This is a genomic window from Limosilactobacillus antri DSM 16041, from assembly GCF_000160835.1.
Lineage (GTDB): Bacteria > Bacillota > Bacilli > Lactobacillales > Lactobacillaceae > Limosilactobacillus > Limosilactobacillus antri.
The window spans coordinates 332,325-389,995 of the sequence record NZ_GG700733.1 but is presented as its reverse complement, the minus strand read 5'-3'; the positions used below and the strand labels follow the sequence as shown (position 1 = coordinate 389,995).

Genomic DNA, 57,671 nt, shown 5'->3' with positions numbered 1-57,671 from the left:
TGGGAATCATCTTTTTCCTGCTCCTCCTAATTTTTACGGGCTTGCAAATTACCAACTTGGAGCACGATTACTACCAGCACACCCAGTCATTACAGATGCGGCCGTTCATTCAGGCGGTTGCTAGGGACCACGGCTTGCGGGCCTCCCAGGTGGTGGTCAATTCCACGACCTTGACCGACGGCATCCTGGTTCGCTTTTAGGGCCGCGACTACCGGGTCAACATGAGCCCGAACGGCGACAACTACACGCTGACCCGGGCCCACGTTGTCAACCACACTGTCAACGTTCGTAAATAAAGGAGGAATACCATGGACTACGGGCTAATCACAATTAAGTTTATCCTGGGAATGGTCTGCTTAATTTTTCAAATTAATATTCTCGGCAAGGGCAATCTAGCCCCCAGTTCCGCCGTTGACCAGGTTCAAAACTACGTCCTCGGGGGCATTATCGGGGGAATCATCTATAACCGCGAGATTACGGTTCTCCAATTCGTAATGGTCCTCCTGATTTGGACCCTGATTGTCTTCGTCGTTAAGTTTCTCAAGGAGCACAACCGGGTCCTCCAAAAGGTGCTCGACGGCCAGCCCCAGATTCTGATCAAAAACGGGCAGGTCCGGGTCGAAGCGTGTATGCGTGCTGGCATGACCGCCAGTGAGCTAATGTTTCGCTTACGCACCCAGGGCGTGTATGAGCTTAGCAAGGTCAAAAGCGGCATTCTGGAACAAAACGGCCAGCTGGTGGTAATTGAAAATGATGAGCAGGACGTACGCTTCCCAATCATTAACGACGGGCAGATCAACCAGGACGTGCTTGAGTTGATTCACCACGACCAAAGCTGGCTGCTAGCGCAGGTTCGCCAGGCCGGCTACCAGGAGATTAAGGATATCTACCTGGGTGAATACGTCCATGGTCAGCTGCACCTGGTTTCCTACCCGCGGGACTAAGCCCGAGAGCTAGTCTTTAGAAAACACCAACGCCCTCCATCGTTCGGCTTTACCGAATACTGGAGGGCGTTTCTATACCGTGGAGCCAACTTCACAAGTCCCGGTCCGTTTGATTAATCCTTCTTAAACAAGGCGGCCATCTTAGCGGCGACTTCTGGATCAAGGTTATCCGCCAGGGTACTCTCCTCCTGCTGCTTTTCCGCCGCCTGGTTTTTAATCGTCTGGGCCAGGTCATCGATGACCGCCTGCTCCCCGACCTTAATCAGGTTAACGTTTAAACGGCCACCCGCAGCGTCGGCGTGGCCACCGCCGCCAAAATATTTTTCGGCAAACTTGGCCACGTCCAGCTTACCGTTGCTCCGGAGGGACACGCTAACCGGGCTGACGACCAGCGCCGCATCTACGTCTGGATGCTGTTCCAACAGGGCGTGGGCAATTTCAGACTTGTAGTCACTCGCGTAGACAACCCCAAACTGGTGCCCCGCCAATTCCGCTTTAAGGACGTCCTTGAGGTGGCTTTTGAGGTACTTGGTCCGCCGCTCGTTTAGGGTCCGGATCAGCAGCTGGTTGGCCGCGTGATACTTATCCCAGCCCGCCGCAAAGACGTCCCCCACAAAGGCCGCCGAATCCTGCAGGGGATAGAACCAGAAGAGTTGGTCGAGTTCATCAGCGGCGACCCGTTCCGTTTCCGCCATCTCCGGGTCGTTTTGCCAGTCCCAGGTATCATAGGCCCGAATCAGCTCCACCAGGTAGGCGAGTTCCCGCCGCCGCTCTTCTGGCAGGTCGGTAAAGTGGGGCTGCCGGGTCAGCCAGTCCCAAACGAGGCTGGCCGCACTGGGGTTGACCTGCGGGTTCGCCGGCAGCACACTATTTGTGGCGTACTTTTGCCGTAATCCGGCCTCGCTCTCGTGGTGGTCAAACACCAGCCAGTGGTTGGCAAAGTTGGCGTTCAGCTGTTGGAAGGTGTAGTCGCTGTCCGGGGTCATGTCCATGATGTAGACATCCGTGAACCGCCCGGCTTCCGGACTCCGCAGCCAGCGGGCAAACTCATCATCGATCCGCCCCGCACCACAGTTTGTCATGTCAAACTCGACATCCCCAAACATCGTCGGCTGAACCGCCTGAAGGAGCATCGGGGCGCCAAAGCCATCCAAATCATTATGTGAAAAAAGTTTAATCAACCGTTTGACCATTTTCGTGACCACCTTATTAAATTTATTTAAGCTCATTATACAATTTTTTACCTGGCGCCGCTGTGGGCCCAGCGGATTAACTGACAGGGCCGGTGCAAATTGGTATGATTGAGGTAGTCAGCTTTTTAGAAAGGACCATGTCAAAATGAAAATCTATGATTACCGGCAGGAACTCATTGACCTGCTGAAAAATACCAGTGCAGAGCCGGCTAGCCTCGCCCAGACCTTACGCAGTCTGACCACCATTGTGAACGTGCTCAACCACTATGCCGATGCCCCAGCAGTCCCTGACCAGCCCCATGAAACCAGGCCCCGCTTCCACCAGCACCAGGTCCACCGTCCTAGTCAGCCGCTGCCGGAAAACAGCAAGCGCCAATTAAAATCGCTCCTTACCGGTCCCGCCGCCGACAACCGGGCAGCAGGGCAGCCGCGCCGGAAAACAGCACCCCAGCCACCAGCAGACGCCGCTCCCCAGGAGGTTACTCCCGAAGAACGGCTGGCCGCCGACAACCGCTATGTTGTCCACCGGAAGCTGAGCGGTGCGGAGATTGCCCATCACTATTACCCTGAAGCCCTCCTCCACCGCCTGCCCTTCGCTGTCGCTGACGGGGACGTAGTGGAGGTCGACCCCCAGCAGCGGGTCCGGGGGTTGCCAGCCATTAGCCGGGTCAGCGGTGACCACCTGCCCGACTACCAGCCGGCAAAAATCACGGTAATTGAGTACGCGGAACTCAAAGCCGTTCCCGGCTCTGACGTCCTCCAGATCAGCAGTACCCTCAAAAAGAACTCGCTGCTGGACCAGGCACCGGAAAACACAATTGTCGTCGATCCCTTCAAGTACCCCGGCCGCAACCTCAAGGCCGGAATGGTAATTGACTATGCCTACTACGACCGTGGTAACGGCCTTAAGGACGCCGCTGACGGCAGTATCCGCTGGATCCACGAAAAGAACGACTACGACACCACTAAGCAGCCAGCAAAACCAAAACCGGTTAAAAAGGTGGCCCATCCCCAGCACGACTACGAGCAGAAACTGGACTACGACCTGAAGCAACGGACCGTGCTGGTCATCACCGGCGTCCGGGATAAGGTCCAGGGCCTCAAGCCCGTTATCACCAAGCACCACGGGGTCTTCCACGGGCTCGATGCCTCAGCGGAAGAAAAGGTCTCTTCCTCAACCCTGAAACGGGAGATTCGGAACACAGATATCGTCGTGGTCTGCATTGACGCCATCCACCACCGCATCAGCCAGCTGGCCAACCACCATGCCAAGCGTTACGATAAGCCGCTGGCCATCGCCAACGTAAGCTCAAATACAGGCGTCGAGCGGGCAATCGGCCGGGCGTTAAATGGCGACCCCGCCTACGCCGCTAGCAGTAAAAAAATAAATTAATTTAAAATTACTGTTGACAACCATTAGATTTTAGTTAAAATAGTAAACAACATTTTAATTATCTGATCGCAATGAGAAAGAAGAGTAGGTTGCTTGGCACCGTCAGCGAGTCCCGTAAGGTGTGAGGGGATCGGTCGCCAGCCAGCTGAAAATCACTTTCGAGTCCTAGTCTTAAAATCCAGTAAGATTAGGTGGGTACACCCATTATCGTGTTAGCGTATCGCTGATTAGCCGTACGTGAAGGGGCCAGTTTCGGCCCGAAGAAAGGGTGGTACCACGCCACGGCGTCCCTTAACCAATGCAAGTTGGTTAAGGGACTTTTTTATTAGGTCAGAATAATTGCCATTATTTTTATCCTAGGAGGGATTTACCATGCGTGATTTAACATCACCTCGTTTATCATTCAAACAGTACCTAGTCGTTGCGTCACTGCTGTTCGGCCTCTTCTTCGGTGCCGGCAACTTGATTTTCCCCCTGCACCTTGGCCAATTAGCCGGGGCTAACTGGGGACCAGCTGCCCTGGGCTTCTTAGTTACCGGGGTCTTACTCCCCCTGCTTTCGGTCCTGGCCGTAGCGGTTACCCGCGCTGAAGGGGTCTACGACATTGGGCGGCCGCTGGGGGCCGGGTTTGCACTCGTCTTCATGGTTTTGATTCACGCCACCATCGGTCCCATGTTTGGGACCCCGCGGACGGCGACCGTTTCCTTCACGGTCGGGGTTGCACCGTTCTTATCCAAGGCTAACCAAGGCTGGGCACTACTAGTCTTTTCCGCCCTCTTCTTCCTGGCCGCCTTCGCTTTCTCGTACAAGGAAAACAACATCCTGGCAAACGTCGGGAAGGTCTTGAATCCCGTTTTCTTAGCACTCCTCTTCTTGGTATTTGTCGTCGCCTTCGCCAACCCCCTCGGTAACCCGGCCAGCGCACCGGTTACCAGCGCCTACGTTCACAGCGCCGTTGCCAATGGTTTCCTGGAAGGTTACAACACGATGGACGCCCTTGCCGGTTTGGCCTTTGGGGTAACGGTGGTCACTGCCGTCCGGTCAATGGGTCAGCGCCGGGCCAAGGACGTTTCCAAGGTGGTTGCTAAGTCCGGTGTCATGGCCGTAGCTGGTATCGGCCTGATCTACCTGCTCTTGATCCTCCTCGGCGCAATGTCCCTCGGCCGCTTCAAGATTTCAGCAGATGGTGGGGTAGCCTTCAACCAGCTGGTTAACTACTACGCCGGTGCCTTTGGTCAAGTGGTCCTCGCCTTCCTGCTTACCGTTACCTGCCTGACCACCGCGGTTGGCCTGGTAGCTGCCTTTGCCCAAGACTTCCACAAGCACTTCCCAAAGGTTTCCTACCACACCTGGCTTGCCCTCAGCTGCCTGGCCTCCTTCTTAACTGCCAACTTCGGTTTGGACCAGATCATCGCCTGGTCGACGCCAATGCTGATGTTCCTCTACCCGCTGTCAATGGTCCTAATCCTGTTATCAGTTAGCTCACCATTATTCCACCGGGATGGAGTGGTCTACTTCTTCGTGGTTCTCTTCACCGTCGTACCAGCACTAGGCGACATGGTTGTCGCGTTCCCGGCAGTCGTTAGCGCCAGCCACTTTGGGCAAGTGGTTGCCGGCCTGGCTTGCCACTACTTCCGCCGGCAACGGGTTGCAAACGAAAACACCGAATTAAATTAACGTTCAATGAAACAGGCCGCCAGAGTTTGAAGACGCAATCTTCAGACTTTGGCGGCCTGCTTGTATTTTTAAGGACTGGCTCCGCGTCGCAAGGCGACTGCCGTCCTAAGCCAGTCACTTATCGTACCGGTCTAAATTAAATTTTTTAATCGCGTAAACCAGCTTGCTGGCGTAGTCCGGGTCCGTCGCGTAGCCACCGGTTTGCAACGCTAGTGCGGCTTGCCGGTAGTTCTTGGCCGTTTGAACCGCCCGGAAGCGGGCATGGTCATCGCTCGTACCGTTTACGATTAGCTGGGTATGAGCATTGATTGACGCCGCCCAGCTGGAATAGGTCTGAAAATACCGCTTGACCTTAACCGTCTTGCCGTTCACGTTTTCAGTTGTATACATCTTTACCCGGTTCTTTTTACCGTTGGCCTTAATACCAAACAGGTTGTTATACTTAGCCGCCAGCTTGCTACGGCCCCAGTTCGACTCCAAGCCGGCCTGGGCGATCGTGATACTGGCCGGAATGTGGTATTTTTCCTGCTCCCGCTGGGCCGCCGGGGCGACTTCTCTGATGAACTGCTGAACCGTAATGTCGGGCGAATGTTCTTGCCGTGTCTGCCGCTGCTTGTGAAACCAGTAGAAACTACCCGCGGCGAGGAATATAAAGACGCCGCAGAGTAAGCTTACGATAATTACGAGCTTACGCTTGTTGCTCACCTTTGCCACCTCCCTGCCTTAATTTTTATCTATTATAGGAAGCGGCAGAGCCTGGCACGAGCAATTGAGCCTAAACTTTAGAAAATCTTCGGGAAATCAACATCAAAACTACTTATTCGATAAGTGCTGCTTAACCTGGTTAAAGCGTTTGGCATCCAGCACCTTCATCTTCGGGAAGCTCTTAATGATCCGGCGTTCGTTCCAGCCTAGCGACTTGCCAGGATGTTCCTTGAGCTGGTCAACAAAGGACTGGTCCCAGTGCTCCAGCTGCCGGCGGCGCAATGCCCGCTCTTCGGGCAACGCTTCCTTGAGCCGTTCCCGCAGCTGCTCTTGAAAGGCGTTGATCCGCTGGTCCCACTGCTTGGTCGTCATGTGGAAATGCTTGACACTGATCATCGTCATTACGGTGTCGGTTCCCATTACGACAACGATTAGGAGGGCCAGCATACCGTGGGTCCACCCCTCTTCCCAGTTAATTACCCGTTGGACGATGGGCTGGATAAAACGGACCAGCAGGATGACGCCAATTCCCCAGAAAAAGGAGATTTGGGGTGCAATCCGCCCTTGCAGGTTGCCCCACAGGTCCGAGTAATCCCACAGTTTCATATGAAACACCTTTTCCAAAAAGAGGCTGGCGACGTATTCAAAAATGCTGGCCACGATCATCCCGACGATAAAGAGCAGGAAGAGGTTGTCGCGAACCTGGTAGGTCGTAATTAAAATCGTGGTGATGGCAAAGCCGTAGACTGGACAGTAGGGGCCAAACAGGAACCCCCGGTAAGCGTACTGGTGGTCTTTAATTGAACAATAGATTGTCTCCCATAACCAGCCAACGACGGAATAGGTAAAGAAGAGCACAATCACTTCCGAAGGTGTATAGGGCATCTTGGGCCTCCTAGTTCTTTAAACTCAGTTTTTCAACGTTGAGGACCTTGTCCAGCCAGCCGGTGTAGAAACTCTCCTCGTGGCTCACCAAAATCAGGTTGCCGGGGAACTCTTGCAGGGCCTTTTTGAGCCCCTCCTTGGTTTCATCATCCAGGTGGTTGGTCGGTTCGTCCATAATCAGGAAGTTGCAGGGGGTCAACTCCAAGATCGCCAGCTTAACCTTGGTCTGTTCACCCCCGGACAGCAGGTGGAGGGGCTTCATCGTATTCGCGGCGTTGATTCCCGCCCGGGCCAACTTCGTCCGAATCGTCCGCGGCTGCATCGTGGGAAAGATATTCTGAATCGTTTGCAAGGGGGTCAGCTGCGGATCCGCCCACTCCAGGTCCTGGTCAAAGTAGTTAATCTTAGCGGATGGTGAGAAGCTGGCCTTCCCCGCCAGTGCCGGGATCTTTTTCAAAATGGACTTAATCAGTGTTGATTTCCCAACCCCGTTAAAGCCGGTAAAGAGCAGTTTCTCCCCCATCGTCATGGAAAAGGTTACTGGGGCCAGCAGGGGCCGCCCATAACCCACGGACAGTTCATTGACCCGCAGGGCATTCGCCGAACCGGTATTTTCATACGGAAAATGAAAAACCGCCTTCAAGTTATCCGCCGGCGGGTCAATCTTCTTCATCCGGGCCAGCATCTTTTCCCGCGACTTGGCCATCGTGGACTTGGAACCAGCCTTATTTTTCCGGATAAAGCGTTCCGCCTTTTCAATCACGACCTGCTGCTTTTCGTATTCCCGCTCCTGGGCTTCTTTACGTTCTTCCTTTTGCCGCATTGCCTGTTGGAAACTGCCCCGGTACTTGGTAATCTGCCCAAACGCCACGTCACAGATCGTGTTCGTCACCCGTTCGAGGAAGTCGTAGTCGTGTGAGATAATCATCGCGGCTCCCTGATACTGGTTAAGGTAGTCAATTAGCCATTCAATGTGGGCCGTATCCAGGTAGTTGGTCGGCTCGTCCAGCAGAATTACATCAGGATTTTCCAAGAGCATCTTTGCCAGGATAATTTTAGACCGCTGACCGCCACTCATCTCTGATACCATGTGGTCCCGGCCGATTTCAGTCAGCCCCAGCCCGTTCATGACCCGTTCAATTTCCGTTTCAATCTCGTAAAAGTGGTTGGCGTCCAATCGCTCCTGGATGCGGCCGGCCCGAGTCAGCAAATTTTCGTCCATCTTGGTCGCGTAGTCCTCGTACAGCTTATTCATCCGGTCGTTAAGCTGGTACAGGTCGGCAAAGGCCGTGTGAAGGAACTGGATCAGCGTCATCCCCTGGGGAATGTCGACGTACTGGTCCAGGTAGCCAATCTTGACCCCGTTTTGCCACTTTACGGAACCCGCTACCGGGAGGACCTTGCCAATCAAGATTTTAATCAGGGTCGACTTGCCGGCCCCGTTTTGGCCCACGATTCCCATGTGCTCGTGTTTTTCCAACTGGAAGCTGGCGTCTTCATAGAGTTTCTTATCGGCATAACTCATCGTCAGCCCTTTGACATCTAAAACTGCCATTCTCTTCTCCTTTATATCTATCAAGCTCTTAATTTCATAGTATCACAGCCGGCCTGGTGCCAGCAATTGATTGGCGGGAGCACAAAATGAGAGGTTTTTAATTTTTCCTATTGACAGCAGATTGCCCCTTGGCTATACTTAAAAGCAATCACTAGCAAGGGAGTAAGTACAATGAAGCAGAGTCAGTTCAACAAGCATAGTAACCGTTGGCAAAGCCGGTAACTTCAGGTTGATTCGTCATGGATGCAACCTGAAAAGCAGATTGCATCTGTGCCGGCTGATTTTGCAGATGATTCAGTCCGCATGGATCCACATGCGGACTTTTATTTTGCCAAGCAAAACGGGAGTCCAGGTCATGTGGGCTCCCGTTTTTTGATTTAGGAAAGGTGTGAAGATTAATGAAGCGAATGTATACCTTGATTGCCCTGCTGCTAGCCTTCCTCGGCGTCGCCTTCTTTAGCGAAAACGGCGGTTTGGTCAAGCGCCGGGTCCCCCGGGTGGGCGTGTTGATTTTGATGCACCACCCCGCCTTGGACCAAATCTACAAGGGCTTTGTCGATGAACTGGCCAGGGAGGGCTACCACGATGGCAAGAATATTCAGATTGAATACCAAAATGCCAACGGGGACCAGAGCAACCTCAAGACCATGGCGTCCAAGCTAGTCAACGACAACTGCAACGTCATTTATAGTATCACGACCCCCGCTGCCCAAGCCGCAGCCAACTCCACCAGTAAGGTGCCCATCATTTTGGGGGCCGTCACTGATCCGAAAGGGGCGGGCCTGGTAAAAAACAACCGTCATCCCGGCGGTAACATCAGTGGGATTTCCGACCAGTCACCGATTAAGGAACAGCTGACCCTGGTCAAAGAATTCATGCCCCACTTAAAAACGCTGGGAGTCATCTATACTTCCAGTGACGCCTCTGCCGTAGCCGGCCACCAGCAGATCGAACGGGAATGCAAGAAGATGGGGATCCACCTCAAATCCTACTCGATTGCCAACAGCAACGACCTTAACCAGGTTTCCGAGCAGATGCTCCAGGAAGTCGACGCGGTGGTCGTCCCAACGGATAATACCATCGCCGGCGCCATGCAGACCCTGGTTAAAAATGCCAACGCGGCTAACAAGCCGGTCTTCCCGGCGGCCGCAACAATGGTCAAGCAGGGCGGCCTCGCCACGTACAGTGTTAACCAGTACCAACTGGGCGTTCGTGGCGCTAAGATGACCGTAGCGATTCTTAAAGGCAAGAAACCGGCCAATATGCCAATTGAGTATGTGCGGCACGGGGACCCGGTCTTAAATCTCAAGCAGGCGCGGCGGCTCCACATCCAGGTACCCAAGCAGTTTGAACACGAAGCAAAGACGAAGGGAGAGATCTATCAATGAATCTAATGGTATCAGCAATCGGGCAGGGGCTCTTATGGGCACTCCTCGGCCTCGGCCTCTACTTGACATTCCGGATTTTGGACTTCTGTGACATGACCGTCGAAGGGACCTTCCCCCTCGGCGCAGCAACTGCGGTAACCGCGATTTCTCACGGGGTCAGCCCCCTGCTGGCAACCCTCTTTGCTATCGGCGCGGGAATGCTGGCTGGGCTGGTCACCGGCCTCCTTTACACTAAGGGGAAAATCCCCAGCCTGCTGGCCGGAATTTTGACCATGACCGCAATCTACTCGGTCAACCTGCGGATCATGGGCAAGTCCAACATTTCACTCTTGGGCAAGCCGACCTTATTTAACGGCCGGTTCATGGCCAGCCTGCCCCAGTATTTTGACAGCGTCGCCATGGGGATCATCGTCATTGCCATCATCACGATCTTGATGGTACTCTTCCTCGCCACCGATTACGGGCAGGCCTTTATCGCCACCGGGGATAACCCGACGATGGCAAAGTCGCTGGGGATCCACACCGACAAGATGGTGATCGTTGGCCTAATGGTTTCCAACGGGATGGTCGGCCTCTGTGGAGCCTTGATTGCCCAAAATAATGGCTACGCCGATATCAATATGGGGATCGGCACCATCGTCATCGCCCTCGCCTCAATCATTATTGGGGAAGTGGCCTTCGGTGAATTAACCCTGAATCAGCGGCTGGTCGCGGTGACGCTGGGAAGCATTATCTACCGGATTATCCTGCTGGTCGTTCTCCAACTGGGCTTCTCCGCCAACGACCTCAACTTGATTTCCTCTGTCGTGCTAGCAATCTGCATGATGCTGCCACAGCTGGAACAGCACCTCAACCTGAAAAAGTCAATTTTGAAAGGAGTCCGTCCGCATGAGTAAGCCAATATTAGAACTACGGGACGTCCAAACGGTTGTCAACAAGGGAACCGCCAATGAAACCACGATTCTCAAGGGGATCAACCTGACGATCAACGAAGGCGACTTCATCACGATCGTCGGTACGAACGGTGCCGGGAAATCAACCCTGTTCAACGTCATTGGCGGCAACCTCGGCGTTGACGCGGGCCAGATCCTCCACAGCGGCGTCGATATTACCAAGAGTTCCGAAGAACAACGCACCGCCTTCCTGGCCCGGGTATTCCAGGACCCCAAACTCGGCACCGCCCCCCGGATGACGGTCGCCGAAAATATGCTTCTGGCAACTAAACGCGGGGAGCGCCGGCACCTGGTCCACCGCCAATTAAAGGCCAACCTGGCGCGTTTTACCGAACTTGCGGCCACGATGAATAACGGCCTAGAAAAGCGGATGACGACCGCTACCGGGGCCCTGTCCGGCGGGCAACGGCAGGCGCTGAGTTTTCTCATGGCGACCCTGAAGCGGCCTGACATCCTGCTGCTGGATGAGCACACGGCAGCGCTGGACCCGCACACCAGCTTAAACCTGCTGCACGCGACAAACGAACGAATCACCCATGACCACCTGACCGCCCTAATGATTACCCACCATTTAGAAGACGCCCTTACTTACGGCAACCGCCTGCTGGTTCTCCAAAACGGGCAGATTAAGGCCGACTTCCGGGGTCCGGAGAAGCAGGAATTAACGGTTGAGAAACTCTACCATTATTTTGAGGACTAAGGTTACACACCGCCGCTGACTGTGATATAGTAACAGTGGTTATATTTTGGGATTACTGGCTAAAGACACACGAACGCCAGCCGCACTGGCAGTTCCACTACCCTGGTAATCCATCAACGGGTGGGATGGCAGCATGAACGCTGCCGTTCCCACCCGTTTAATTTATCATTAAAGGAGCTCAGCCATGAACGAACTGTTTGAACACACCTCAATCAAAAAGGCCTACTTTGCGCTGGCAATGCCGGTGGTCCTGTCAATGGCGGTCACGTTAATCTATAACCTGGTCGATACCTTCTTCGTTTCTAAAACTGGTAATCCTGACCTGGTCGCCGGCGTTTCCCAGGCCGCACCGATTTTTACCTTAATGATTGCCATCGGGGATGTCTTCGGTCTCGGCGGTAGTTCCTTGATTTCACGCCTGTTCGGCGAACACCAGGACCGGATTGCCCGCAACGTTTCTGGCTATTGTTTCTACTATTCAATCGTCTGCGGGGTGGTCGTCACCATGATTATGCTCAGTTTTCAAACCCCGATCCTCCACCTGCTGGGCGCCTCCCCAGCGACCTGGCGGTTTGCCCGCGAATACTACCTGGTAATCGCCTGGGGAGCGCCCTTCATCATCTTCGGCCTCTCGCCGGCTAATATCCTGCGGACCGAGGGGCTGGCCGTTCAGTCAATGATTGCCTCAATGGTCGGCACGGCGATCAACATCTTCCTCAACCCGGTTTTTATCTTCACCTGCGGCTGGGGCGCTGGCGGGTCAGCGCTAGCAACGGTTACGTCCAGCGTGATTGCCGATATTCTGATGGTTTACTACCTGCGGACCAAGAGTAAAAAGCTAACCACCTCGATCCACGAAACCAGAATCAGCCGCCAGCTCCAGTGCCAAATTTACGCCATTGGGATTCCAGCCTCCGTGACCAACATCATGGTGACTTTTGCCACCGCGATGACCAACCGGTACCTCATCGCCTACGGAGCCAACAGCGTCGCCGCGATGGGGATCGCGATGAAGGCCAACTCAATTATCATTATGATTATGGTTGGCTTCGCCTTTGGTGCCCAGCCACTCATTGGTTACGCCTACGGGGCCCGAGATGAACGACGGTTTAACGAAGTAATCCGCTTTGACTTGCGGGTGATTATCAGTATCAACCTCATTCTGACGATAGTTCTCCTAGTGCTCGCTCCGCACATTATTGCCCTCTTCATGAACCGCCCGGCCATCGTTCACGAAGGTGCCCTGATGCTGCGCTGGCTGTCACTGACGACGACCTTCGCCGGCATCATCCTGGTGTTCACCACGACCTTCCAGTCTATGGGGAAGGCGGTCCCCGCTTTCTGGCTGTCATTTAGCCGTCAGGGGCTGATCTTTGGCATTGCCATCGCGGTCTTGGCGAAGTTCTTTGGCTACACTGGGATCCTGGCTGCCCAAGCCTGTTCGGACCTGCTTACCTTAATCTTGTCACTAGTCTTTTACCAGCTTTACCGGCCCCACTTTGATAAAACCAAGAAGCAACAATAATTCAAGAGTCACTTAAAAGGAGCAACCCACGTGCTGTGAGTTGCTCCTTTTAACTATTATTATTTGCTAACTAGTTTTCGCGCTTCTTGTTCAAGCCGAGGAAGCCAAGCAGGCTAGCAACTGCACCCATTCCTAAGCCGAGGACAGCAGCTTGGTTGTCGTTACCAGTTTGTGGCAACTGTTGGGCATTGTGACTGTCCTTTGCAGGCGTAACCTGCTTGCTAGTCTGGGTTGGAACTACCGGTTGACCAGGTTGGTTAGTCCCTGGAACCACACCGGGCTGGCCAGGGTTAACCGGCGTAGTCGGGTTGCCGGGAGTTTCTGGAGTCGTCGGGGTGGTTGGTGTAGTTGGCGTTGTCGGATCCGTTGGCTTCGTCGGGTCAGTTGGCTGGTCCGGCGTCGGGTCGTTCGGGTCAACGATTTCTGGGTTCTTAGCGTAAACAAAGTTCGTTACGTATTGGTAGGCGGTAAATTCACCGTCCGTTGCCCCCTCAGTCTTAACCAGGTGGTAACCATGGATGTCCTTTGGCTTAGCAGTCCATTCACCAGCTGGATTCCAGTATGCAGCACTGTTAATCCCCTGGTTGGTTTGATCAGGGTTAGCGGCGTTTGTAGCGAGGGTGTCACTGTCAGCTAACTTGTTACCCTGTTCGTCAACATAGTTAACTTGAACCGGCTTGTTCGGGATCAGGTAGATGTAAGTACCAGTAGCGTAGAAGTTGTAGTAGTCATCGTTAAACAGCTTGTTCGTCGTACCAATGTAGGAAAAGCCCTGCTTCTTGTAACGGTCAATCAAGTCTTGCGTCCGCTGTTCAACGTTCCCGTTACCGTCTTCGCTGTTCTTCAGGCCATAAACTCCCCGAACAACGAACATTCCCGGCAGGTTTGACCACTTGTTAACGATTACCGCACCCGTGCTGTCCTTGCCCGGGGTCGTAGTCGTAGCTTCGGCGTTGTCCATTACCTTCTTGTACTTAAAGGTCAAGTGGATGTAGTTCTTGTCGGTGAGGGAGTTCTGGGTTTGACCATCAATCCGGCCAGTCAGAACCGGTTCTGAAACCAGTTGGTAACCTGGGATATTGATTGCCGCCCCTTCGTACTTAGAAGCATCTGGGGACTTAACATCACCATTCTTGTGCGCCGGCGATTCGGGCACCATGTAGTAGCTTGGCAGCTCCATTGATGCCAAGACGTGGCCATTGTCGGTATCAATGTATTCTACTTTCAGTGGTGACAAAACAGCGTAGTTCAAAGTAACACTGATGTTTTGTTCAGGGTAGCCCTGCTTGACCGTTGCATAGCCGGACTGGTCAAAGTCGAAATACTGGTCTAACACCTCTGGGTTCAGTAATTGGTAACCCGCGATTGGGGCCTTGAAGATCTGGTAGGTGTTCCGGCCAGCCCATACGGTTGTCTGGTATGGCTGCTTGTATTCATAGCGACCAGTATTCCGGTTCAATACCTGGATGTTGCCGCCACGGGTAACATCGTGGAAGTTTACCGTCACATTGTAGTAGTCTGGGGCCTTCGTTTCAGCAGCATGGGTGCTGTTATTTTCAGCTGCCGGCGTAGCGGTAGCATTGTTTTGACTAGCCGCTTGGCTGGCAGTGCTTTTATTAGCGGCTACTGAAGTTTCTTCATTTTTCGGTTGATTGGTGGTTGCTTGGTCATCAGTCTGCGCACCATTAGCAGTGTTAACAACCGCTGACTGGTTAGCCGCAGCGCTCTGAGTATCAGTATCCGCGCTAACGGAGCTGACCCCCATAAAAGTCAACCCAATTAAAACTGAGGCAACACCGACGCTTAGCTTCTTAATTGCAAAGCGTTGGTGCTTCTGTGCCTGCTGCTTTAACATTTCATTTTGATTATGACTTGATAACATATTCCCAAAGTCCTCCCAAATTCATATTGGTTATTTTATACCATTTCTTATGTTTGCTTATCAAGTGAAAATAATAAAAAATATGAATTTTTATTGCAGGTTTGGCGTCAAGTCAGCATTTGCCCAGAAAATGTTTTTAAGAATCTTTTAGGATATATGATTATTTTTGCTTATCTAGTGATTTATACTTATCACCATTATTTAAATTAACGTCATTTTACTAATAAGGGGATAAGTGAACCAAGGGATTAAAAAGGCGGCTGGCATTGCCTGCTTTAAAATTAAAAAGAGGCTGGGCGCTGCCAACCTCTTGTTTATCATCGATGGTTATTAATTTGTGGCGTAGTAAATCACGCTTCATCCAGCTTCCGATTGAAATAGTGCGCTAGCTTGGCCTCTGGATACACCCCGGTGACCTTTTCCTTAGCGATTCCATTGCGGAAAACGACCAGTGAAGGGATACTCATTACCTTATAGCGCTGGGCAAGCTCTTGACCATTATCGACATTGAACTTCACGAACTTAATCCGCCCCGCAAATTGTGCTTCCAATTCCTCTAAAATTGGGGCCATCATCTTGCATGGTCCACACCACGGCGCCCAAAAGTCGACAACCGTCAGCGGTCCCGTAATCACCTGGTCAAAGTTTTCCTGTGTTGCTTCAATTGCCATTACTTTTGCTCCTTTTGTTTTCCCGACCGCGCCGGATAAAGTGAACAATAATTGTCAAGCCAAATACCACCAGCATAAAGATGCCAAAGTATTGTGACGGAATCTCAATATCGATTGCCGGAATCGTCAAGAACAGCTTAATCGCAATCACAAAGATTAACGCATACGCCATTGGTTCGAGTTCCGGGATCTTGCGCATCAGTTTCATGATAATTTCGGCCACCCCGCGCATACAGGCAATCCCGATCAATCCCCCAATCAGTACGATTACCGGGTTAGGTGAAACCGCCAGTGAGGCTAGGACCGAATCAACGGAGAAGATGATGTCCATAAATTCAATCTGGGCGACCACCAGCCAAAAGCGTTTCCGCCCCGTCACCCGGTCGGCGGTCGTCCGGACCTTCCGTCGCCGCCGGCCGTGGTAACGATTATGGAAAAAGCGGTACACCAGGTACATCAGGTAGGCCGCACCGATTACTTTAATCTCCCAAAAGTGGATTAAGTAGACCCCGACCCCAATAATCAGGAAGCGAAAGAGGTAGGAGCCCCAGATTCCGTAAAACAGGGATTCCTCCTGCTCCTTCAGAGTTGGCAACACCCGGGTCTGCGCAGCCAGAACAACCGCGTTATCAACTGACAGTAGGCACTCAATTATTACCAGCGACAAAATGATTAGCCAATCCTGGCCTGAGGTAATAACCGTTGCCCAGTTATGTGGGTCAAAAAAGGGCCCATATAACTTTTCTAAAAGTGACAATTAATGTCCTCCTTGTATCATTATTTGCTACCTAGCTTTTCTAACCCGTATTTTACCAGATAATCCGTAAAATAGGTGGGTAAAGGGGCGGTAACCTGAATTCTTTTAAAAGAAAAAGGCAGGACCAGTTCTTGGGCGGCCCCGTGGAGGAGCATCCGCGAAAAGTTATCCCGACTATATAGGGGGTCGCCGATGATCGGGTGCCCGCTATGAGCGAGGTGCACCCGGATCTGGTGGGTTCGCCCGGTCGCTAGCTGCAGGAGGACCAGCGTCCGGTCACCTTGGTTGGCCAGCACCTGATAGTTGGTTTGGGCTGGTTTGGCGTGCTCACCACCGACTTGGTACTTCCGCACGTCCTGCGGATCCTTACCAATCGCTTCCGTAAACCGGCCCCGACCAGTCAGCCGGCCAGCGACCACAGCCAGGTAACGGCGGTGAATCTGCCCGGAGCTGATTAACCGGTTCAGTACCGGGACCACCACCGGATTCTTGGCAACGATCATTGCCCCGCTGGTTTCCTGGTCAAGGCGGTGGACCATGAAGGCCCCGCAATCACTCCCGGCTAAGTAGCCCGCCACGTCGTTCAGCAACGTTCCCGTTTCGCCATGGTAGTTTGGGTGGCTTTTTTGTCCCTGCGGTTTGTTAACCACCACCAGGTCCCGATTTTCAAATAGGACCGTAACTGCCGGTGACGGCGTTGGGCAGTAATCATTGGCAGTCGGGTTCCGAAACTCGTCCCCGTTAAAAGCCATCATTACCCGGTCCCCTGGCGCCACGGCCGTGTTCATGTAGGCATACCGGCCGTTTAGCAGGACATGGTGACGGCAGCGCAAGAAGTGCACATAGCGGTTGGGCAGCAGCCATTGGTCATGTAATAAAGTGCGCAAGCTGCAGTGTGCCTGATCCTTCGGTAAGCGTTCTTCAATTTTCCAGCGAATTTCGTCCGCCATTTTCCCACCCCGTTAAGTATGATAGTTTTATTTTATAATTATTTCCCGGGAAATGGAAAAGCGTTCTCTTTACTTTTCCCTATTTATAGCGTTGAATATTAATATAAGCTTTGCGGAGGTGAATAGCGTGCTCAGTACAGAAGAAATTAACGATCACAGTCGGTGGATCAGTGTGTTTGAGCCACTCCCCCGTGAGCGAGCGGACCTGACCAAAAAATACGAAGTGACCCAAGAATTGCTGGACTACGCTATTGACCCCTACGAAAAGGCCCGGGTCGAAGTCGACCCCGACGCCGGAGTAACCCTGCTAATTTTTGACGTTTACGTCCCCACCCACGCGGTCACTGCTCCGCAAACGGCTCCCATTGGAATCATGCTGACGACTAATAATATCATCACCTTCACCAACGCCAAGACGAACTTCGTCAACGGGATCATCGCCAACCAGCTGAAAATACTGCAAAAGCGCGGCCCGATTACTGATAAGCTCAACCTGGTGTTCCCGGTCCTCTACCGGCTTTCGACCAATTACTTTGGTCCCCTACGGCGGGTGGACCAACAGCGCCAGCAAATTCAGCGCAACCTGCAAAAGCGGACCGGGCGCAAGGCAATTACGGAGTTCATGGAGATTGAAACCGGGCTGGTCTACATGCTGACCTCCCTCAAGGGAAACGTCTCCCTGCTGGAGGAGTTCAAGCGGCGTTTTGCTTCCCGGATGTCGACCCGGCAGCGCAATGATTTAGACGACGTAATTGTCGAAGCCCAGCAGGGGTTGGAAATGGCCCAGATGACCTCGGACGTTTCCGAACGGGTCTCCAACGCTTACAGTAAGGTGTTAGACAGTGACCTAAACCAAACGATGAAGTACCTGACGATCTACTCCATCGTTTTGTCAATTCCGACCATCGTTTCGGGCTTCTATGGGGAAAACGTCAAGCTGCCCCTGGCCGATGGGGACCTCTCCTGGCTCCTCACCCTCGGGATCACCCTCGTGCTGATGATTGCCTGCGCGATTTTCCTCATCAACCGGCGCTGGTGGAAGTGACGATTTGACACCGCCGCTGGGCGCATAAGAGAGCGGTGCCCGTTGACAAATCACGGGCAAGACGATAACATAATGGCAACAATTATCGTTTCAGTAGGTCCTGCGCTGGGAGTCAGAGAGCCGGTGGTAATGTGCGAACCGGTCAGGCGTAACGGCTGAATTATCACGAAAATTCAATTGTCCGGCCATATTCAGCGCCGTTACCACCTGATATGAGCACGGAAAACTTCCGTAAGCTGGGTGGTACCACGGTTTAAACAATCGTCCCGTTGATTAAGTTCAACGGGGCGTTTTTTATTGCAAAGAAGAAGGCAAAGCTATCACTAGGGAGGACCAAGAAGATGAAAAAAGTACAGTTCAAAGAAGCCATTGTTATCCTGATTACCATGCTAATCATCCTGGGGACCGCCGTCATTAAGTTCGGCCTGTCACCCCAAATCCCCGTCCTGTTTACAATCGCCCTGCTCATCTTTTGGGCCCGCTTCCGAGGGGCAGCCTGGGAGGAAATTCACCGGGGAATCCAGGAGGGGATTGAAACGGCCATCATCCCCATCTTTATTTTTATCCTAATCGGCGCCCTGATCGCCGTCTGGATTAAGGCCGGGATCATCCCCGCCATCATGGTGGTTGGGTTCAAGCTGATTTCCAGTCAGTTTTTCATCCCCTCGACCTTCGTTGTCTGCTCACTGGTGGGCCTAGCAATCGGGAGCGGTTTTACCACCATCTCCACTATTGGGATTGCGCTGTTCGGTATGGGAGTAGCAATGAACATCAACCCAGCCTTGATTGCCGGGGCGATCATCTCCGGAGCCGTCTTCGGCGATAAGATGTCGCCGCTCTCGGATTCGACCAACCTCGCCTCCGCTATCGCGGGTAGCGACCTCTTCGCGCACATCAAAAACATGATGTGGTCAACCATCCCCTCCTTCATTGTTTCGCTAATCCTCTTTTGGCTGCTCGGCAGTGCCGGTTCCCGTATTGACGCGGGCAAAATCGCCCGCACTACCACCGTGTTGACCCAGCACTTTACCATTACCTGGTGGGCCCTGCTGCCAATCATCCTGATGTTTGCCTGCGCATGGCGGCATATTCCAGCGATTCCTACCTTATTTATCAACATTTTCACCACGGTCATGATGATTTTTTGCCAGGACCCGCACGAATCATTGCCAGCGCTGACCAAGTTAATCAGTGCGGGCTTTGTTGCCCATACCAGCAATAGCTCCGTCAATGCCCTGCTGTCCCGGGGCGGAATTTCCAGCATGATGGCCACCGTTTCCTTAATTATCGTAACCCTCTCGCTGGGCGGCATCCTGATGAAGTTCCAGGTGGTTCAGGCCGCGATGGACCCGCTGGTCAAACACCTCCAAAAGCCGGGACCCCTGGTGACCACAACCGTTCTGGCCGGGGTCGGGATTAACCTCTTCGTCGGGGAGCAGTACCTATCCGTCATCCTGCCGGGAAAGGCCTTTAAGCCAGCATTCACCCGCATTGGCCTTTCCCCGCTGGCCCTCAGTCGGGTCCTGGAAGACGGCGGGAGTGTCATCAACTACCTGATTCCGTGGGGCGTTGCCGGGTCGTTTGCGGCGTCCACCCTAGGCGTTCCCGTCCTCCACTTCCTGCCCTTCGCCTTCTTTAGCCTCTTTTCACCCGTCTTTTCAATTCTCAGCGGCTTTACCGGGATTGGTTTGAAATGGATGCAAACAGGTCAGACAAAGCAACCACACCATTAAGCTTAGTACGTAAAAGAGAACGGGCGCCCCACTTATGATTGGGGACGCCCGTTCTCTTTTTACCTAAATGCGGCCCTTAATGTCCTTATCCTTAAAGGACTTAGGGTCTGGGATAAAGGAGATGTCCGCGTCAATAATGCCAAACTGTTCACGAAGCATTTTCTCAATTCGTTCCGATAGCTGGAAGCTCTCCAGGACCGTCATCTTGCTGTTGACCATCAGGGTGGCATCCAGGGTAACCACGTTGCCGTTATAGTGCGCCTTTAGTTCAACCACCTGGCGCACCTTGGCAACCTTGAGGATGGCGTCACGATATTCCTGTTCTGCCCGGGGATCAAAGTAGTCCGTCAAATTCAAGCTACTGTCAAAGAAGATCTTTAAGCCTGAATACAGGATAAAGAAGCCAACGATAATACTAGTTGCACCATCAAGCCAGGAAAGGTCAAACAGGAGGGCGCCAGCGATGGCAACCATCGTACCGATACTGGTAAAGGCGTCGCTCAGACTGTCCTGCGCCGACGCCAAAAGGGCCGCATTCTGCAGCTTCCGCCCCGTCCGCCTGTTCATATACCAGACGACTAGCATGATGACGGAGGCAATCCCGGCCCCAATCAAGGCCACTGGCTGGGGGACCACCCGGCTCGCAGGGTTGAGGAGCGCCTTAATCCCGTCAATAATAACGCTCAGGGCAATCGCAACCATGACCACCGCAGTGACCAGCGAAAAGATAGTTTCATAGCGCCAGCGGACAAATTGAACCCGCTGGTCCGACCCCAGGTGGGCCTGGTAGTCGCCCGCCGGCAGCCTAGCCCCAATGATGTCGTCATCGTCAACGTCCTGGGCGATGTGCAGGCCAATCATCAGCAGGACCGTGGAGATAATTCCCGACAGGTTGTTAAAAGCATCCGCCCGCAAGGTTTGCGACTTGCTGACGGCGGCCAGCCAGTATTCGATAATTGAAATTAACAGATAGGCCACAACGTTATAAATCAGGTGCCGCTGGGACGCCCGAATATTCGCCAGTTCATTTGCCTGGGTCCGTTCCCAAACCGCCATCTCATGCTTTGTGTGCTTCTTAAACTTTGACATTAATTTCTAACTTCCCTTGAAATGCGTTAGGTTCATTATACCGCAAACCCAAGCGGCCAAAAGGAAGAAAAGGAGCCCCAGCACCCACCGGCAGGCGGTGCTGGAGCCCTTAGCCAATCCTATTCAGCTCTTTGATCCCGAGTAACAAACGAGAAAGGGCAGGGAGAAAACGGGCTTTCTCCCTGCCTCTTGCTAGTTCTTAACTATTACAAAGATAACGTGGAAAATAACCACAAGGCTAGTGTCTAACTACGAACGCTAGCCGGCCCGTACCGTGCCAACTATCGTTCTAGGTTATCCATACGCCTTGTCGAGGAGGTTATTTCCCACTCCCGGCATTCTACTGATTATAGGAGACCACCTGGATGTCATCATCGGTTAACAGCAGGCGGGTCAGGCTGCCGTTAGCTGGCCGGACCGTCACGTCGTACTTGCCGCCGCCAAAGCGTTCCACCAAGCTCAGCAAGGTGTTGCCATGGCTTACCCAGAGGACGTTGCTATCATCCGGCAAGCCGGCATCCCGAATCAGCGCAATCCCTTTGTCGACCCGTTCCCAGTATTCCTGGTTATTCTCAGCATCATGGAAGGGGTCGGCAGCTTTGAGCCAGTCCTTGGCAGTACCAATCGAATGTTCAGTGACAATGTCGTGAAAGTTGTTCAGCCCGTGGGGAGCCCCGGCATTGTACCAAGCCAGGTCCATATTAGTTCCTTCATACGACCCGTAAAATTCTTCCCGGAAGTACGGTGCGGTGACCGGCTGCTGAACCGATCCGGCTTTATTCATATCAAGAATCGTCTGAATAGTTTCCATCGCCCGGGTGGTGTCACTGCAAAAGGCGCCAGTAAAGTGGACATTTTGCAGCCGTTCTCCGGCCTGACGAGCATTGTCCTTGCCCCGCGTAGTTAACGGCGAATTACTCCACCCTTGCAATTTATTATAGATGTTAAAGTAGGTCTGCCCGTGGCGAACCAGATATAGGTTTAACTTTGTCATAGTAATGCCTCCATGTTTGTCGTTGCAACCATTGTACCGCTTTCAAGACAGGAATCATAGCGAACTTAGGGTGGACTTAGGGCTTTAAACATAGTTTGTTCACATTTTGCCCGTAGACTATGAAGCATAGAAGGAAGGAATGAATATGACATTAAAAGATACTAGTCAACCTGAAATAGTGGCTGCCAGAATTGTCGCAGTCAGCGGCAAAACGGTGAAAGTGGTGACCGAAGATGGTCAGACCCTCCGCATTCCCCTCCCCAGCAACTACCGGCAGGATCAAACAATGCTGGCCTCATTAAAAGATATTTGGCGAGCAGGGATTTGGATTCCCGTCAACCGGCAGCTGAAACGGCTTTTCCATTATGACTGGCTAAGCGAACCAGCGCCGGTCCCAGCAACAAACCATTAAGATTTAGCAATGATTGATGCTCAGCAATTGGTTACCCGCAATCTGTGATAAAATAGTTCTGATTTACTAAAATTAGTTACTACCCAATCGATTGTGAGGAACATTCTTAATGAAAAAATTAAGCAAATTCGTGGACACTAGGATTGGGTTCTTTACCCTGCTAGTTGTCCTTTTTTGGTTTAAAACCCTGTTTGCTTACTTTACCGATTTCAACCTCGGGGCCAGCAATATTTTTCAGTACATCATTCTGATCTTTAACCCACTGGCCACGACGGCGCTAATCTATAGTATTGCATTTTATTTCAAGCGGGCGCGCTTTTTCTATCCCGTCATCATGGGACTTGCGATTGCCAACACCCTCCTGCTCTACTTAAACGTGATCTACTACCGTGAATTTACCGACTTCATGACGATTGCCACGATGACCGGTTATTCCAAGGTTAACCAGGGGCTGAGTGGTAGCTCGCTAGCCCTGACTAATCTCCACGACGTTTTTTACTGGCTGGATATTGTAGTAATTGTTGTCCTCATGCTGCTCCGGGTTATCCGCTTTGACCGCCGCGCCATTGGGACCCGCCTGGCCTTTGCCTTTACGTCCATGTCGCTGGTCCTGTTTGGGGTCAACCTCTCCCTGGCGGAGATGGACCGGCCGCAGCTGCTGGGACGGACCTTTGACCGCAATTACATCGTCAAGTACCTGGGGATCGATACCTTCACTGGCTACGACCTGGTTAAGTCACAGCACATTCACGAGATGCGGCAGAGTGCCACCAAGTCCGAACTGGATAAGGTTAAGGAATTTACTGATAAACACTATGCCAAGCCTGATCCCCAGATGTACGGGATTGCCAAGGGACGAAACGTGATCATTATCCACCTGGAAAGTTTCCAGCAGTTCCTGGTTGATAAGAAGGTTAACGATCAGGAAGTCACCCCATTCTTGAATTCCCTCTACCATAGCAAGGACACCTACGCCTTCGATAATTTCTTCCACCAGGTTGGCCAGGGAAAGACCAGTGATGCGGAAAATATGCTGGAAACGTCAACCTTCGGGCTGCCCCAAGGTTCCCTCTTTGCTACCCTTGGGAGTGACAACACCTTCCAGGCGGCCCCAGCGATTTTAAACCAGCGGGCCGGCTACACCAGTGCGGTCTTCCACGGGAACGTTGCTAGTTTCTGGAACCGCAATAACGTTTATAAGAACCTCGGCTACCAGTACTTCTTTGATGCCAGCTACTATGACACCTCGGGGGACAAGGCGACCGGCTACGGCCTGAAAGATAAGCTGCTCTTTAAGGACTCCGTTAAGTACCTGCAAAACCTGCAACAGCCGTTCTACGCCAAGTTCATTACCGTTACCAACCACTTCCCGTATGACCTGGATGACGAGGATAAGGACCCGAACTTCCAAACTACTAATACGGGGGATTCCAACGTCGATAATTACTTCGTGACGGCCCACTACCTTGACCAGTCGCTCGCCGAATTTTTCAATTACCTGAAAAAGACCGGTGTCTATGACCACTCAATTATTATGATTTATGGCGACCACTACGGAATTTCCAATAGCGAAAACCCGTCATTGGCCAGTGTCCTCGGGAAAAACGCGGATAACTGGACCGATTTTGATAATACGCAGCTCCAGCGGGTGCCACTGATGTTCGTAATTCCTAATTCCGGTGGCCATGGTTACATTTCGCACACTTACGGGGGTGAAGTGGACGTTTTGCCGACCCTGCTCCACCTGCTGGGCGTTAGTTCTAAACGGTATATCCAGTTTGGGACGGACCTGTTCTCCAAGGAGCACAGCCAGACCGTGGCTTTCCGCAACCGCGATTTTATAACGCCGCGTTTTACCAGCATTAACGGGACGATTTATAATAATCGGACCGGAAAGGAAGCCAAGCTGACTAAGAAGCAGCGCCAGCAAATGCAGCGAGCCCGGGACTTGGTTAACCAAGAGCTAAGTCTCTCGGACTCATTAAATGAGAAAAACCTTCTTCGTTTCTACCATCCGAAGGGCTTTAAGGCCGTTAACCCAGCGGACTACAACTACTCCAACGGTTTGAAGCGTGCCCAACGGATTGAAAAGAAGAAGGGCAACAAATCAACCAGTATTTTCAGTCAAAACCATAACCGGTCAACGGTCAACGATTACAGTACCGATGCACCTGAGCAAAACCATTCTTCAACCGATTCCAACCGGATTAAGATTACTAATCCGGATGCGAATAATAAGTAAAGGAAGGCCTTCATATCGGGTTTAGCCGTATGAAGGCTTTTTGTATTTTAAAAGACCGACTATACGGCGCCAACAGCAAGCGCTTGGGAATTAATCACAATTTTTGCTGTCTTTTCACCTCCAATTAACCCGGCTAATAATCCTGTGTTCGATTTGAGAAAGCCTTTTCTTTGGCTTACAATAAGCTTGTAACCTATTTAAGGAGGAGATTGTTATGCCATGTACTACACTTTTGGTTGGTAAAAAGGCCACTGCAGATGGATCCACGATGATTGCACGCAATGAAGACTACTTCCACGCCTTTAACCCCAAACGTTTCGTTGTAATGACCCCTGATAAGCAACCGCAACATTATCGGTCTGTAAATGCCAAATGTCAGGTTGAACTACCTAACTCTCCACAGCGCTATACTGCTTTACCAGAAATTGAATCGATGGAAAAGAAAACTGGGATCTGGGGAGAAGGAGGCATCAACGACGCAAACGTTGCAATGTCCGCCACTGAAACTAGCACCACTAACTCCCGAATCTTGGGGGTTGACCCACTGGTGAAAAAGGGGATTGGTGAAGAAGACTTCGTCACAATTGTCCTCCCCTACATTCACTCTGCTAAGGAAGGAGTCAAGCTGCTGGGAAGCTATTTAGAAAAGTATGGGACCTACGAATCCAATGGTGTCATTTTCTCTGATCGAGATGATATTTGGTACATGGAAACCATTGGCGGTCACCACTGGGCGGCTAAACGGGTCCCCGATGACTCTTACGTAGTTGCACCAAATTGGTTTAGTATCACCGACTTTGACTTTAAAGCAGCTGACACACTGGCTTCGGCTGATCTGGAACAATTAATTATTGATCACCACCTCAATATTGACGGTGACGGCAGCTATAATCTCCGGCACATCTTCGGCAGTCATAACGACTCTGACTACGCCTATAACATTCCCCGGCAGTGGTATATCCAAAAGCTGTTCAATCCAAGTGATATTGAACAACCTGATAATCCTGACTTGCCATTTGCTAAAAAGCCAGAACATTTATTGACAATTGAAGATGTCAAGTACGCCCTGAGTTCTCGCTACCAGCACACGCCTTATGATCCTTACAGCGACCGGGGCTCGGATGCTGAACGGCACGCTTTCCGGCCAATTGGTTTTCAGCGTAACCAGGAGTTGCACATCCTCCAGATTCGTAACGACGTCCCAGCCAAGATTGCTGGTATTTGCTGGCTGGCATTCGGTCCGAACGCCTATAACGGGATTGCGCCTTTCTACACCAATGTGCTGGACACGCCAGCACAGTATCGGGATACCAAGCCGAAATTTGATATTAATAATATGTACTGGTTAATCCACACTATTACAACCATTGCGGATGACCACCCGAAACGTTATAACTACACAATTGAAGCACTGAAGCAAAACACGCTCGGAGACGGTCGTCACGTCATCATGCTAACTGATGAGGAGGCTGCCGGACTTTCTGGCAAAGAATTAACCACCAGACTAGAAGCGGCCAACCAGCAAATTGCGACGACAGCTTACAACCACGCTATGAAATGTCTTGGGGACATGGTAGAAACCGGCTCGTTACAGATTCGGTTAAACTTCTAAACATGATTTATACTGAGCAACGAAGCTCGTTTCGGGCAATTTGTTGCTCAGTATTTTTTAAAGGAAGCGCTTTACAAAGGATCATAAAACTACTACAGTGAAAGTGTGGTTTGTATTATTTTTCACTTAATCATTTGAGGAGGTCCGTCGTATGAAACCATTTATTAACGCATGCACAGGAATTCTTGTGGGAAAGAAAGCCAGTGTTGATGGTTCGACCATGGTCGCACGGGACGAGGACTGGTATAACGGAATTAACCCCATCACATACCGGGTTTTCCCTGCCAAGAATTACGATGGTGAGCATTATGTTTCTGATTACAACGGTTTCGAATGTGATTTACATGGTCAAGGCTGTCGCTTCACATCCTGCGCCGTTGGCGTTAAGGGCTATGGTCGCTGGGATCAACAGGGAATTAATGAATACAACGTTTCCATGACGGGGTGCCAGACGGAAACCACTAATGAACGAGTACTTGCTTACGATCCACTAGTGCCAAACGGCCTAGATGAAGAATGTATGGTTTACTTGGTCCTACCATTTATCAAGAATGCCCGCGAAGGTGTCAAAATGCTCGGGAAGATGATTGAAAAGTACGGTACCGGTGAATCAAACGGAATGGCATTTGCGGATAAAGACGAGGTTTGGTACATGGAAATGGAAGGTGGGCACCAATGGGTAGCCATGCGAATCCCGGATGACTGCTATGCTATTGCTCCAAACATTGCCTGTATCGAAGAAGTTGATTTCGACGATCCGGATAACTTTATGTATGCTCCCGGGATCAGAGAGTTTGTTGACAAATACCACCTTAATGCCGACCCAGGCCACTTTAACTACCGAGATATCTTTGGTACCCACGACGAAGGTGACGCTTACTACAACTTCCCGCGAGCCTGGTACGGCCAGAAGATGTTCACCCCTTCAGTTAAGCAAGAACCGACCAGCTCTCATATTCCATTCTGCCAGCGTCCAGACCACCTGCTGAGTGTCCAGGATGTTCAAAACTTTTTAAGCAGCCACTATCAGGAAACCAAGTATGACCCAATGGGCTCCTACGCCAGCGGTGACCGAGAGCGGAAATTATTCCGACCATTGGCCTTAGACCGAAACCAAAATTCCAGCGTTCTGCAGATTCGCAATGGTGTACCAGCCAAGTATGCGGCCATTCAGTGGGTTAACCTTGGCTTCCATGCGTTTAGCCCATACGTTCCATTCTTTGCCAATGCTAACGATACCCCTGCCAACTACAAGGTTGCTGGCAAGAATTACTCTCCTGACAGTGCCTACTGGATGTACAAACTGATGCAGGTAATCACGGAGCCTCGTTACCATCAATTCATCAACAAAATTAACACCTATCGGAGCCAGGTCCTGTCCTATGGGCTCGGGCGGATTGCGGCAACAGATGCCAAAGCTGATGATTATGACGGTACAGAATTAACTGCCTTCTTAACTAAGTCCAATATTGAAACTGCTGACCACATTACTAAAATGTCCAAGAACATTATTCATGAGCTAATTAATGATTCGCTCCAGAATTCACTCTTCCAATATGAAAAGGGCGATAACCTTTAATTGGTCAGCGCGTACGTCAAGAACAGTAATTGATTAGCAGCGATAACACTGTTAATCAATTACTGCTTTTTTGTAACCGCTTTCATTATTTTGTCTATCAACATTTATTAAATTATCAATCGGTGGTATTCTTGTATTGGTTATTATTTTCACATAGTCAAGGAAGAAGTGTATTTATGAAAAAATTTAGGCAGCTTTGTTTTGCCATCTTAACCGTACTGGGACTGGGAGTTGTGATTGGCTACGGCTTTCAGCATGCCAAGCAGGCTAGTGCTAATAGTCGGCAATTCAAAGGGAAAACACTAAAGGTCGTCACAACCTCTGATGCTTACAAACCACTTTTTAACAAGTTTAGTAAACAGACCGGGGCTAAAGTAGAATTTATGTCAATGTCTTCTGGAGAAGTTCTAGCAAGAATGAAAGCTGATAAAAGTGCTAAACCAATGGCTGACTTATGGTTTGGCGGCGGCATTGACGCCTTTATGCAAGCCAAAAGCGACCACTTGTTGGCTAAAGATAATTCCTCATCAGTAAATAAAATTAGTAAGCAGTACCGGGATCCGGATGGCTACTGGTTATCAAAGGGCCTAACCGTCGGTGGCCTTGTCGTCAACAAGAAGGTTTTGAAAGACAAAAAGCTTGCCATGCCAACAAGTTGGAATGACCTGACTAAACCAGAATACAAGGGCGAAATTATAATGAGTGACCCAGCGGTGTCTGGAACATCATATGCCATCGTAAAGGGGCTCCTGGACCAAAAGGGTAATAATGCTGGCTGGAACTACTGGAAGAAAGTAAACAATAACATCTCCTTCTATAGTAAACGGGGGAAGGATCCCCAAGAGAAAGTCACTTCTGGTGAATTTGCCATCGGACTAATTCCTGTTGACCAAATGGCATTCAAGACTGCCCAACAGAATGACCTAAAGGTAATTTACCCATCAGACGGTGTTCCGTGGGTTCCAGAAGGTGTGGCAATTTTCAGGAACGCTCCTGATCAGAAAGTCGCCAGGTCATTTATCAACTTCATGCTTGAACCAGCAAATATGAAAGAATTGGCTAAAATTGATGGCAAAGACACTGACCAAATTATCATGCCCGGGGTCAAGGGTCTCAATTTAGGATTAAAGAAGTCCGACCTGATCAAAGAAAACCTGACCACTTTCGGCAGCGATCGTCAATCCATTCTGAACAAGTGGACTAAAATGGTTGGTAACAAATAATAACTCGTGGGGCGCGATTACCTAATCACGTCTCATTTTTTTGATATAGCTTGAAATGGAGTGACTACCTAATGCGCGCCCGACGTGTCACTAATCGGCTAGCCTATGTAACCACCTACCTAATGGTTTTGCTGGCAATTCTTACATTCATCTTCTACCCCTATGCCGCCATCCTCTTTCAGGCCCTGGTAAAGGGGGAACTCATTATATATTATTTATTCGGCATAATGTTACCCTGCTGGGGCACTCCCTGTTCGTTGCGAGTACCACAACACTGTTTTCCCTCATTACCACGTTAGCTTTAAACATCATGCAAACGTTCTTAAAACCATTTTGGCGACGGAGCTTGCGGTTAACTTTACTAGTAACAATGGTTTCGCCACCTTTTGTTACCTCGTTAGCGTACATTAACTTATTTGGTCGCCGGGGATTAATCACTTATGACTTACTGCACCTAGCGTTTAACCCCTACGGGCCACAAGGAATTATCCTCATGCAGACCGTGAGTTTTTCCTCGCTCAATGCCCTCCTGCTGATTAGCATTACGCAAAGGATCAATCCTGGTCTGATCAATAGTGCCCGTTCCCTTGGTGCGACTCCAACCCGCATCCTCCTCGACGTCATTATACCAGCCATCAAGCCAGGAATAATGGTTGTCGCACTGGTTAGCTTTATCCGTAGTTTAGCGGATTTTCAAACACCAACTATTATTGGTGGCAGCTACCAAGTCTTAGCTAGTGCTGGTTACTACGCAATGATAAGCATGGGGAACCTACACCTGGCGGCCCTGATTAACATTACTTTGGCAATTCCTGCAATCATTGGCTTCTTTATTTATATCCACTACAACCGTTCATTGACTATGCTACAGCACGGCCTGGTTGATAATCAGCGAGAACTTATCCTCCCTAAAAGAGGCCTTCTCTGGTACAGCTCAACGTTAGTGTCAGTTATCTTCTACCTAGTATTAGTCCTCCAGTATGGGTCAATTTTTCTCAATGCGATTACAGAACAGCGATGGGGACATTATTACTTTTCGCTTGGACCAATCGAACAAACGGCCTTCTTCATCAGCCCAGAAATTATCGGCCGAACAATTGGCTATAGTATCATTGCCGGCTTTCTCGGTAGCCTAATTAGTTTCCTGATTGTTTATTATCACCAAGTACACCATTCGCAGCTGATGAAACTGTTAGAAATGGTTGGGACCCTGCCATATATCCTGCCCGGCACATTTTTTGGCTTAGGGTACCTATACGCGTTTTCCACTAAGCCCCTTATTCTGACTGGTACTGCAACGATTGTAATCATCAACTTGATATTTAAGCAGGTTGCATTTGCCACCAAGGCAGCAAATGCGGTGGTCACCCAGGTGCCGACAACCTACTTTAAAAGTATTTACGATCTTGGTGGTTCCACAATTGCGGAATGGCGGGACGTCTTTTTCCCCTTAACCAAACGGGGATTTGCCCTCACATTCTTAAATGGTTTCATCAGTACCATGACTACCATCGGTTCGATCATCTTCTTGGTTCATCCAGGGCAAGAATTGCTTACCCTGGTTATGTTCGACGTGGTCCAGCAAAACGAGTACCAAGTAGCCTCAGTAATTGCCTGTTTTATTATTTTAATTTGCCTAATCGTTGCTGGAATTGTAATAGCCCTGATCAATCTTACCGAAAGGAATCGTTCCCATGTTTTTTGAAGTTAAAGACCTAAACAAAAAGTATCACCACCAGGAAATTATCCACCGCCTATCTTTTGCCATTGACAAGGGGGAAATCCTGATTGTACTCGGCCCTAGTGGCTGCGGGAAAAGCACACTGCTCTCCTGTATTAACGGTTTTGAAAAAGTTAACGGTGGGCAAATTCTACTCGAACAACAGGACATTACGACGCTGCCACCTGAAGAACGCAATGTTTCAACTGTTTTTCAAACCTATAGTCTTTTCCCAAATATGACCGTTCGGCAAAATTTAGCCTACGGATTAAAATTTCAAAAGTTAGGTAAGTCCCAGCGGGATCAGCTTGTTAATAAAATGATCAGCTTACTCCAGCTTGAATCCATTGCTGATATGTCCGTCACCGAAATTAGCGGTGGGCAGCAGCAACGAGTTGCATTAGGACGGAGCTTAATCATTCGGCCGAAATTGCTGCTACTTGATGAACCCTTTTCAAACCTGGATGCCAACTTGAGGCTGCGACTGCGGAGGGAGCTCCGAAGGGTGCAACAGCAACTGAAAATGACAATGATTTTTGTCACCCACGACCAACAAGAGGCATTTGCTCTAGGTGATAAAATCCTCTTGATAAATGATGGGCGCCTGCAGCAACTTGCTACCGGTACCGAAATATATGATGAACCGGCTAACCAGTTCGTACTAAAATTTGTGGGGACAGTTAACTGGCTCGGTCAAAGTCGGTATCTCCGACCAGAAAATATTACTCTCACCCCTGATCCTCACGGTGAGGGTATCATTACCCAAGCAGTTTTTCAGGGGCCAACTATCGATTACCAAGTTAATCTGCACAGGCACACCTACCAGGTCACCTGTCTAAACCGGGGGCATAGGTTTAACGTTAATGAACGTGTAACAATCAGCTATCACGAAAAGGAGTTAGGAAAAGAACTATGAAAATACTACATGTTTTAGCTCAGCTACCTGCAAAAACTGGAAGTGGCGTCTATTTTACCAATGTCATTAAAGGCTTCCCGGATGAACAGAATGCTTGTATTTATGGCTGTTATCCTGATTTTACTGCACCATCCCTACCAGCTACTCGGCAATACCCGGTAATATTTCCCAATCAGCACTGCGACTTTTCCCTTCCGGGAATGAGTGATGTTATGCCGTACCCAAGTACTAGGTATGGTGATATGACGCCCCAGATGATTGCAGACTGGCAAAAGACGTTTGCTCAAAAAATTAAAGAGGTCCTGGCTGAATTCAAGCCTGATATCATCTTCTGCCATCACCTTTGGCTCCTGGCATCACTGGTTTGTCAACTATCTCCGGTACCAGTCTATACATTCTGTCACGGAACGGATATCCGCCAGGCCAAGCAGCACCCTGACCTCTTGGAAAAATATGTTCAACACTTTCACAAACTCCAGCACGTGTTTGCTCTAAGCGATTTCGAGTGCAAGCGAATCAACGCAACTTACCATATTCCAACCGGCAAGATCACGGTAATTGGTGGCGGGTATGATCCGGCCATATTCTATCCTCCAAAGGAACACTGTTCAGCGCAAAAAGCCATCAACGTTGTTTTCGCCGGTAAGATCTCTGCGGCAAAGGGCGTCTTTGACCTGGCGAAAGTCTTTACCACAATCAGTAAGGACTTCCCCAATGCTTGCCTACACTTAGTCGGTAACGCAAGTTCAAGTGCCCGGGATCGGCTAGCTCCTTATTTAGGCAACCCGCATATTAAGCTATATAATGTAGCGGACCAACAGCAGTTAGCTAATCTGTACCGCCGTAGTGATATTTTTGTCTTACCTTCCTATTATGAAGGGCTAGGATTAGTGGCAATTGAAGCACTGGCTTGCGATTTGCGGGTGGTTTCAACCACAATTCCGGCCCTCCAGGAACAGTTAGGACCAAAGGTTAATGATAGTGGGATAATTAACTACGTCGAGTTACCACGGATAGTGAACCAGGATGTCCCCGTCGAGGCAGATCTTCCGGCCTTCCATAAACGGTTACAATCCTCCTTGGAGCAACAAATTCAGGCTGTAAAAGAACACAAAGACTTCCCTGCTGACCTCCACACCGAAATTACCAAGAACAGTTGGCCGCACCTAATTAAGAAAATCCGTCAGGTAATTATGTTCCCTTAATATAAAAAAGCGCTTGCTCTAAAGTGGCAAACGCTTTTTTATATACAAAATCAGAATGTATCCCTAGCAATTAATAGTTTGTAAATCCCGTGGGGCCGTGGTTAAGGTTTCACAGTCAGTTTTCCTTACTAAAACATCATCCTCAATTCTCACACCACCAACACCAGGTACGTAGATGCCGGGCTCAACAGTAATAATTTCGTTTTCGTGAACAACAACCTCATGCCTACCCGGCCCATACGTAGCAGGTAATTCATGGACTGAAAGACCAATTCCATGACCCATTCCGTGTTCAAAATTATCCTTGTAGCCGTGGCTCCAAATCAGATCCCGTCCTGGCCGGTCCATATCATCACCGTGCATACCGTCCTTAATTACCGCACGAACTTCTTCATTTGCTTTTTGCACCAGATCATACATTTCGTGAAGCTTATCGCTTACTGGCCCCATCGCAAAGGTTCGCGTCATATCACCTGTGTAGCCATTGATGAAGTAGCCAAAGTCTAAAGTAACTAGTTCCCCTTTTTTCAATTTTTTATCCGTGGCTGTGGCATGTGGCTTAGCACCATTTTCTCCACTAGCAATAATAGTGGTAAATGAAATGTTTTCCGCACCCCGTAGCTTCATCCAGTGATCCAATTCATTAACTACCTGGCGTTCGGTCATCCCCGGTTTAACGTAGGACAAAATATAGTCAAACGCTTGAGATTGCAACTGGCAAGCTTTCCGGATATTTTCAATTTCTACTGGTTCCTTAATGCGGCGCATCGTTTCAACCACGTTATTTTCAAAAACCATTTGGTAATCGTCGCCCTGCTCAATTTGCCGATAAATCGCCATTGGAATTGTTCCTTCATAGCCCAGCGTTTTAGCACCCTTCTTCGCGCACTGGCGCTGAACCTCACCGTAGTAGTCTCGCGTGATTACATGGTCTACCGCTGGATCATTAATTTCTTCTTCAATTGCCTCTTGATAACGCGCATCAGTAATAAGAGTTGCGGAATCTTTTGTCACCAAAAGACACCCATCTCCCGGAAGGGCTTCAAAATTTACCAAATACTTTAAGTTATAGTGATTAGTAATAACAAAGGCATCAATATCAAGCTGTGGTAGCTTTAATTGTAATTTAGTTAATCTTGACATCAATAATCCCTCCTTCATGCTCATATTATCACATAGTTTTAAAACTTAATATATCTTTTTCAATAATTATCTATTGTAAAACACGGTACAATAACAAAATTATACCGTGTCTTATTAATTTATAGTGAGTAATGAGTATATTCACCCTGTTCAACATCAGATTTTTGAATACTCATAAAGGCATTCTGATCAACAGCTCTGACTAAATTACGAAGAAAAGATAATTGACCACGAGGGGTAACGACCATGATAACATCAGTCGGCTTACCAGTATATGCTCCCTTGCCGCTCAAAACGGTTGCTCCATGAGTGAAATTACGAAGTTGCTTAACCAATTTTTCTGCCTTTTTAGTAAAAATAACAACCATCACATCAGTCTGCGAAGCAAACGCATAATCCATCAAGCCATTAACTGTAAGCATCCCAATGATTGTATAAATAATCCGGCTCGGTCCAAAGAATATCAATGTCAAAGCAGCAATTATTCCATTAACCGTGTTAGCGAAGAACCCAACATTTTTGTGAAACCGACGTTGGCAGTAAGTCACAATTATATCCGTACCACCGGTTGTAAAACCGTTATTGAAGCACCACCCTACACTTAGTCCAATCATTGCTGATCCGATAATGGTATTGGTCAAAGGATCTTTAACTAATACCATCGTGGGTACAATGCTTAGAAAGACAATGTTTGATAGTGCAGCTAATCCAGAGAATAAAATATAGCGAAGCCCAAAAACTCGCCAGGCAAAAATAAATAATGGCACATTAAATAATGTCATCAAAAGACTCATACTAAGATGATTATTTAAAGCATGAATTAGTTGTGCTGCACCAAGCATACCAATCGAATACGAATTCGTAACGTTTAGGAAATCGTTAACTGCAATTGCCGACATTAAGCCATATAGCAACGCCAAAAATATGCTCTTTCCTGTTCGCCGAAAAACCGCACTCTTCGTTTTTAACATCAATACCCCTCTTTTCTACTTAAAACTGTCTACATTCTATCATTCATCAAATGGCGATTGCCACCTCAAAAAAATCCTTCTAATGCCACAACCGTTGCCAAAAGTTGCCGACGGGGACGTGCTCGCTACTGTAAAGGCCATACGTAAGCGGCTCACCATCAACCGTCCGGACGTCGTGGCTGGCAACTTCCAGATTGCCAATTCTTTCGTCGGCACCAACTGGGGCCAGGACTTTGCCATTCCGACCATGACAATTTAGCTTCACCGCCAGGCTGTAATTCTTAACGGTTTTATTACCCCAAACACTGACCTGGTGGGGCTTAACAGCGACCGTTCGTTGGGTCCCGTTTGCAACCTGCTGCCGGTATAACCAGTGTGGCAGCGCAATTTGTTCTGTCTTCATATGTTTTAGCCGGTCATATAACTGCTGGGTGGCAATAAAACGAGCGTCACCGCCGGCGCCATTGGCATGGAGGACGACGGTTATTACCCGGTGGCCCCGGTAAAGGCCGGTACTGACAAATGACGGACCAGCCGCAGCAGATGTCCCTGTCTTCAACCCATCAATCTTAACCCCGCTAACCGCGTACCGGTCTCCTGGCAGCATCTTATTCAGGTTCTCAGCTTTCGTGGCCTTATCCTTAGCAATATAAAAATTCGCACTCCGTTGTGCCGTCACCTGAAGCAAGTCCGGGTAAGTTTGAATCAAGTAGCGGGCCAAGCGAGCAACATCGTTTGCCGTCATCGCATTCTCCGCATTATCAGCATACTGCTCCAACTTCAACCCTTTCAGGTCCCCGTTCGTCAGGCCCACCGGATTCACGATCGTAAAGTTCCTAAGACCGATCTCCCTGGCCTTTTGATCCATCTTGAGGTTGAATTCTTCCATATTGCTACCATCAGCTCCGGCCAGTGCCAGCGTCGCCCCATCCGCTGACTTTACCATCGCCGCGTTCAGCAGCTCCCGGACAGTATAAGCCTGTCCCGCCTGCACCCCAATTGCGGAATAGCTCGGGTCGCTGGCAATCGCAGCCACGTCACTAGACACGTTGACCTTTGTATCGGCGGTAATGACCCGCTGCTTAAGTTCGTCATGAATTACCGCCACCGTTAATAGCTTGCTGATTGACGCTACCGGCAGCTTCTGGTTAGCGTTTTGTTCGTAAAGCACCTGCCCGGTCGAAGCATCAATCATCACCGCCGCCCGCGCATTAATCCGGTCACTTGCCATTGCATCCGTAGCTATCCCGGCCAGCATAAGCGGCAGTATCATGATTAGCACTAAAATCTTCCTAACGTTCATCAACTTGTTCTCCCCACCATTACTGACTATTAAAACACTCCCATTATATTAATGCTGCCAACAGATTACAATCGTCGACCCGGTAACTAGTGCAAAAAAAGCGAAACACTCCGTAACCACCGAAGCGTTCCGCTAACCTTTCCCACTACTTACCAATTCCCATAGACGAACTGTGCATCGCCATTTTTTTATCAGGGTACAGCTTTTTTGCTAACGCCGTAACGGCCGTCGGCGCCTCACCAAACGCAGCGGCAATCAACGGAACCTTTCCCGGGTAGGTCACCCCATCCCCAATTGCATATACCCCGTCAATATTGGTTTTCATCGTTGAGTCAACCTTGATTAGCTGGTGATCGCTCGCCAAGTCCAGCGACCATTCATCAAGGGCCGCATTATTTGATGTAAAACCGTAGTTAACAATCAGCTGGTCCACGTTCAGCTGCTTTTCCTCGTCACTGCGGCGCTTTTTAAGCCCCAAGGTAACGGTTCGATCGTCTTCGACCTGAATTTTCTTCGGCAGGTAGGGGGTCACCAGGTGCACCCGGGATCGCTGCAACCGGCTAACCGTATGCTCCAGGCCGCGGAATTCATCCCGCCGGTGGACAATGCTGACTTCCTTTGCGACCGGTTCCAGCATCAGCGCAATGTCAATCGCCGAATCCCCGCCACCGAGGACGGCCACGCGCTGGTCCTTATAATCCGCTACGTGGTTAACAAAGTAGTGCAGCTGGTGCCCTTCTGCTTCATCTGCCCCGTCCAAGCTCAATTTCCGGGGTGTAAACGCACCATTGCCGAGAGCGATCACAACCGCGCGGGACCGTGAAGTTCGTTTTGCTGCTTTAATCGTAAAACTCCCGTCATCCTCCTTGATAACATCCTCAACGGTCTCGTTTAAGTACCGGTCAACCGGGGCAACCGCCATTTGCTGTTCCAGCCGGTCTACCAGCTCCTGGCCGCTAACTCCAGGCATCCCCGCAACATCCCAAACCTGCTTTTCGGGATACAAGGCGGCAACCTGTCCGCCAAGCTGCGGCAGGCTTTCCACCAACTGGGTCTTTAACTCGTGCAACCCGCAATAAAAAGCGGCAAACATTCCTGCCGGACCGCCACCAATTATCGTTACGTCATACTTTTCTTCTGCCATATTGTTATCCTTTCGTTTTAAGCTGTCCTCATTATATCATTACTCCCCGATTGCACCACTTCGTCCACTGCCGAACAAGTCCCTCCCGCCCCAACGACCCTCATGAGAAATGCGGCCGGTATCTTCAGTAAAAGGTTTGACGTGTTGTTATAGCAATGTTAAAATTTTAACTAAAGCGCTATCACTGCCGTTGTTTTTAAGCTGGCGGTAATTTATGATAAAGTGGTAGATAAGTTTTTAGTTAACATCTTGGAGGGACAAATTATGGCAAAACGGAAAATGATCCTCGATTTGGATACTGGTGTCGATGACGCTTTAGCAATCGCCTACGCGCTGGCTGACCCTGAAGTTGACCTGATTGGAATTGTCAGCTCATACGGTAATAACCTGCTCGACATCTGTGCAGAAAACAGCTTAAAGCTGCTAGAACTGCTCGGTCATACTGACATTCCGGTTTACAAGGGCTTACCTCACTCCAGCACGACGGACCACTTCGACGTTATGCAAGTTTCTAAGGATATCCACGGGGACAACGGGATTGGCGATGTCGAATTGCCAACTCCACAACGGGCTGTGGAAGAAGATTCCGGCGTTGATTTCTACATCGAGGCCGCTCACAAATACGGCAAGGACTTGATTATTATCCCAACTGGCCCAATGACCAACTTGGCAGCCGCCCTGAAGAAAGACCCGGCAATCGCCGACCTGATTGGTAACGTCACCTTTATGGGCGGCGCCCTGACCGTTGATGGAAACGTTACCCCGGCCGCGGAAGCAAACATTAACCAGGATGCCAAGGCCGCCGATGAAGTCTTCAAATCGAACCTGCCGCTGACGATGGTTGGCCTGGACGTTACCTTGCGGACCCTCTTGACGAAGAAGGAAACGCAGCAATGGCGCGACCTCGGCACCGCTGCCGGAAAAGCCTATGCCGACATCACCGACTTCTACATTGATGCCTACTACAACTTGGACATCGATAAAAATGGCTGTGCCTTGCACGATCCGCTGGCGGTTGGAGTGGGAATTGACCCTTCCTTTGTCAAGACCATCAGCCTCTTCCTGCGCTGTGAATACGACCCGGACAGCCCATTCTACGGCCGGACAGTTGGTGACAACGCTAAGCTGAACGACCCGAACCCGAACGTAAAGGTTGCCGTCAACGTGGACAAGGAACGCTACCTAAACGCCTTCATGGATCACCTAACCGGCTTATTCAAGCAACACTAATCTAAATAACGAGCTGCGACCGCTCCTTTCGAGAAGCGCACCGCAGCTCGTTTCTTTTACAATAGATTCCGAATCAGCAGGGAAACAGCGAGGACTAGGGCGCCGCCACCCACGATAATTTGCATTAACCGGCTCGGTACCCGCCGAACAATAACCGGTCCTAAAGCGCCGCCAATAACGTTACCAATAAACAGCGGGATTACGAAATTCCATTCAATCGTTGTTTCAACCGCAAAGATGATGACCGCAATGGTATTGGTTACCGTCATTGCCACGTTCTTTAAGGCGTTATTGACGGCAAAAGTCTTTTGGCGGTTAACAACGGCCAGGAGGGTCAACATCATGATTCCAGCGCCCGCATTAAAGTAGCCCGCGTAAATGCCCACCAGAAATACCCCGAGGGCGGTCAAAAGAGTGTCGAGTCGGTGCCGGCCGAGGGAGTGGCTATTAGCCGCCATTGCTGCTTGCGCTTGCCGCGGCCGGTGCGGGAAGATCAAAATCAACCCCGCGATCCCGATGCAAAATGGCACTAATTCCTGAAAAAATTTCCCGGGTAATGTAAACAGCAGGATTGCTCCCAATACGGCCCCAACAAAAACCAACGGGACAATCAACCACATCTGCCGCTTATCATGCCGTAGCTCCTTAGTCGAGGCCGCAATCGAACTATAAGCACTCCCGACCGTCGACCAGGCGCTTGTAACGTTAGCCATCACGGGCGGCAGCCCCATCATCAGCAGCGCGGGATAGGAAATCAAAGAGGCTAAGCCGGCCGCAGCGCTGACGATTCCGGCTAACAGGCCAACGATAACCAGAATGATGAAAAGAGTGATTCCAGACATTGTATTCCTCCACAAGTAAAATTAACAGCTTTATTGTACAACTTTCAGTGGGCGGCCGGCGTTGCTAATTTGAATTTCCCCGGCTTTTCCATTATAATAACGGCAAGATTAATACGATGTCTGGGGTGCCATCTGGCTGAGATAATACCCATTGAACCTGACCTGGTTAACACCAGCGGAGGAAGAATCGGTAAGATCAATTCATAGTTGAGTTAATGATACCCCGGGGATAACTGTGTCCCGGGGTTTTATTTTGCCTAAAGACCGCCTTAATCTTAATTTTTTCTAAGGAGTGTCTTACAATGCACAAACGTACTTTCCACTTACGCGACATTATTTTGCTAGCCCTAATTGCAATTATCTTTGGGGTGATTTACTATGCTGCGGCTTTTGTCTACAACGGTTTGACTGTTCTCTTAACACCGGTAGGCTACGGACCAATCGCCAATGACCTTACAATGGGAATTTGGTGCATGGCCGGGCCGCTCGCCGGTTTCTTACTCCGTATCCCTGGTTCTTCCTTCCTCGGTGAATTTCTCGGTGCCGCTGTGGAAATGTTCCTCGGTGACCAATGGGGGGCCTCTAACTTGATTTCCGGAGCAGTTCAGGGGATTGGGACGGAATTAGGGTTTACGTTAACCCTCTATAAGGTTTACAACTGGCTCACCGTTATCTTAACGAGCGTCACGACCACCATCGTCACCTTTGCCTGGGATTGGTTCCGGAACGGTTATAGCCACTTTGCGCCCAATATGCTGCTGATTATGCTCGTCGCACGGTTCCTCTCGATGCTGATCTTTTCCGGGATCCTGGTTAAATTAATTGTCAACCTGCTGACGCGGGCGCACGTAATCCGGAGTTAGCCATGGCTAACAATATCATTGACGTTCAGCAACTCTCATTTGCTTACGACCACCAGGAGGTCCTTAAAGCGCTCACCACGAGTTTCCCCGCTGGCAGCGTGGCCCTATTGACCGGGCCGTCCGGCTGCGGAAAGTCAACCCTTCTCCGCTTGATTGCCGGCTTGCTGCCTAAGTATGGCGGCCACCTCACTAACGGGCGGATTAATTTTCCAGCCGGAAAACCAACCATCGGAATGCTCTTTCAAGACCCCCTGATGCAGTCTGCCCTGGATACGCCCCGGCACGAGTTAGAATTTGTTCTCGAAAACGAACGGGTCCCCCACGAGCAAATTGCCGCCAGAGTAACAGCGGCCCTGCACTTTTGTAAAATCACTGACTTAGCAGACCGCCAGCTGACCACCCTATCCGGCGGCCAACAGCAACGGGTCGCCCTGGCCGTCACAATTGCCCGGCAGGCGAAGGTGCTCCTGCTCGACGAACCATTCGCCAGTATTGACGAAGAAAGCCGGCACTTCCTGATCGGTCAGCTGCAACAGCTGGTAGTGAACCAGGGCATCACAATCTTAATTGCCGACCACGACTGTCACGGCTACCAAAAGCTGCATCCCCTGGTCTACCAGTTCCAGGCGGGACGGGTCACTCGCCACTCCCCGGCTGCTAGTGCGCAGTTGCTAATCGCTGCTGATGAACGCGCCCGGCAGCCCCTCCGGACCGCGCGGCCAGGTGCCGAGCTCCCCACCACGTTTCAACTGACGGCCGTCCGGCTCAAGCGGGGCAGCCATGAATTGCTGAACCTGCCGAAACTTGCACTATTCCGCGACAAGATTACCCTGATAACCGGCGCCAACGGCAGTGGCAAATCAACCTTCTTCCGGGCCCTGACCAAGCTGGTTCCCTACCAGGGGCAAATTGCCTATACCGGACAAGAAATCCGCCAAATTAAGAACCGGCAGTACCGCGCTGACGTCGGTCTCGTTTTTCAACATGCCGACGACCAGTTTATTAACGTAACCGTCGCTGAAGAATTAGCCCTGAGCAAGCGCAACGGACACCACCCCTATTTTCAAACTCACTTGCCAACCGCCTTACAGCTGTTAGGGCTAGCTGGTTTGGACGAGCGGGTGGTCTATTCCCTCAGCGGGGGGCAGCGAAAAAAACTCCAGCTCCTGTTAATGCTAATGATGGGGCAGCCGGTGCTGCTGATGGACGAGCCATTTGCGGGTCTTGACCGGCAATCCCTGCTAAACGTCTGCCAGCTAATTAAGGCTGCCCAGGCCGCTAAGCCGCAATCAATACTGATTATCAGCCACCAGTTGACTGCCCTTGACCAGTTAATCGACTTTCACCTGCACCTGAGCGGGCACCGGCTCAATTATGAGGAGGACTACCATGAACCCTAGTTTTAAGTTAATCCTGGCCCTGATTATTTCCCTGGAAATAACTTTCACCGACCACCTTCTTGGTAACCTCGTTATCATCGCAGCCGCCCTGGCCTACCTCGTTGCCCAAGCGGTTCCCTGGGGCAAACTAGGCCAGCTCCTGCTTATCACCATGATTCCGGCGGCAGCCCTCTTTATGACCATCGGCTTTTTCTCCCCCACGCGCAACCTCTTCTTTGCCTGGGTGCTGGTTAGCCGCCTGTACTGCTACGTCAGTGTTGGAGCAGCCGTCACACTAACTACCAGCAAGCTCACCTTGATCCGATCACTAGAACAGAACTGTCGCCTGCCCAGCAAATTTGCCTATGGCTTTCTGGCAGCCCTCAACCTGCTTCCCCGGATCAAACAAAACGTGGTTACCATTCGGGTTGCTGGGCAAATGCGGGGAGTAATCCTCCACTGGTGGTCACCGACCCTGTACTTCAAAGCAATCCTGTCCGCCATCGCCTGGTCTGACCAGTTGGCTCAGGCAATGGAAACGCACGGCTTTAAGGAAGGGGCTCCCCGTTCCGCCGCTCAGGTGATCAAGATAACCAAGCGTGACTGGCTAACCCTATTTTTAATTTTACTAATCGTTCAAATAGTAATAATTGCGCTTCCTTAACTTATCAGTCATAATATAGGAAAAAGGAAGGAACGCTTATGAATAATAACAGTATTTCCACACGAATTGTCAACGCACTTTCCTACTTCAGCATCTTCTTTCTACCAGTTGTTTTTCCCTTAATCGTCTGGATCATCGCCCGGGCGAGTGACGAGGCCTCAATTGTTCACAACGCCAGCAAGGCCTTTTGGAGCCAGATCTTCCCGTTGCTTTACGTTATCTTTGCCGCGCTGGTCGTCAGCATCGGTGCCCTGCGCAGCTATACTTTCCACGCGGGGGCGCTCCTCGGGGTCCTGCTGACCTTTGCCCTCCTGATCGCCCTTTTGTTGTTTATCTACAACGTTGCGATGGGGGTCAAAATGCTGTTAGGGCGGGATTAGGTGCGGCCAGTGGACTGTTTTACGCCTTGTCGAAATATTTATCCGGCCCCGGTATTCGTCTTGCCCGAATGGTGGGGCCGTTTAGCGCTATAAAGGGGAGAATGTTAATCTTATGGGCTTGCTTTTAGGAATTATTCTGCTGTTTACGACCGTGGTTGTTGCTAACGTCATTCACTTGGTATATCCCAAGCTCCCGCTATCCATTTACCAAATCATTGCGGGGGTCCTGCTAGCTTCACTGCCAACCTCGGCCACCGACTTTACGATGCACCCGGAACTATTTATGATGGTCGTAATTGCACCATTGATGTTCAACGACGGCCAAAACCAGTCGTTCCGCTACCTGTCCAGTAATTATAAGTCAATTTTGTCAATCTCGGTTCTCCTCGCACTGGTAACCGTCCTGATTTCGGGGGCCATCCTGCACCTCGCCCTGCCAACCGTCTTTCCGTTTGCCCTGGCCTTCATGCTGGCATCGATTATTACCCCGACTGATGCGGTAGCGGTGAAGTCAATTACCTCCAACATGACGGTCCCGGAAAACGTCAATGGCGCCCTGGAATACGAGTCACTCTTCAACGACGCCTCAGGGATCGTCCTCCTCGACCTTTCCCTGGCCGCCTACCAGTCAGGTGAATTCTCATTGGGTCACAGCCTGTGGATCTTTGCCTACGTCTTTTTTGGCGGGATCATCTTCGGGGCAATCATGGGGAACCTGGTAATCAGCCTTCGGCAACGGTTGATGCGCAACCACGTTGACATTGCCTCCATCGTTATCCCGATCAACGTCATGACCCCGATCGTCGTCTACTGGCTAGCGGAAGAACTGCACCTTTCCGGTATCTTAGCCGTCGTTTCGGCAGGAATCGTCCACAGTATCCTCTATGACCGCCTGCGGCTAACCTCAACCAAGGTTCAAATGGCCACCACCACGATCTGGACCATCATCAGTGACGCCTTGAACGGAGTCGTGTTCGTCCTCCTGGGCGTGATGCTTCCTCAGGTTCTCCGCCGCACCGCTCCCCGAAACCTGCTCAACCTGCTGTGGATTGCCCTGGCGCTCTATATCATCATGACTCTGCTCCGCTTTTTATGGACCCGTTTTCGCCTGGTCAATATCCACTCGGCACAAGAAAACCGTAATCGGGACAGCCTCCTGATGGCGATTGGGGGTATTCACGGAACGATCACCCTGGCACTGGCCTTCTCCCTGCCGGTGATGATCAACCATCATACCTTTGCTTTCCGGAATTCAATGATCTTAATCGCGGCGTTTGTGATCCTCATCAGCATTATTGTTGGCGCCGTAGCCTACCCGCTATTACTGCCACCAAAATCCCGCGACTATACTGAAGAGGAGTTCCAACAAGCGTTTAATAAGACCGTCCACCACGCCATCAACGTCCTCCATAGCAATAACGACCACCGGCGGGAACAGGCCTTCGTTGCTGACCAGCTGGCCAGCCAGATCCGGCAGTTTCACACTTTCAACCGGGAACTCTTTGAGCAACTGGTCAAAAAGGCCCACCAGGTCGAACTGGCAACCCTGGACCAGCTCACGGACGACGGCACCATTACCGAAAAGCAGGCGGAATTTTACGCTAGCTTCGTCGCCCGGTCAGTTTTCCGGGGTAGCCGCCACAGTTTCCGTGAATCCTGGGTAATCCTCTGGCACCGGATCAAGTGGCGGTATGCACGCCGGCGCCGACTAAAAAAGCACCTCAAGAGCCACGGACCGCTCAATAGCGATACGGGTCACCAGTTGATTACTCACAACGAACGGCAAGGCATTATTGAAATTCAAAAGCTGCTTTACCGGAACGTGGAAAAGTATCTCCACTCGGTTTCCACGCCCCAAAACGTCATTGAGGTGGCCATGGTTAACCACATCTACCTGCAGAAGAAGCGGTTCTTTACCCGTGAAGCATCGATTGATACCGACATTGCTACCAGTCTGTTTATCGAAGCGTTCCAACTCGAACACAGCTACGTTCAGGAACAGCTGGTCGCTGGCAACCTCTCCCAAGAGCTCGCCAACGCCCTCAACGAGCAAATCTCCACGGATGAACTCGTCTACGTTCAATCCCTTGACTAGCACCAGCCTCATGTTAGTTCTTAACTATTACAAAGATAACGTGGAAAACCTACAGGCTAACTTCGTGTCGCAACCACAAGGCTAGTGTATAACGCCGCGAAGCAATGCTATTTGCCTACGAACGCTAGCCGGCCCGTACCGTGCCAACTATCGTTCTAGGTTATCCATACGCCTTGTCGAGGAGGTTGTTTCCCACTCCCTTAGTTTTTCTTATAACGTTAACAGGAAGGCCACGACCGCTGGCAGCAGTTGGAACAGCCAAATCTTCCGGGTCGCTGTAAAACCGCCAAAAAGGGCCACGACCATGATGAAGACCAGCAATAGCTGCCAAACGGTAATCAGAGTGATCCCGTGAACCAGCCAGTAGCTGGCAATAATGAGGACCCCCAACATCCCATTGTAAATCCCCTGGTTGGCAAAGGAAATCCGAGCAGGCCGCTGCCTGGTATACTCCACCGGGAGGTCAAACGCGCGTGCCTGCTGTTCGGGCCGCCCCCAAATCTCCATTGCCATGATTCCCAGATGTTCAACCGCAATTAACATCATTAAGATAATTAACAGTCGCATTTTACTCACTCACTTTACGTAATGGTTTAAAAATTTCGCAATCCGTTGCGGGTATAAGGATGGCTGCTTTTCATACGAAGCCGCGTGTTTAGCACCCTTCACCACCCATAACTCCCGAGGCCCCTTCGTTGCCGCATAGTTTTGGTAAACCATCCGGGTCGGGACAAAGCGGTCATCGCCGCCATGGATAAACATTATCGGCCGCTGATTGCGTTCCAGCATCGTCGTTGCGCTCGCTTCATGAACGTAAAAGCCATTCTTAACCCGGTTGATCAGACTCAGGGTCCCGATTAACGGTGCACGGATTGCCTGGGGAATATTATACAGGTTCCCCGCTTCATAGTTAAGCTCGGCGTTCAAGCTGGTGTAGCCGCAGTCCTCAACCAGTGCCTTGACCTGGTGCGGAAGCGGGATTCCACTCGTCATCATCGTTGTGGCCCCGCCCATGCTGACACCGAAGATCACAATTTGACTCTGCGGGCCGTTCTTCGTAACCAGTTTTTCCGCCCATTTGCGGACGTCGTAGCGTTCCGGCCAGCCGTAGCCAATGTATTTCCCCTGACTTTGCCCGTGCGCCCGGGCATCCGGCAGCAAAACGTTATAACCCAGCTGGTGAAACATTGCCGCATACTCGCCCATCTTCTCTTTCCGACCCATGAAGCCGTGTAAGATAATCACGTTTTTAGTAGTCGGCTGGGCGGCGGGGAGGTAATCAGCCACTAGCCGGTAATTGCCGTGCGCTGACTTCATTGTCCATTGCTGCTTGGGAGCCTGCTTAAACCACATTTTCTGTGCATATAAGGGATCACTCTTGCTAATCCGGTCAGAGTTGTGGATAAAGGACTTGTGGCTCGGCACCATCGCCACCGTGAAGAAGTAGCTCCCGGCCGCAAATAGGGCCAGGGCGAGCAGGACAATAATGCTGATTAACCAGCGCCAAAGATGGCGGCGTTTAGTAACTTCTGTTTTCAAATTAATTAACCCCATGTCGTAATTTTTGATTAACGGACATATTTTAGCACACATTCTGTTACTTGGTAACATTCATCATTAGCAAATGCCGTTTCCAATGGTAAAATAGGAGTTGACACTAAAAAGGAGTGAGAAGATGTTTCCTGAAAGACTCCGGGCACTGCGCAAGGGCCAAAAAATCACCTTAAAAGAGCTGGCCAACCACCTCAACCAAAACCTCGGGCCCAACGAAAAGCCCAATACCGCTTCCCAAATCGGTAACTGGGAGCGGGGAATCCGGACCCCATCATACGTTGAAGCCCGTAAACTGGCCGAATTCTTTGACGTCAGCCTCGACTATTTGACTGGTAAAACCGACCGGGATGACTTTGACCTCGGCAAATTATTTTTCTCCAGCAAAAACTTATCCTTCAACCAAACCGTTCTCTCCAGCGAAGACCGCTATGAAATCTTCCAGCTGATCGACGGCTACCTCAAGGGCAAGCATAACCGGCGGGATACCGACAAGTTTTACGGCAAGCAGGAGCAGCTCAATCTAAAGTTAAAGTAGTGAAGTAAAATGAATCCTAAAAAACTCAAACAGCTAAAAAAACGGGTCAAAAAGGCCCAGCAGGCGGTAAAACCCGTCCCCTACCTTCAAGAATTAGAAGGCTACCGGGACCTGTTCGAGGATTTTCCGGCGGTCAAATACCTCATTAATAACGTCCTGGAAAGTGACCGCCTGTTAAAGAACGGGCTCCTCCCCCAGCCATTACCGCGCCTCCTCCTCCCGGATAATATCCAAGATACGATTTTCCAGCGGGTCAACGAACAGTACCCCCAGGGGGATCCGCGGGGCGACGCACTGTGGAACCGGTATAATGACGCTCTGCCAAAGCTCGACCGGGCACTACGCAACTTCCGTGACTATTTAGAAGACACGTACGGGATGTGGTCCTACGTCAATGCGCCCTTTGCCAAGGCCCTTTCCGACTACCTTGCCGGCCGACCGGTCTTAGAAATCATGGCTGGGAATGGCTATATTTCAAAGGGCTTGCGCAACAATAACTCCCAGCAGAAAATCTACACAACGGACAGCCAGGACTGGGTACGTGAAAACGAAACCGGTCGACACCCGGTTACTGGAATCGAGCGGCTCGACGCCCTTTCCGCAATCAAGAAATATGGTGACCAGGTGGACTTCGTTATTATGTCCTGGGCGCCCGACAAACAGGAAACCGACTGGGAAGTTCTCCAGCTGCTGCGCCGGGAGTACCCGAAGGTTCACTTCCTGGTGATCGGTGAACGAAACGGGGCCACCAACTCCAAGAAGTTCTGGCAGGAAGCAAAGCTCAGCCAAGATGAACGGTTGCAAAAGGTGAACCAGCAGCTGCACTCGTTTGACCTGATTGACGAGCAAATTTATACGGTTCAGTAGTCTACTAGATTGGGGGCTCATCATGGAAACAGGCAGCATCGCGCAATTACAAGCGGTCACGGCCCAGCCGGTCAACAAGCGGCCGCCGTTACGGGAGCATTGGTTTGCAAACCTCGACTTGACGGGGGCCGACCTGCGGGGAATCGATTTTTCTGCCGCCCATTTTCAAAACGTTGTGCTTGACCAGGCCAATCTTGAGGGCGCCATCCTCCACAACACATACCTCGACGACTGCTCGCTAGCGGATGCCGACTTACGGGACGCTGATCTCCGGACCGCTTCCCTGCGCCGGGCTAATTTAAGCCACAGTGACATTAGCGGGGCAAACCTCTACGGTGCCGTCCTAGAAAGGGCCGACCTGACCGGGATTGTCAGCAGCCCGGCGACCAAGTGGTTCCGCCTCCACTGCCCGGCAACCGGTCCCTTCGTTGCCTTTAAGAAGTGTTTTAATGACCGAATTGTTCAATTGCTGGTTCCAGCTGATGCTCTCCGTACTTCGGCGACCCGCCCGTCTTGCCGGTGCAATAAGGCCAAGGTCCTCAAAATCACTAATTTCGCCCAAACTGAGGAATATGATGAATCCTGGTCCCTCGTTGATGAAAACTTTGTTTACCGGAAGGGGCACTGGGTCACCGTTGCTAATTTCAACGCAGACCGCTGGTACGACTCCACCACTGGCATCCATTTTTGGCTGACCAGGGAAGAAGCCATGGCATACTAAATTTAATTCGAGCCAACTGGACTTTATTCTTGATTACCAGTTGGCTTTTTACGTATAATGATTTGGTTACGGAAAAATTCAAGTTAAGGAGGACTACTATGAAGTACCGTCTACAAGCAATTCTGTTTGTTTTTATCGCGTTTATGCTCGGCTGTAATGAATACATGATTGTCGGTGTCCTACCCGATATCGCCCACGAATACCATGATTCACTCTCTACGCTTGGCCTCTTGGTTACCGTCTTCGCCTTTGTCTACGCGGCCTTCACCCCAGTCATTACCTCGCTGGCTAACCGTTGGCGGCGACACCACGTCCTCCTGTGGCTGATGGTCATTTTTCTAATTGGCAACACCTGGACCGCGTTAGCCACTAACCTTATTTCCCTGCTGCTCTCGCGGATTTTAACGGCAACGGTCGCTGGGGCTATCATTTCCCTGGTCCTGGTCATGGCGAGTTTTGTTGCTCCTTACGAAAAGCGGGCCAGTCTCGTTTCCTGGGTGTTCGCTGGTTTCAGCATTGCTTCTGTCATCGGGATTCCGATTGGGACCATCATCAGCACCAGCTTTTCCTGGCACGACAGCTTTTGGATGGTCACAATCATTACCGTCATCGCCTTTTGCTTTCTCTTCTGGCTGGTTCCCCGCGATACCCCGCAATTCAAGAGTGGGCTCAAAAAGCAGTTTGTTTTATTTAAGGACTACCGCGTTTTGTTAGGGGTCCTATTCATCGTGGCGATCTGCGCAGCCGACTATACGATTTACACCTATATCCGGCCGTTGATTACCAGCGGGATGGGTTTTGATAATGCCTGGCTAAACTGGCTCCTATTTGGAATGGGGATCTTCTTTATCATCGGCAACAAGTTCGGCGGGTTCCTGGCCGATCGCGGGGGGATTCACCGCCTGCCGATCATCTACGCCGCCATGACGGTCCTCTACCTGGCGTTTGGCCCCCTGCTCAGCTTTAAGTGGCTGGCGATTCTGATTGTCGCCCTGCTCTGCGTCGCTTTTTCCTGCTACGGTTCTTCCACCCAGCTCATGTTTTTGGACATCGCAGAAAAAGAGTATCCACAATCGTTGGACCTGGCGTCATCACTCAATTCCATTTTTGCCAACATCGGCATCTCCCTCGGCTCCTTTACTGCTTCCCAAGCAGTGCAGTTCACTGGACTGACCCGGTTAGGCTACGTCGGTTCGATCTACGCCCTGCTTGCGACTGTGCTGGTGATCGTCTTGAGCCGGCAATACGCTGGGATGCGGAACCACATGGTATAAGTGGATAAGAATAAACCGTGCCGTGCCACGCGGCAAACACTAAACGTCCCGAATCAGCTGTTTAGCTGATTCGGGACGTTTTTGCTCCCGCTCTACCTGCACCCTGCCTAGATAACGCACAGCCCAAACACAACGAAAATTAACGCAATAAAGGAGAATAAGAAGTACCATTCACGCATCATAATATCGCCTCCACTTCTATTTCTACCCTCATTGTAACCCCTTTCATAATAAATTTATACTGATAACCAAGAAACGATGGGATCGGTTGCCTTTAAACCAACAAAACGGCTGGAAGAATTCCCAACCGCTTTGTCTGTGTTTTGATATTATCTCAGGTTAATAGCGATGTCCACTTCGCTATTGACCAGGCGCCTCACAATCCGGTGAGTTAATGCGCCCCACTGTCAAAATGTCAATGGTAGCCATTTGGGTTGCTACCAGACCTCTCGACTCATCGCAAATATCATTATACCAAACCTAGTCTAATTAGCAAGAATCATGCTCGTGCCTCAGCCACTACCGCCAGGTGTTCCGCTAGCCATTCCTGCGCTCGTTCCACCAGCGTCGACAAACTGCCGCCCTGGTCAGTATCATTAGCCAGCTCATCAATTCGCAGCCCCGACTTGTTAACGTCGGCACTTTCCATCACCATATACAAGTTAACAGGGTATTCCGGCCCCTGGTCCAGCAACTTGCCATCTAAGCGTTCCGCCTCAGCCATCGGGATATTAATGAGGTTAGCTTCCAGCCGGACACTCACCGGGTCACCCGTTTTCATCTTAACGTCAATGTTATATTGGCCGAGATAACCCTTGTCAAACTGGTCAAGCATAAATTGGATGGCAGTCTTTAAGGTCGTCTTTTGCTGGGCCTGGGCCGCCGTCTTCGTCACGACTTCTTTGACAACCCGGTTACCCGTTATCTGTCCTAAATAATCGGCTACCGTCATCTTCATTTCTTTGCTCGCTCCTCCATTTCCTTAATCCGCGCTTGGGTATACTCTGCCCGTTGCCTAATACCGTAGTAAATTCCCGCACAGCCCAGGAGAATTCCAATAACGCTGAGCCCCTGCACCAGGACCCCCGTCACGGTCATCCGGGCGTCAATCGTCTGAAAAGTCGCTAAACTGGCAATTGCAAAGTAGAGGTTCACAAGGATGGTCGCATAGCCACAAAAACGCATCTTCAGCAGCGCCAGTCCATTGACGATCACCGCCAGAACAACGAACACCAGCAATCGTCCCCAGACCCCTGGACTGGTCAACGCCTGGCCGTGCTGGAGAAACATAATGGCATCCAGCACTAGCGCAAACACCGCCGCCACCGACGTCACAACGATCACTTTAGCAGAATTCTTCATCTCATTACCAACCTTCATTTAAAAATAAAAGGGAGTGCCCGCCGCACCCCGTTGTACTAACCTTGCGGGGTCGGATGAGCGTTCACACAACTCACCCGGTTACACTCCCATTCTACTAAATTTCAATCAGGCCAGCAAATCGGCGATTTCTGCCGTTGGGATTCCCGTAATGTACTGGTCCGTGCCAGCCTTTTCCAGGGCCTTGGCAATTTCGTCCCGGTCGTACTTGACCCCCTTCAGCTGGTCGGCCAGCTTGGTAACATCCTGAGGACCAAAGAAGTCACCGAAAAACTTGATATTCTTGATGACACCATCCTTGACGTCCAACCGGGCATCAATCGTTCCCATATCAAAGTGCTTCCGCCGCTTTGTTGTAAATTCTGGATTCTTGCCGTAAACCCAGTCCCAATTGTTGTAGTATTGCTCGTAGATCTGATCAATTTCCTTTTGGTCCTCTGGCGTGACCACGTACTGCTTATCCTTGATTTCATCCAGGCTGTCAACGTTGAAGAGTCCCTTAATCAGGTCATCCCGGAAGGTCGGCACGTCAATATCCTGGTATTCCTTTGCCAGGTAAGGCCGCAGGTTCGTTACCCGGGACCGCACGGACTTGATTCCCTTGGAGGCAATCTTATCTTGGGCCACGTGGAGGGCGTCCGCCACCACGCTCAGGTCCACGTCCAGCATCAGCGTTCCATGGGAGAAGGTCTTGCCGTTCTTTGAATACATTGCGTTGCCGGAAAACTTCTTGCCATCAACCAGGATGTCATTCCGCCCGCTGACTTCGACGGTCGTCGCGCCCATTTTATGAAGGACGTCCACGATTGGCTGGGTGAAGGACTTAAAGTCGCCGAACTCTTCACTATCACTCGGCACCACGAAACTAAAGCAGAGGTTTCCCAGATCTTGGTAAACGGCCCCACCGCCGGAAAGCCGCCGGGTCACCCGAATGTTGTGTTCCTTAACGTAGTCCTGGTTGATTTCTTCTGCCGTATTCTGGTTGCGGCCGACAATAATGCAGGGCTCTTCATAGTAAAAAAGCACCAGCGGCTCCTGACCAAAATCCTTATTATTCATCAAATACTGTTCAGTCGCCAGGTTCATCCCAATATTGTGGGAAGTCATTGAAACATAACGCATTGTCCTACTCCTATCTTGTGAAAACCATAACAAAATTAGACTAAAACCCAAAATTTGTCTTTTAAGTTTCTACTCCCAGTGTATTCCTAATTGCAAACGTTTTCAAACAATAAATTGGAATAAGCTGAAAAAAGGCGGCGAAAACCCGTATAATAATAGTGAAACGGAAGCAACTGGCTGGATTGGCAGCCAATCGTACCCTTACCACGCTAACCACTTTTAACTACAATAAAGGAGTTTTTAATATGGCAGACAATTCGCAATACCAAAACATCCTGGTCGCTGTCGATGGTTCCAAAGCAACTGCCGCGGTGCTGGAAGCGGGAATTAAGGCCGCCCTGCGCAACCGGGCCCACCTGGATATCTTAACAATCACCCAGGTCGACCAGCTCACCGACGGTTATAGCACCGCTGGTCCGTCCGCTGACCAGACTTATAGTGCGGTTCACGCTACCCGGGACCGAATGGACGACCTCAAGCAACGGGCCCAAGCCGCGGGCGTGACCGACGTCAATATTCATATTCGGTTCGGCAATCCTAAACGGGTCATCGCGCGCGAATTTCCGGCTGACCACCACTCCGATTTGATCGTGATCGGGGCCTCCGGACTGTCCGGTGTCGAACGCTTTATGATTGGTTCCGTAACTAATTACGTCAGCCGAACTGCCCGCTGTGACGTCCTCGTCGTGCGGGCCGCGGGCGATACCCAGAGATAAGCAATGGCTAAGCAGATTATTAGCGGCCTGGTTGCCCCCGTCGACGCGGGGAAAACGACCCTGACAGAAGCGCTGCTCTACCAAGCCGGCCACTTGCGGCAGCTCGGCCGCGTCGACAAAGGGAACGCCTTCCTTGACCCCGACCAGTTGGAAAAGCAACGGGGAATCACAATTTTCACGCACCAGGCCGCCCTTGATTATCAAAAACTCCACCTGACCCTCCTTGACACCCCGGGCCACATTGACTTTGCTGCTCAAACGGAGCAGGTCCTGCAGGTCCTTGATTACGCACTGTTGGTGGTTCCTGCTAACGACAGCCTCCGGGGCACTACACGGACCCTTTGGAAGCTCCTCGCCCGCTACCACGTTCCGACTTTCCTCTTTATTAATAAAACCGACAGCATAGGCGCTGACGCTCCAGCGGTCATCAACCAGCTGCAAACCGAATTATCACCAGCCTGCATTGACTTTACTGCTGCCCCGGTGACGACTGGCGGCACTGCCGAAGCGATTGCGATGCAAGACGACGCGGTCCTTGAAAACTACCTAGCTACGGACCGCCTGACGGTCAGCCAGGTTCAAAAATTGATCCGCCAGCGAAAGGTCTTTCCCTGCTATGCCGGTTCCGCGCTGAAACTAACCGGGATTCAAGCGCTGCTTGACGGCTTGGCCCAGTGGACTGTCGAACCACCAGCAGCTGGTGACCACTTTGCCGCCCGGGTCTTCAAAGTTTCCCACGACCGCAATGGCAACCGGCTCAGCTGGGTCCGGGTTCGCTCAGGAACGCTGCGGGCCAAGGCGGAAATTCTGCCTGGTGAAAAGGCCGACCAGGTGCGGCTCTACGATGGTGATAAATTTACCATTCAGCAGGAGGTGCCGGCGGGCGGCATCTGTGCCATTACTGGCCTGACTTCCACGTACCCGGGGCAGGGACTTGGCCACGCCACAACGGCGCCCCAGCCCCGCCTGCAGCCAGTCCTATCCTACGCGGCCAAAATCGATACTGATAATCCCCGGCCATACCTTAGGGCCCTGCACGAACTGGCAGACGAGGACCCCCAGCTTAAGCTGTCCTGGTCCCAGCAGCTCCAAGAAGTCCGCGTCCAGCTGATGGGCACCGTTCAAAAGGAGGTCCTTGAGCAGCGACTAGCACAGCGGTACGGCCTCCAGCTCCATTTTACCGGCGGTCAGATCCTCTATCGCGAAACAATCGCGCAGCCAGTGGAAGGAGTCGGCCACTTTGAACCGCTCCGCCACTACGCCGAAGTCCACCTGCGTTTAGCGCCCGGTTTCCCTGGCAGCGGCTTAACGTTTGCCAGTCAATGCCGCGAAGACGTCCTAAGCCACAACTGGCAAGAGCAGGTCATGACGAGCCTGGGCGCCAAGGAACACCGTGGCGTCCTCATTGGAGCGCCCCTAACCGACGTTAAGATTACCCTGGTTGGCGGGAAGGGCAGCATCGTCCACTCCGTCGGCGGCGACTTTCGGGAAGCCACTTGGCGGGCCGTCCGCCAGGGTTTAATGGAACTGCGGGCCCAGAAAGCCTGCGTCCTGCTAGAGCCCTGGTACCAATACCGGTTAACCATTCCCCAGGAGCAGGTGGGCCGGGCAATCAACGACCTGCAGGGGATGGGCGCGGATTTTCAGCTCACGGAAGGCGACAATGGTGCATTGACCACCATCACCGGAAGTGGGCCGGTGGCCACGATGCGTGATTACGCCATCACCGTTCGCAATTATAGCCATGGTCAGGGCCAGCTGGAGTGTGTCGTTGCCGGCTACCGTCCATGCCACAACGCCGCGGCGGTCATTGCTGTTCACCAATACGATCCGGTAGCGGACCTTGCCAATACGCCAGATTCGGTTTTCTGTGCTCACGGCGCAGGCTACCCCGTCAACTGGGAGCAAGTTCCTTCCAAGGCCCATTTTCCATACCAAAAATAAAGTCACACGGGGCTGTGACATAACTATTACTTAAATAAAATACGAACAGCGCAGTACACAAAGGGGCTTCAGTGCTCGGCAAAGCCGAACTCTGAAGCCCTCTTTGTGCTTTCTAAAAACTAGCTGCGCGTCGACGGGGGCGTGAAGACGAAGTCATAAATGACTTCCGCGTTAGAACCGTTCAAAAACGAAATCATCCTGATTTCTGTTTCACGGTTTGTCACGCTCCCAAGCGTCTTATTATATTCTATTTTTCCTCAAGCTGGAGGAGCAGGCCATATAAGGCTCCCAGCAAGTTAGCCTCGTTGCCAAACTTAGCAGCCTGAATATCCGGCATCACGATATCGTCTTGTAAACGGCGGTCACTCTCCTGAAGCAGCTTAAACTGGTGCCGAATCTCGCTGACAACCACCGGCTGGGCACTAATCCCACCGCCAATCAAGATTCGTTCAAGGTCAACGACGGCTTGGACGTTAACTAGCAGGACTGCCACCCGCCGACAAAAGGCCGTGAAGATTCCCCAGGCTGCTGGATTATGCCGGTTAATTTCCACAAACGCCCGGCGACCATCCCTAGAATCCGGCAAGCCACAAGCCGTCGCCACCGCCGCAATCATTTTTACGGCCGACGTGCTGGCGCCGACCGTGGCCTCATGGGGGTCTAAGTGGTCGTGGTTATTGACGATGGCACTAATTTCACCAGCCCGAAAATGCGGCCCGGCGAAAAGCTGGCCATTAATCATCAGTCCCCCGCCGACTGAAGTTCCCAAGGTCACGACCGCCCCGTTATCCACCGTCGTCAGGTTGCCCAGCCACATCTCAGCTAAGGTTGCACAATTAGCATCATTGCCCACGTAGACCGGCAACCCGGTTAGCTGACGTACGTACTCCGCCAGGTTAAACTCCCCCATGAAGCCAAGGGCGCCTGTAAACTCTACCTTGCCGGAACGGGGATTAACAATCCCGGGAACGCTCACACAGATGGCGTGGACCCCTTGACTGGTATGGATCAGCTGGGCAAGTGCTGCCAAAAAGTCAGCCACGCGCCGGGGCGTGGGCAACTGGTCCGTTGCAGTAATATTGCCGGAATGATCAATCCGGGCGCTCTTGAGCGTTGTTCCTCCAATATCAATGCTTAAATAGTAGCGTTGCACTTGCTCACTCCCCCTCGTATCATTTACCTGTATTATACCGCTGGTACTGCCAGACGGCTAAGCCAATGACTGTCCCAACAACCGCAAAGGGCAGCCAGGCAAAGCCGCTTGTAAACAGTGGCAGGTGCTGCCCCGCCCAGGCCGTTAACCACCGGCGGCCTCCCCACCGCTGGAAAAACGGCGGGAGACTACCCACCAGGTCAAAGCAGGCGGGAATTAGCGTCAGGCCCAGGGCCCAGCGGTAAACGACCGGGGCCCGGTCAAACAGTGGTGACGCCAGCGCCACAAGGATGAGCACGATTGCCAGGGGGTAGAGGAACATCAATACCGGGGTTGACCAGGTCACGATCTGGTCCAAACCAAGGTTGGCGATTAAAAAAGATAGAAAACAGTTCCACCGCAAAAAGGTGCGGTAGGCAACCTGCGGGAACCGCTGGTGAAAATCCTGCGAAAAGGCAATTACTAACCCCATCGCAGTTGTCAGGCAGGTTACCGTGGCTAGTGTCAGTAACAACGCGTTGCCAAAGGTGCCCAGGTAGTAGTGCGCCACCTGGTTGAGGGTTGTTCCGCCATTGGCTGCAAGGGCAAATTGGTTCCGGCTGGTAGTACCCAAATAAATTAGTCCGAGGTAGAGGATCCCGACCCCCAGGATGCCGATAAACCCGCCCTTGGCCGTTGCCAGGGAGCGATCCCGGGGATTGAAGCCCAGCTGTTGGACAGCCGCCACGACGGTCACCCCAAAAATCAGCATCGCCAGCGCGTCCATTGTGTTATACCCCTGCAAAAAGCCATTGGCGAAGGGCTGACTTAAATAGTTCCCGACCGGCTGCGGGCCGGATAGTCTCCCCAGCGGCCGTAGGAAGGCCAGCAGAAAAATCACCAGAAGCATCACAAGAAAAGCCGGATTCAGGGCTTTGCCGATAATCTCCGTCACCTTCCCAGATTTAACCGAAAAGCAGTAGGTCAGCAGGAAAAACGCGCCCGTAAACAGGGCTAGGCCCCACGGCTGCACCCGTGCTGGCAGCGCTGGGGCAATCCCAATCGCGTAGGGGACGGTTGCCGTCCGCGGGGTGGCACACAGGGGGCCAATCGTCGCGTGAACCAGGATTAAAAAGACGAGGGCAAACCAATCGCCTACGGGCCGGGCCAGGTCAAAGAGCCCCCGGCTTTGGGTAACGCTGAGTGCCAGCATGGCCAGCAGGGGCAACAGGACCCCGGAACTAATAAAACCGGCCGCTGCCGGCCCCCAGTTGGCTCCCGCCAGTTGGCCCAGGTGAACCGGGAAGACCAGGTTTCCAGCCCCGAACAACATTCCAAAAACGAGTGAGCCGATCACCAGGTAGGTGCGGGCCCGCCGCAAGCGTTCATTCATTATTATTTCTCTCCTCACCTATAATCCTATAAATTATACCGGGAATATAAGAAAAGCACCAGCAAGAATTT

General features: G+C 51.1%; 53 protein-coding genes, 1 riboswitch and 1 other annotated feature (1 of these 55 only partly in view). Of the genes, 31 read left to right on the top strand and 22 right to left on the bottom strand.

Annotated elements, in window-relative coordinates; all coding sequences use genetic code 11:
* Together HMPREF0494_RS05450 and HMPREF0494_RS05445 are read left to right on the top strand one after the other, a co-directional pair.
* Positions 1-200, top strand: partial view of a DUF3290 family protein gene (locus tag HMPREF0494_RS05450; RefSeq protein WP_007123946.1) — the 3' portion only. It extends 148 nt beyond the left edge of the window; only the last 200 of its 348 coding nucleotides appear in the window; its start codon lies off the left edge, out of view; its stop codon occupies positions 198-200.
* A 108-nt stretch (positions 201-308) separates the two neighbouring features.
* Positions 309-944 (top strand): DUF421 domain-containing protein, encoded by a 636-nt coding sequence (locus HMPREF0494_RS05445; RefSeq protein WP_007123945.1) that lies wholly within the window; start codon positions 309-311, stop codon positions 942-944.
* 113 nt (positions 945-1,057) lie between these two features.
* On the opposite strand, the gene HMPREF0494_RS05440 is transcribed toward HMPREF0494_RS05445, so the two are convergent.
* Complete coding sequence (locus HMPREF0494_RS05440) at positions 1,058-2,137, bottom strand: DHHA1 domain-containing protein (protein ID WP_040458920.1); 1,080 nt, start codon at positions 2,135-2,137, stop codon at positions 1,058-1,060.
* Between the two features lie 145 nt (positions 2,138-2,282).
* Here HMPREF0494_RS05440 and HMPREF0494_RS05435 point away from each other — a divergent pair, with 145 nt between their 5' ends.
* Both HMPREF0494_RS05435 and brnQ (HMPREF0494_RS05430) read left to right on the top strand, forming a co-directional pair.
* Complete coding sequence (locus tag HMPREF0494_RS05435) at positions 2,283-3,530, top strand: DUF2325 domain-containing protein (protein ID WP_007123943.1); 1,248 nt, start codon at positions 2,283-2,285, stop codon at positions 3,528-3,530.
* Between the two features lie 62 nt (positions 3,531-3,592).
* Positions 3,593-3,825: a binding site (T-box leader), on the top strand.
* Between the two features lie 77 nt (positions 3,826-3,902).
* Positions 3,903-5,207: a branched-chain amino acid transport system II carrier protein gene (brnQ, locus tag HMPREF0494_RS05430; protein WP_007123942.1), complete on the top strand. Its 1,305-nt coding sequence runs from the start codon at positions 3,903-3,905 to the stop codon at positions 5,205-5,207.
* Between the two features lie 114 nt (positions 5,208-5,321).
* Here brnQ (HMPREF0494_RS05430) and HMPREF0494_RS05425 read toward each other — a convergent pair whose 3' ends face one another.
* The 3 genes from HMPREF0494_RS05425 to HMPREF0494_RS05415 form a co-directional block, all read right to left on the bottom strand.
* A complete protein-coding gene (locus tag HMPREF0494_RS05425; protein WP_050759654.1) occupies positions 5,322-5,858 on the bottom strand; it encodes a glycoside hydrolase family 73 protein in 537 nt (178 codons plus the stop codon).
* A 162-nt stretch (positions 5,859-6,020) separates the two neighbouring features.
* Entirely contained in the window at positions 6,021-6,797 is a 777-nt protein-coding gene (locus HMPREF0494_RS05420) for a putative ABC transporter permease (protein ID WP_007123940.1), read from the bottom strand.
* Positions 6,798-6,807: 10 nt separating this feature from the next.
* Positions 6,808-8,352, bottom strand: a complete 1,545-nt coding sequence (locus HMPREF0494_RS05415) for an ABC-F family ATP-binding cassette domain-containing protein (RefSeq protein WP_040458835.1) — start codon at positions 8,350-8,352, stop codon at positions 6,808-6,810.
* A gap of 243 nt (positions 8,353-8,595) precedes the next feature.
* Between HMPREF0494_RS05415 and HMPREF0494_RS11470 the strand changes: the two genes are divergently transcribed.
* From HMPREF0494_RS11470 to HMPREF0494_RS05395, 5 genes are all read left to right on the top strand, one after another.
* Positions 8,596-8,733, top strand: coding sequence for a hypothetical protein (locus tag HMPREF0494_RS11470; RefSeq protein ID WP_204365257.1), 138 nt, complete (start codon positions 8,596-8,598; stop codon positions 8,731-8,733).
* Positions 8,734-8,750: 17 nt separating this feature from the next.
* Positions 8,751-9,740 (top strand): tryptophan ABC transporter substrate-binding protein, encoded by a 990-nt coding sequence (gene trpX / locus HMPREF0494_RS05410; RefSeq protein ID WP_007123938.1) that lies wholly within the window; start codon positions 8,751-8,753, stop codon positions 9,738-9,740.
* Complete coding sequence (locus HMPREF0494_RS05405; RefSeq protein WP_007123937.1) at positions 9,737-10,636, top strand: ABC transporter permease; 900 nt, start codon at positions 9,737-9,739, stop codon at positions 10,634-10,636. The genes trpX and HMPREF0494_RS05405 overlap by 4 nt, the downstream gene beginning before the upstream one ends.
* Complete coding sequence (locus HMPREF0494_RS05400) at positions 10,629-11,393, top strand: ABC transporter ATP-binding protein (protein WP_007123936.1); 765 nt, start codon at positions 10,629-10,631, stop codon at positions 11,391-11,393. Before HMPREF0494_RS05405 ends, HMPREF0494_RS05400 begins: the two co-directional genes overlap by 8 nt.
* Before the next feature lie 184 nt (positions 11,394-11,577).
* Positions 11,578-12,918, top strand: coding sequence for an MATE family efflux transporter (locus HMPREF0494_RS05395; protein WP_007123935.1), 1,341 nt, complete (start codon positions 11,578-11,580; stop codon positions 12,916-12,918).
* A 70-nt stretch (positions 12,919-12,988) separates the two neighbouring features.
* On the opposite strand, the gene HMPREF0494_RS05390 is transcribed toward HMPREF0494_RS05395, so the two are convergent.
* From HMPREF0494_RS05390 to HMPREF0494_RS05375, 4 genes are all read right to left on the bottom strand, one after another.
* The gene (locus tag HMPREF0494_RS05390; protein WP_040458834.1) at positions 12,989-14,800 is read right to left on the bottom strand and encodes a YSIRK-type signal peptide-containing protein; all 1,812 of its coding nucleotides are present in this window, start codon (positions 14,798-14,800) and stop codon (positions 12,989-12,991) included.
* A 350-nt stretch (positions 14,801-15,150) separates the two neighbouring features.
* Positions 15,151-15,471: a thioredoxin gene (gene trxA, locus HMPREF0494_RS05385; protein ID WP_007123933.1), complete on the bottom strand. Its 321-nt coding sequence runs from the start codon at positions 15,469-15,471 to the stop codon at positions 15,151-15,153.
* Entirely contained in the window at positions 15,461-16,228 is a 768-nt protein-coding gene (locus tag HMPREF0494_RS05380; RefSeq protein WP_007123932.1) for a TerC family protein, read from the bottom strand. The genes trxA and HMPREF0494_RS05380 overlap by 11 nt, the downstream gene beginning before the upstream one ends.
* Positions 16,229-16,248: 20 nt before the next feature.
* Positions 16,249-17,178, bottom strand: a complete 930-nt coding sequence (locus HMPREF0494_RS05375; RefSeq protein WP_007123931.1) for an RluA family pseudouridine synthase — start codon at positions 17,176-17,178, stop codon at positions 16,249-16,251.
* 127 nt (positions 17,179-17,305) lie between these two features.
* On the opposite strand from HMPREF0494_RS05375, the gene HMPREF0494_RS05370 reads away from it, so the two are divergent.
* The gene (locus HMPREF0494_RS05370) at positions 17,306-18,223 is read left to right on the top strand and encodes a magnesium transporter CorA family protein (RefSeq protein WP_040458833.1); all 918 of its coding nucleotides are present in this window, start codon (positions 17,306-17,308) and stop codon (positions 18,221-18,223) included.
* Between the two features lie 341 nt (positions 18,224-18,564).
* On the top strand, positions 18,565-19,956 hold the full coding sequence (gene nhaC / locus HMPREF0494_RS05365; RefSeq protein WP_040458832.1) for a Na+/H+ antiporter NhaC: 1,392 nt from the start codon (positions 18,565-18,567) through the stop codon (positions 19,954-19,956).
* Between the two features lie 63 nt (positions 19,957-20,019).
* On the opposite strand, the gene HMPREF0494_RS05360 is transcribed toward nhaC, so the two are convergent.
* A complete protein-coding gene (locus HMPREF0494_RS05360; RefSeq protein WP_007123928.1) occupies positions 20,020-21,045 on the bottom strand; it encodes a cation diffusion facilitator family transporter in 1,026 nt (341 codons plus the stop codon).
* 340 nt (positions 21,046-21,385) lie between these two features.
* On the bottom strand, positions 21,386-22,039 hold the full coding sequence (locus HMPREF0494_RS05355; RefSeq protein ID WP_007123927.1) for a histidine phosphatase family protein: 654 nt from the start codon (positions 22,037-22,039) through the stop codon (positions 21,386-21,388).
* 145 nt (positions 22,040-22,184) lie between these two features.
* On the opposite strand from HMPREF0494_RS05355, the gene HMPREF0494_RS05350 reads away from it, so the two are divergent.
* The 8 genes from HMPREF0494_RS05350 to HMPREF0494_RS05315 all read left to right on the top strand — a co-directional run bounded on the left by HMPREF0494_RS05350 (position 22,185) and on the right by HMPREF0494_RS05315 (position 32,948).
* Positions 22,185-22,451, top strand: coding sequence for a hypothetical protein (locus tag HMPREF0494_RS05350; RefSeq protein WP_040458831.1), 267 nt, complete (start codon positions 22,185-22,187; stop codon positions 22,449-22,451).
* A gap of 109 nt (positions 22,452-22,560) precedes the next feature.
* Complete coding sequence (locus tag HMPREF0494_RS05345; protein ID WP_007123925.1) at positions 22,561-24,693, top strand: LTA synthase family protein; 2,133 nt, start codon at positions 22,561-22,563, stop codon at positions 24,691-24,693.
* 214 nt (positions 24,694-24,907) lie between these two features.
* On the top strand, positions 24,908-26,305 hold the full coding sequence (locus HMPREF0494_RS05340) for a C69 family dipeptidase (protein WP_007123924.1): 1,398 nt from the start codon (positions 24,908-24,910) through the stop codon (positions 26,303-26,305).
* A 151-nt stretch (positions 26,306-26,456) separates the two neighbouring features.
* The gene (locus HMPREF0494_RS05335) at positions 26,457-27,884 is read left to right on the top strand and encodes a C69 family dipeptidase (RefSeq protein ID WP_007123923.1); all 1,428 of its coding nucleotides are present in this window, start codon (positions 26,457-26,459) and stop codon (positions 27,882-27,884) included.
* Between the two features lie 29 nt (positions 27,885-27,913).
* Positions 27,914-29,107, top strand: a complete 1,194-nt coding sequence (locus HMPREF0494_RS05330; RefSeq protein WP_225430263.1) for an ABC transporter substrate-binding protein — start codon at positions 27,914-27,916, stop codon at positions 29,105-29,107.
* Between the two features lie 370 nt (positions 29,108-29,477).
* Entirely contained in the window at positions 29,478-30,812 is a 1,335-nt protein-coding gene (locus HMPREF0494_RS05325) for an ABC transporter permease (protein ID WP_007123921.1), read from the top strand.
* Positions 30,802-31,743, top strand: a complete 942-nt coding sequence (locus HMPREF0494_RS05320) for an ABC transporter ATP-binding protein (protein WP_007123920.1) — start codon at positions 30,802-30,804, stop codon at positions 31,741-31,743. The genes HMPREF0494_RS05325 and HMPREF0494_RS05320 overlap by 11 nt, the downstream gene beginning before the upstream one ends.
* Positions 31,740-32,948, top strand: coding sequence for a glycosyltransferase family 4 protein (locus HMPREF0494_RS05315; RefSeq protein WP_007123919.1), 1,209 nt, complete (start codon positions 31,740-31,742; stop codon positions 32,946-32,948). Before HMPREF0494_RS05320 ends, HMPREF0494_RS05315 begins: the two co-directional genes overlap by 4 nt.
* A gap of 63 nt (positions 32,949-33,011) precedes the next feature.
* Here HMPREF0494_RS05315 and HMPREF0494_RS05310 read toward each other — a convergent pair whose 3' ends face one another.
* The 4 genes from HMPREF0494_RS05310 to HMPREF0494_RS05295 form a co-directional block, all read right to left on the bottom strand.
* The gene (locus tag HMPREF0494_RS05310; RefSeq protein WP_040458830.1) at positions 33,012-34,091 is read right to left on the bottom strand and encodes a M24 family metallopeptidase; all 1,080 of its coding nucleotides are present in this window, start codon (positions 34,089-34,091) and stop codon (positions 33,012-33,014) included.
* A 119-nt stretch (positions 34,092-34,210) separates the two neighbouring features.
* Entirely contained in the window at positions 34,211-35,062 is an 852-nt protein-coding gene (locus HMPREF0494_RS05305) for a YitT family protein (RefSeq protein ID WP_007123917.1), read from the bottom strand.
* 79 nt (positions 35,063-35,141) lie between these two features.
* Positions 35,142-36,293 (bottom strand): D-alanyl-D-alanine carboxypeptidase family protein, encoded by a 1,152-nt coding sequence (locus HMPREF0494_RS05300; RefSeq protein WP_235803839.1) that lies wholly within the window; start codon positions 36,291-36,293, stop codon positions 35,142-35,144.
* Between the two features lie 217 nt (positions 36,294-36,510).
* Entirely contained in the window at positions 36,511-37,509 is a 999-nt protein-coding gene (locus HMPREF0494_RS05295; protein WP_007123915.1) for an NAD(P)/FAD-dependent oxidoreductase, read from the bottom strand.
* A gap of 264 nt (positions 37,510-37,773) precedes the next feature.
* Between HMPREF0494_RS05295 and HMPREF0494_RS05290 the strand changes: the two genes are divergently transcribed.
* A complete protein-coding gene (locus HMPREF0494_RS05290; protein ID WP_040458829.1) occupies positions 37,774-38,739 on the top strand; it encodes a nucleoside hydrolase in 966 nt (321 codons plus the stop codon).
* A 56-nt stretch (positions 38,740-38,795) separates the two neighbouring features.
* Here HMPREF0494_RS05290 and HMPREF0494_RS05285 read toward each other — a convergent pair whose 3' ends face one another.
* On the bottom strand, positions 38,796-39,581 hold the full coding sequence (locus HMPREF0494_RS05285; protein ID WP_007123913.1) for a sulfite exporter TauE/SafE family protein: 786 nt from the start codon (positions 39,579-39,581) through the stop codon (positions 38,796-38,798).
* Positions 39,582-39,692: 111 nt separating this feature from the next.
* A riboswitch (TPP riboswitch) is annotated at positions 39,693-39,782 on the top strand.
* 101 nt (positions 39,783-39,883) lie between these two features.
* Between HMPREF0494_RS05285 and HMPREF0494_RS05280 the strand changes: the two genes are divergently transcribed.
* The 5 genes from HMPREF0494_RS05280 to HMPREF0494_RS05260 all read left to right on the top strand — a co-directional run bounded on the left by HMPREF0494_RS05280 (position 39,884) and on the right by HMPREF0494_RS05260 (position 44,962).
* Positions 39,884-40,444, top strand: coding sequence for an ECF transporter S component (locus HMPREF0494_RS05280; protein WP_007123912.1), 561 nt, complete (start codon positions 39,884-39,886; stop codon positions 40,442-40,444).
* A 2-nt stretch (positions 40,445-40,446) separates the two neighbouring features.
* The gene (locus tag HMPREF0494_RS05275) at positions 40,447-41,844 is read left to right on the top strand and encodes an ATP-binding cassette domain-containing protein (RefSeq protein WP_007123911.1); all 1,398 of its coding nucleotides are present in this window, start codon (positions 40,447-40,449) and stop codon (positions 41,842-41,844) included.
* Positions 41,834-42,487, top strand: a complete 654-nt coding sequence (locus tag HMPREF0494_RS05270) for an energy-coupling factor transporter transmembrane component T family protein (protein ID WP_007123910.1) — start codon at positions 41,834-41,836, stop codon at positions 42,485-42,487. The genes HMPREF0494_RS05275 and HMPREF0494_RS05270 overlap by 11 nt, the downstream gene beginning before the upstream one ends.
* Before the next feature lie 38 nt (positions 42,488-42,525).
* Complete coding sequence (locus HMPREF0494_RS05265; RefSeq protein WP_007123909.1) at positions 42,526-42,867, top strand: hypothetical protein; 342 nt, start codon at positions 42,526-42,528, stop codon at positions 42,865-42,867.
* A 112-nt stretch (positions 42,868-42,979) separates the two neighbouring features.
* Positions 42,980-44,962, top strand: coding sequence for a cation:proton antiporter (locus HMPREF0494_RS05260; RefSeq protein ID WP_007123908.1), 1,983 nt, complete (start codon positions 42,980-42,982; stop codon positions 44,960-44,962).
* 210 nt (positions 44,963-45,172) lie between these two features.
* Here HMPREF0494_RS05260 and HMPREF0494_RS05255 read toward each other — a convergent pair whose 3' ends face one another.
* The gene (locus HMPREF0494_RS05255; RefSeq protein WP_007123907.1) at positions 45,173-45,529 is read right to left on the bottom strand and encodes a DUF1304 domain-containing protein; all 357 of its coding nucleotides are present in this window, start codon (positions 45,527-45,529) and stop codon (positions 45,173-45,175) included.
* A 9-nt stretch (positions 45,530-45,538) separates the two neighbouring features.
* The gene (locus HMPREF0494_RS05250; protein ID WP_040458828.1) at positions 45,539-46,516 is read right to left on the bottom strand and encodes an alpha/beta hydrolase; all 978 of its coding nucleotides are present in this window, start codon (positions 46,514-46,516) and stop codon (positions 45,539-45,541) included.
* 121 nt (positions 46,517-46,637) lie between these two features.
* Here HMPREF0494_RS05250 and HMPREF0494_RS05245 point away from each other — a divergent pair, with 121 nt between their 5' ends.
* From HMPREF0494_RS05245 to HMPREF0494_RS05230, 4 genes are all read left to right on the top strand, one after another.
* Positions 46,638-47,051 (top strand): helix-turn-helix domain-containing protein, encoded by a 414-nt coding sequence (locus tag HMPREF0494_RS05245; protein WP_003712436.1) that lies wholly within the window; start codon positions 46,638-46,640, stop codon positions 47,049-47,051.
* Between the two features lie 9 nt (positions 47,052-47,060).
* Positions 47,061-47,918, top strand: coding sequence for a hypothetical protein (locus tag HMPREF0494_RS05240; protein ID WP_007123905.1), 858 nt, complete (start codon positions 47,061-47,063; stop codon positions 47,916-47,918).
* 22 nt (positions 47,919-47,940) lie between these two features.
* Complete coding sequence (locus HMPREF0494_RS05235; RefSeq protein WP_007123904.1) at positions 47,941-48,639, top strand: pentapeptide repeat-containing protein; 699 nt, start codon at positions 47,941-47,943, stop codon at positions 48,637-48,639.
* A gap of 98 nt (positions 48,640-48,737) precedes the next feature.
* Positions 48,738-49,913 carry an MFS transporter gene (locus HMPREF0494_RS05230; RefSeq protein WP_007123903.1) on the top strand — a complete coding sequence of 392 codons (1,176 nt, stop codon included), beginning with the start codon at positions 48,738-48,740 and terminating at the stop codon, positions 49,911-49,913.
* Positions 49,914-50,412: 499 nt separating this feature from the next.
* Here HMPREF0494_RS05230 and HMPREF0494_RS05225 read toward each other — a convergent pair whose 3' ends face one another.
* The 3 genes from HMPREF0494_RS05225 to HMPREF0494_RS05215 all read right to left on the bottom strand — a co-directional run bounded on the left by HMPREF0494_RS05225 (position 50,413) and on the right by HMPREF0494_RS05215 (position 52,415).
* Positions 50,413-50,871, bottom strand: coding sequence for a hypothetical protein (locus tag HMPREF0494_RS05225; RefSeq protein ID WP_007123902.1), 459 nt, complete (start codon positions 50,869-50,871; stop codon positions 50,413-50,415).
* Positions 50,868-51,275, bottom strand: a complete 408-nt coding sequence (locus HMPREF0494_RS05220) for a hypothetical protein (protein WP_040458827.1) — start codon at positions 51,273-51,275, stop codon at positions 50,868-50,870. The genes HMPREF0494_RS05225 and HMPREF0494_RS05220 overlap by 4 nt, the downstream gene beginning before the upstream one ends.
* A 126-nt stretch (positions 51,276-51,401) precedes the next feature.
* Positions 51,402-52,415, bottom strand: coding sequence for a lipoate--protein ligase (locus HMPREF0494_RS05215; protein WP_040458826.1), 1,014 nt, complete (start codon positions 52,413-52,415; stop codon positions 51,402-51,404).
* 245 nt (positions 52,416-52,660) lie between these two features.
* Between HMPREF0494_RS05215 and HMPREF0494_RS05210 the strand changes: the two genes are divergently transcribed.
* Both HMPREF0494_RS05210 and HMPREF0494_RS05205 read left to right on the top strand, forming a co-directional pair.
* Positions 52,661-53,131: a universal stress protein gene (locus HMPREF0494_RS05210; RefSeq protein ID WP_040458825.1), complete on the top strand. Its 471-nt coding sequence runs from the start codon at positions 52,661-52,663 to the stop codon at positions 53,129-53,131.
* 3 nt (positions 53,132-53,134) lie between these two features.
* Positions 53,135-55,075: an elongation factor G gene (locus HMPREF0494_RS05205; protein WP_007123898.1), complete on the top strand. Its 1,941-nt coding sequence runs from the start codon at positions 53,135-53,137 to the stop codon at positions 55,073-55,075.
* A 247-nt stretch (positions 55,076-55,322) separates the two neighbouring features.
* Here HMPREF0494_RS05205 and HMPREF0494_RS05200 read toward each other — a convergent pair whose 3' ends face one another.
* Together HMPREF0494_RS05200 and brnQ (HMPREF0494_RS05195) are read right to left on the bottom strand one after the other, a co-directional pair.
* Complete coding sequence (locus HMPREF0494_RS05200) at positions 55,323-56,228, bottom strand: ROK family protein (protein WP_007123897.1); 906 nt, start codon at positions 56,226-56,228, stop codon at positions 55,323-55,325.
* A gap of 19 nt (positions 56,229-56,247) precedes the next feature.
* Positions 56,248-57,600 carry a branched-chain amino acid transport system II carrier protein gene (gene brnQ, locus HMPREF0494_RS05195; protein WP_007123896.1) on the bottom strand — a complete coding sequence of 451 codons (1,353 nt, stop codon included), beginning with the start codon at positions 57,598-57,600 and terminating at the stop codon, positions 56,248-56,250.
* Between the last annotated feature and the right edge of the window lie 71 nt (positions 57,601-57,671).

Bases quoted from the DNA above. Each gene is read 5' to 3' on its own strand.
- HMPREF0494_RS05435 (WP_007123943.1), top strand. From the start codon at position 2,283: ATGAAAATCTATGATTACCGGCAGGAACTCATTGACCTGCTGAAAAAT.
- HMPREF0494_RS05250 (WP_040458828.1), bottom strand. From the start codon at position 46,516: ATGGGGTTAATTAATTTGAAAACAGAAGTTACTAAACGCCGCCATCTT.
- HMPREF0494_RS05245 (WP_003712436.1), top strand. From the start codon at position 46,638: ATGTTTCCTGAAAGACTCCGGGCACTGCGCAAGGGCCAAAAAATCACC.
- HMPREF0494_RS05325 (WP_007123921.1), top strand. From the start codon at position 29,478: ATGGTTTCGCCACCTTTTGTTACCTCGTTAGCGTACATTAACTTATTT.
- HMPREF0494_RS05445 (WP_007123945.1), top strand. From the start codon at position 309: ATGGACTACGGGCTAATCACAATTAAGTTTATCCTGGGAATGGTCTGC.
- HMPREF0494_RS05375 (WP_007123931.1), bottom strand. From the start codon at position 17,178: ATGGCGGACGAAATTCGCTGGAAAATTGAAGAACGCTTACCGAAGGAT.
- HMPREF0494_RS05215 (WP_040458826.1), bottom strand. From the start codon at position 52,415: ATGCGTTATGTTTCAATGACTTCCCACAATATTGGGATGAACCTGGCG.
- HMPREF0494_RS05415 (WP_040458835.1), bottom strand. From the start codon at position 8,352: ATGGCAGTTTTAGATGTCAAAGGGCTGACGATGAGTTATGCCGATAAG.
- HMPREF0494_RS05295 (WP_007123915.1), bottom strand. From the start codon at position 37,509: ATGGCAGAAGAAAAGTATGACGTAACGATAATTGGTGGCGGTCCGGCA.
- HMPREF0494_RS05225 (WP_007123902.1), bottom strand. From the start codon at position 50,871: ATGAAGATGACGGTAGCCGATTATTTAGGACAGATAACGGGTAACCGG.
- HMPREF0494_RS05420 (WP_007123940.1), bottom strand. From the start codon at position 6,797: ATGCCCTATACACCTTCGGAAGTGATTGTGCTCTTCTTTACCTATTCC.
- HMPREF0494_RS05205 (WP_007123898.1), top strand. From the start codon at position 53,135: ATGGCTAAGCAGATTATTAGCGGCCTGGTTGCCCCCGTCGACGCGGGG.
- HMPREF0494_RS05310 (WP_040458830.1), bottom strand. From the start codon at position 34,091: ATGTCAAGATTAACTAAATTACAATTAAAGCTACCACAGCTTGATATT.
- HMPREF0494_RS05210 (WP_040458825.1), top strand. From the start codon at position 52,661: ATGGCAGACAATTCGCAATACCAAAACATCCTGGTCGCTGTCGATGGT.
- brnQ (WP_007123896.1), bottom strand. From the start codon at position 57,600: ATGAATGAACGCTTGCGGCGGGCCCGCACCTACCTGGTGATCGGCTCA.
- HMPREF0494_RS05270 (WP_007123910.1), top strand. From the start codon at position 41,834: ATGAACCCTAGTTTTAAGTTAATCCTGGCCCTGATTATTTCCCTGGAA.
- HMPREF0494_RS05255 (WP_007123907.1), bottom strand. From the start codon at position 45,529: ATGCGACTGTTAATTATCTTAATGATGTTAATTGCGGTTGAACATCTG.
- HMPREF0494_RS05230 (WP_007123903.1), top strand. From the start codon at position 48,738: ATGAAGTACCGTCTACAAGCAATTCTGTTTGTTTTTATCGCGTTTATG.
- HMPREF0494_RS05315 (WP_007123919.1), top strand. From the start codon at position 31,740: ATGAAAATACTACATGTTTTAGCTCAGCTACCTGCAAAAACTGGAAGT.
- HMPREF0494_RS05290 (WP_040458829.1), top strand. From the start codon at position 37,774: ATGGCAAAACGGAAAATGATCCTCGATTTGGATACTGGTGTCGATGAC.
- HMPREF0494_RS05335 (WP_007123923.1), top strand. From the start codon at position 26,457: ATGAAACCATTTATTAACGCATGCACAGGAATTCTTGTGGGAAAGAAA.
- HMPREF0494_RS05360 (WP_007123928.1), bottom strand. From the start codon at position 21,045: ATGTCAAAGTTTAAGAAGCACACAAAGCATGAGATGGCGGTTTGGGAA.
- HMPREF0494_RS11470 (WP_204365257.1), top strand. From the start codon at position 8,596: ATGCAACCTGAAAAGCAGATTGCATCTGTGCCGGCTGATTTTGCAGAT.
- HMPREF0494_RS05280 (WP_007123912.1), top strand. From the start codon at position 39,884: ATGCACAAACGTACTTTCCACTTACGCGACATTATTTTGCTAGCCCTA.
- HMPREF0494_RS05405 (WP_007123937.1), top strand. From the start codon at position 9,737: ATGAATCTAATGGTATCAGCAATCGGGCAGGGGCTCTTATGGGCACTC.
- HMPREF0494_RS05340 (WP_007123924.1), top strand. From the start codon at position 24,908: ATGCCATGTACTACACTTTTGGTTGGTAAAAAGGCCACTGCAGATGGA.
- HMPREF0494_RS05350 (WP_040458831.1), top strand. From the start codon at position 22,185: ATGACATTAAAAGATACTAGTCAACCTGAAATAGTGGCTGCCAGAATT.
- HMPREF0494_RS05400 (WP_007123936.1), top strand. From the start codon at position 10,629: ATGAGTAAGCCAATATTAGAACTACGGGACGTCCAAACGGTTGTCAAC.
- HMPREF0494_RS05390 (WP_040458834.1), bottom strand. From the start codon at position 14,800: ATGTTATCAAGTCATAATCAAAATGAAATGTTAAAGCAGCAGGCACAG.
- HMPREF0494_RS05220 (WP_040458827.1), bottom strand. From the start codon at position 51,275: ATGAAGAATTCTGCTAAAGTGATCGTTGTGACGTCGGTGGCGGCGGTG.
- HMPREF0494_RS05265 (WP_007123909.1), top strand. From the start codon at position 42,526: ATGAATAATAACAGTATTTCCACACGAATTGTCAACGCACTTTCCTAC.
- trpX (WP_007123938.1), top strand. From the start codon at position 8,751: ATGAAGCGAATGTATACCTTGATTGCCCTGCTGCTAGCCTTCCTCGGC.
- HMPREF0494_RS05300 (WP_235803839.1), bottom strand. From the start codon at position 36,293: ATGGCAAGTGACCGGATTAATGCGCGGGCGGCGGTGATGATTGATGCT.
- HMPREF0494_RS05260 (WP_007123908.1), top strand. From the start codon at position 42,980: ATGGGCTTGCTTTTAGGAATTATTCTGCTGTTTACGACCGTGGTTGTT.
- HMPREF0494_RS05240 (WP_007123905.1), top strand. From the start codon at position 47,061: ATGAATCCTAAAAAACTCAAACAGCTAAAAAAACGGGTCAAAAAGGCC.
- HMPREF0494_RS05395 (WP_007123935.1), top strand. From the start codon at position 11,578: ATGAACGAACTGTTTGAACACACCTCAATCAAAAAGGCCTACTTTGCG.
- HMPREF0494_RS05275 (WP_007123911.1), top strand. From the start codon at position 40,447: ATGGCTAACAATATCATTGACGTTCAGCAACTCTCATTTGCTTACGAC.
- HMPREF0494_RS05285 (WP_007123913.1), bottom strand. From the start codon at position 39,581: ATGTCTGGAATCACTCTTTTCATCATTCTGGTTATCGTTGGCCTGTTA.
- HMPREF0494_RS05345 (WP_007123925.1), top strand. From the start codon at position 22,561: ATGAAAAAATTAAGCAAATTCGTGGACACTAGGATTGGGTTCTTTACC.
- HMPREF0494_RS05320 (WP_007123920.1), top strand. From the start codon at position 30,802: ATGTTTTTTGAAGTTAAAGACCTAAACAAAAAGTATCACCACCAGGAA.
- brnQ (WP_007123942.1), top strand. From the start codon at position 3,903: ATGCGTGATTTAACATCACCTCGTTTATCATTCAAACAGTACCTAGTC.
- HMPREF0494_RS05440 (WP_040458920.1), bottom strand. From the start codon at position 2,137: ATGGTCAAACGGTTGATTAAACTTTTTTCACATAATGATTTGGATGGC.
- nhaC (WP_040458832.1), top strand. From the start codon at position 18,565: ATGAAAAAAGTACAGTTCAAAGAAGCCATTGTTATCCTGATTACCATG.
- trxA (WP_007123933.1), bottom strand. From the start codon at position 15,471: ATGGCAATTGAAGCAACACAGGAAAACTTTGACCAGGTGATTACGGGA.
- HMPREF0494_RS05355 (WP_007123927.1), bottom strand. From the start codon at position 22,039: ATGACAAAGTTAAACCTATATCTGGTTCGCCACGGGCAGACCTACTTT.
- HMPREF0494_RS05305 (WP_007123917.1), bottom strand. From the start codon at position 35,062: ATGTTAAAAACGAAGAGTGCGGTTTTTCGGCGAACAGGAAAGAGCATA.
- HMPREF0494_RS05235 (WP_007123904.1), top strand. From the start codon at position 47,941: ATGGAAACAGGCAGCATCGCGCAATTACAAGCGGTCACGGCCCAGCCG.